Annotated in this window: 58 protein-coding genes and 1 pseudogene (1 of these 59 only partly in view); 24 read left to right on the top strand and 35 right to left on the bottom strand. The window is 66.8% G+C overall.

The window, feature by feature from the left end:
- On the bottom strand, nt 1-470 hold the 5' portion of the coding sequence (locus tag N4S67_RS25845; RefSeq protein ID WP_260995905.1) for an alpha/beta fold hydrolase. The gene continues 445 nt to the left of window position 1, outside the view; the window shows 470 of its 915 coding nt (coding positions 1-470); the start codon lies at nt 468-470; its stop codon lies off the left edge, out of view.
- A gap of 38 nt (nt 471-508) precedes the next feature.
- Nucleotides 509-1357, bottom strand: a complete 849-nt coding sequence (locus tag N4S67_RS25840) for a hypothetical protein (protein ID WP_260995904.1) — start codon at nt 1355-1357, stop codon at nt 509-511.
- An 86-nt stretch (nt 1358-1443) separates the two neighbouring features.
- Between N4S67_RS25840 and N4S67_RS25835 the strand changes: the two genes are divergently transcribed.
- Together N4S67_RS25835 and N4S67_RS25830 are read left to right on the top strand one after the other, a co-directional pair.
- Nucleotides 1444-1722, top strand: coding sequence for a DUF1905 domain-containing protein (locus N4S67_RS25835; RefSeq protein ID WP_260995903.1), 279 nt, complete (start codon nt 1444-1446; stop codon nt 1720-1722).
- Between the two features lie 150 nt (nt 1723-1872).
- Nucleotides 1873-3504: a fatty acid--CoA ligase gene (locus tag N4S67_RS25830; RefSeq protein ID WP_260995902.1), complete on the top strand. Its 1632-nt coding sequence runs from the start codon at nt 1873-1875 to the stop codon at nt 3502-3504.
- A gap of 4 nt (nt 3505-3508) precedes the next feature.
- Here the strand turns inward: N4S67_RS25830 and N4S67_RS25825 are convergent, their stop codons facing one another.
- Nucleotides 3509-4369 (bottom strand): oxygenase MpaB family protein, encoded by an 861-nt coding sequence (locus N4S67_RS25825; protein WP_260995901.1) that lies wholly within the window; start codon nt 4367-4369, stop codon nt 3509-3511.
- Between the two features lie 166 nt (nt 4370-4535).
- Here N4S67_RS25825 and N4S67_RS25820 point away from each other — a divergent pair, with 166 nt between their 5' ends.
- Nucleotides 4536-5033 carry a hypothetical protein gene (locus N4S67_RS25820; protein ID WP_260995900.1) on the top strand — a complete coding sequence of 166 codons (498 nt, stop codon included), beginning with the start codon at nt 4536-4538 and terminating at the stop codon, nt 5031-5033.
- Between the two features lie 106 nt (nt 5034-5139).
- Here the strand turns inward: N4S67_RS25820 and yaaA are convergent, their stop codons facing one another.
- From yaaA to N4S67_RS25800, 4 genes are all read right to left on the bottom strand, one after another.
- Nucleotides 5140-5886, bottom strand: coding sequence for a peroxide stress protein YaaA (yaaA, locus tag N4S67_RS25815; RefSeq protein ID WP_260995899.1), 747 nt, complete (start codon nt 5884-5886; stop codon nt 5140-5142).
- A 30-nt stretch (nt 5887-5916) separates the two neighbouring features.
- The gene (locus tag N4S67_RS25810) at nt 5917-6537 is read right to left on the bottom strand and encodes a C40 family peptidase (protein WP_260995898.1); all 621 of its coding nucleotides are present in this window, start codon (nt 6535-6537) and stop codon (nt 5917-5919) included.
- Nucleotides 6538-6784: 247 nt separating this feature from the next.
- Nucleotides 6785-7921 (bottom strand): alkaline phosphatase family protein, encoded by a 1137-nt coding sequence (locus N4S67_RS25805; RefSeq protein ID WP_260995897.1) that lies wholly within the window; start codon nt 7919-7921, stop codon nt 6785-6787.
- Between the two features lie 185 nt (nt 7922-8106).
- Nucleotides 8107-9375, bottom strand: coding sequence for an HNH endonuclease signature motif containing protein (locus N4S67_RS25800; RefSeq protein WP_390893543.1), 1269 nt, complete (start codon nt 9373-9375; stop codon nt 8107-8109).
- A 110-nt stretch (nt 9376-9485) separates the two neighbouring features.
- Between N4S67_RS25800 and N4S67_RS25795 the strand changes: the two genes are divergently transcribed.
- Both N4S67_RS25795 and N4S67_RS25790 read left to right on the top strand, forming a co-directional pair.
- Nucleotides 9486-10259, top strand: a complete 774-nt coding sequence (locus N4S67_RS25795; RefSeq protein WP_260996175.1) for an ArsR/SmtB family transcription factor — start codon at nt 9486-9488, stop codon at nt 10257-10259.
- On the top strand, nt 10259-11011 hold the full coding sequence (locus N4S67_RS25790) for a DUF899 domain-containing protein (protein WP_260995895.1): 753 nt from the start codon (nt 10259-10261) through the stop codon (nt 11009-11011). The genes N4S67_RS25795 and N4S67_RS25790 overlap by 1 nt, the downstream gene beginning before the upstream one ends.
- Here the strand turns inward: N4S67_RS25790 and N4S67_RS25785 are convergent.
- The 4 genes from N4S67_RS25785 to N4S67_RS25770 form a co-directional block, all read right to left on the bottom strand.
- Complete coding sequence (locus tag N4S67_RS25785) at nt 11008-11676, bottom strand: alpha/beta hydrolase family protein (protein WP_260995894.1); 669 nt, start codon at nt 11674-11676, stop codon at nt 11008-11010. The two genes, N4S67_RS25790 and N4S67_RS25785, sit on opposite strands and share 4 nt — an antisense overlap.
- A 42-nt stretch (nt 11677-11718) precedes the next feature.
- Entirely contained in the window at nt 11719-12468 is a 750-nt protein-coding gene (locus N4S67_RS25780) for a glutamine amidotransferase (RefSeq protein WP_260995893.1), read from the bottom strand.
- A 61-nt stretch (nt 12469-12529) separates the two neighbouring features.
- A complete protein-coding gene (katG, locus tag N4S67_RS25775; RefSeq protein WP_260995892.1) occupies nt 12530-14779 on the bottom strand; it encodes a catalase/peroxidase HPI in 2250 nt (749 codons plus the stop codon).
- Between the two features lie 49 nt (nt 14780-14828).
- The gene (locus tag N4S67_RS25770) at nt 14829-15272 is read right to left on the bottom strand and encodes a Fur family transcriptional regulator (RefSeq protein WP_260995891.1); all 444 of its coding nucleotides are present in this window, start codon (nt 15270-15272) and stop codon (nt 14829-14831) included.
- A 292-nt stretch (nt 15273-15564) separates the two neighbouring features.
- Between N4S67_RS25770 and N4S67_RS25765 the strand changes: the two genes are divergently transcribed.
- From N4S67_RS25765 to N4S67_RS25740, 6 genes are all read left to right on the top strand, one after another.
- Nucleotides 15565-16773, top strand: a complete 1209-nt coding sequence (locus tag N4S67_RS25765; RefSeq protein ID WP_260995890.1) for an acyltransferase family protein — start codon at nt 15565-15567, stop codon at nt 16771-16773.
- Between the two features lie 49 nt (nt 16774-16822).
- The gene (locus N4S67_RS25760) at nt 16823-17512 is read left to right on the top strand and encodes an Rv0518 family GDSL lipase (RefSeq protein ID WP_260995889.1); all 690 of its coding nucleotides are present in this window, start codon (nt 16823-16825) and stop codon (nt 17510-17512) included.
- 25 nt (nt 17513-17537) lie between these two features.
- The gene (locus N4S67_RS25755; protein ID WP_260995888.1) at nt 17538-17969 is read left to right on the top strand and encodes a type II toxin-antitoxin system Rv0910 family toxin; all 432 of its coding nucleotides are present in this window, start codon (nt 17538-17540) and stop codon (nt 17967-17969) included.
- A 56-nt stretch (nt 17970-18025) separates the two neighbouring features.
- Nucleotides 18026-19375: a sensor histidine kinase gene (locus N4S67_RS25750; protein ID WP_260995887.1), complete on the top strand. Its 1350-nt coding sequence runs from the start codon at nt 18026-18028 to the stop codon at nt 19373-19375.
- 417 nt (nt 19376-19792) lie between these two features.
- Nucleotides 19793-20578 (top strand): peptidoglycan-binding protein, encoded by a 786-nt coding sequence (locus N4S67_RS25745; protein WP_260995886.1) that lies wholly within the window; start codon nt 19793-19795, stop codon nt 20576-20578.
- A 35-nt stretch (nt 20579-20613) separates the two neighbouring features.
- A complete protein-coding gene (locus tag N4S67_RS25740) occupies nt 20614-23139 on the top strand; it encodes a hypothetical protein (protein ID WP_260995885.1) in 2526 nt (841 codons plus the stop codon).
- Here the strand turns inward: N4S67_RS25740 and N4S67_RS25735 are convergent, their stop codons facing one another.
- From N4S67_RS25735 to N4S67_RS25725, 3 genes are read right to left on the bottom strand one after another with little or no spacing between them, the layout of a single operon-like run.
- Entirely contained in the window at nt 23140-24096 is a 957-nt protein-coding gene (locus N4S67_RS25735; RefSeq protein WP_260995884.1) for a haloalkane dehalogenase, read from the bottom strand.
- Between the two features lie 13 nt (nt 24097-24109).
- Complete coding sequence (aceA, locus tag N4S67_RS25730; protein ID WP_260995883.1) at nt 24110-26410, bottom strand: isocitrate lyase ICL2; 2301 nt, start codon at nt 26408-26410, stop codon at nt 24110-24112.
- A gap of 41 nt (nt 26411-26451) precedes the next feature.
- Complete coding sequence (locus N4S67_RS25725) at nt 26452-27303, bottom strand: helix-turn-helix transcriptional regulator (RefSeq protein ID WP_260995882.1); 852 nt, start codon at nt 27301-27303, stop codon at nt 26452-26454.
- 74 nt (nt 27304-27377) lie between these two features.
- On the opposite strand from N4S67_RS25725, the gene N4S67_RS25720 reads away from it, so the two are divergent.
- Nucleotides 27378-28052: a class I SAM-dependent methyltransferase gene (locus N4S67_RS25720; protein ID WP_260995881.1), complete on the top strand. Its 675-nt coding sequence runs from the start codon at nt 27378-27380 to the stop codon at nt 28050-28052.
- A 28-nt stretch (nt 28053-28080) separates the two neighbouring features.
- Here N4S67_RS25720 and N4S67_RS25715 read toward each other — a convergent pair whose 3' ends face one another.
- Genes N4S67_RS25715 through N4S67_RS25660 form a run of 12 tightly spaced genes read right to left on the bottom strand, consistent with a single transcriptional unit; the run spans nt 28081 to nt 39115 of the window.
- Entirely contained in the window at nt 28081-28926 is an 846-nt protein-coding gene (locus N4S67_RS25715) for a fumarylacetoacetate hydrolase family protein (RefSeq protein ID WP_260995880.1), read from the bottom strand.
- Between the two features lie 27 nt (nt 28927-28953).
- On the bottom strand, nt 28954-29742 hold the full coding sequence (locus tag N4S67_RS25710) for an SDR family oxidoreductase (RefSeq protein WP_260995879.1): 789 nt from the start codon (nt 29740-29742) through the stop codon (nt 28954-28956).
- Between the two features lie 15 nt (nt 29743-29757).
- Nucleotides 29758-30651 (bottom strand): dihydrodipicolinate synthase family protein, encoded by an 894-nt coding sequence (locus N4S67_RS25705; RefSeq protein WP_260995878.1) that lies wholly within the window; start codon nt 30649-30651, stop codon nt 29758-29760.
- Nucleotides 30652-31863 carry an L-2-hydroxyglutarate oxidase gene (gene lhgO, locus N4S67_RS25700; protein WP_260995877.1) on the bottom strand — a complete coding sequence of 404 codons (1212 nt, stop codon included), beginning with the start codon at nt 31861-31863 and terminating at the stop codon, nt 30652-30654.
- A complete protein-coding gene (locus N4S67_RS25695) occupies nt 31860-33017 on the bottom strand; it encodes a CaiB/BaiF CoA transferase family protein (protein ID WP_260995876.1) in 1158 nt (385 codons plus the stop codon). Before N4S67_RS25695 ends, lhgO begins: the two co-directional genes overlap by 4 nt.
- On the bottom strand, nt 33014-33514 hold the full coding sequence (locus N4S67_RS25690; RefSeq protein WP_260995875.1) for an AbrB family transcriptional regulator: 501 nt from the start codon (nt 33512-33514) through the stop codon (nt 33014-33016). The genes N4S67_RS25695 and N4S67_RS25690 overlap by 4 nt, the downstream gene beginning before the upstream one ends.
- Entirely contained in the window at nt 33515-35095 is a 1581-nt protein-coding gene (locus N4S67_RS25685; RefSeq protein WP_260995874.1) for a tripartite tricarboxylate transporter permease, read from the bottom strand.
- 8 nt (nt 35096-35103) lie between these two features.
- A complete protein-coding gene (locus N4S67_RS25680) occupies nt 35104-35658 on the bottom strand; it encodes a tripartite tricarboxylate transporter TctB family protein (protein ID WP_260995873.1) in 555 nt (184 codons plus the stop codon).
- Complete coding sequence (locus N4S67_RS25675) at nt 35655-36635, bottom strand: Bug family tripartite tricarboxylate transporter substrate binding protein (RefSeq protein WP_260995872.1); 981 nt, start codon at nt 36633-36635, stop codon at nt 35655-35657. The genes N4S67_RS25680 and N4S67_RS25675 overlap by 4 nt, the downstream gene beginning before the upstream one ends.
- Nucleotides 36636-36663: 28 nt before the next feature.
- Entirely contained in the window at nt 36664-37116 is a 453-nt protein-coding gene (locus N4S67_RS25670; RefSeq protein WP_260995871.1) for a PaaI family thioesterase, read from the bottom strand.
- A complete protein-coding gene (locus tag N4S67_RS25665; protein WP_260995870.1) occupies nt 37113-37895 on the bottom strand; it encodes an enoyl-CoA hydratase-related protein in 783 nt (260 codons plus the stop codon). Before N4S67_RS25665 ends, N4S67_RS25670 begins: the two co-directional genes overlap by 4 nt.
- Entirely contained in the window at nt 37892-39115 is a 1224-nt protein-coding gene (locus tag N4S67_RS25660; protein ID WP_260995869.1) for a CaiB/BaiF CoA transferase family protein, read from the bottom strand. Before N4S67_RS25660 ends, N4S67_RS25665 begins: the two co-directional genes overlap by 4 nt.
- Before the next feature lie 154 nt (nt 39116-39269).
- On the opposite strand from N4S67_RS25660, the gene N4S67_RS25655 reads away from it, so the two are divergent.
- Together N4S67_RS25655 and ripD are read left to right on the top strand one after the other, a co-directional pair.
- Nucleotides 39270-40103, top strand: a complete 834-nt coding sequence (locus tag N4S67_RS25655; RefSeq protein WP_260995868.1) for an IclR family transcriptional regulator — start codon at nt 39270-39272, stop codon at nt 40101-40103.
- 108 nt (nt 40104-40211) lie between these two features.
- A complete protein-coding gene (ripD, locus tag N4S67_RS25650; RefSeq protein ID WP_260995867.1) occupies nt 40212-40757 on the top strand; it encodes an NlpC/P60 family peptidoglycan-binding protein RipD in 546 nt (181 codons plus the stop codon).
- 3 nt (nt 40758-40760) lie between these two features.
- Here the strand turns inward: ripD and N4S67_RS25645 are convergent, their stop codons facing one another.
- Nucleotides 40761-41006 carry a DUF6480 family protein gene (locus tag N4S67_RS25645; protein ID WP_260995866.1) on the bottom strand — a complete coding sequence of 82 codons (246 nt, stop codon included), beginning with the start codon at nt 41004-41006 and terminating at the stop codon, nt 40761-40763.
- Nucleotides 41007-41036: 30 nt separating this feature from the next.
- A complete protein-coding gene (locus tag N4S67_RS25640) occupies nt 41037-42227 on the bottom strand; it encodes an ROK family transcriptional regulator (RefSeq protein WP_260995865.1) in 1191 nt (396 codons plus the stop codon).
- A 52-nt stretch (nt 42228-42279) separates the two neighbouring features.
- On the opposite strand from N4S67_RS25640, the gene N4S67_RS25635 reads away from it, so the two are divergent.
- Complete coding sequence (locus N4S67_RS25635; RefSeq protein WP_260995864.1) at nt 42280-43461, top strand: MFS transporter; 1182 nt, start codon at nt 42280-42282, stop codon at nt 43459-43461.
- Here the strand turns inward: N4S67_RS25635 and N4S67_RS25630 are convergent.
- A complete protein-coding gene (locus N4S67_RS25630; protein WP_260995863.1) occupies nt 43418-43876 on the bottom strand; it encodes an MOSC domain-containing protein in 459 nt (152 codons plus the stop codon). The genes N4S67_RS25635 and N4S67_RS25630 overlap by 44 nt on opposite strands.
- A gap of 87 nt (nt 43877-43963) precedes the next feature.
- Here N4S67_RS25630 and N4S67_RS25625 point away from each other — a divergent pair, with 87 nt between their 5' ends.
- Nucleotides 43964-45142 (top strand): acyl-CoA dehydrogenase family protein, encoded by a 1179-nt coding sequence (locus N4S67_RS25625; protein WP_260995862.1) that lies wholly within the window; start codon nt 43964-43966, stop codon nt 45140-45142.
- Here the strand turns inward: N4S67_RS25625 and N4S67_RS25620 are convergent, their stop codons facing one another.
- Nucleotides 45143-45916, bottom strand: coding sequence for an enoyl-CoA hydratase/isomerase family protein (locus N4S67_RS25620; protein WP_260995861.1), 774 nt, complete (start codon nt 45914-45916; stop codon nt 45143-45145).
- Between the two features lie 183 nt (nt 45917-46099).
- On the opposite strand from N4S67_RS25620, the gene N4S67_RS25615 reads away from it, so the two are divergent.
- Nucleotides 46100-46333, top strand: a complete 234-nt coding sequence (locus N4S67_RS25615) for a DUF732 domain-containing protein (RefSeq protein WP_260995860.1) — start codon at nt 46100-46102, stop codon at nt 46331-46333.
- 34 nt (nt 46334-46367) lie between these two features.
- Here N4S67_RS25615 and N4S67_RS25610 read toward each other — a convergent pair whose 3' ends face one another.
- Nucleotides 46368-46805: a winged helix-turn-helix transcriptional regulator gene (locus N4S67_RS25610; protein WP_260995859.1), complete on the bottom strand. Its 438-nt coding sequence runs from the start codon at nt 46803-46805 to the stop codon at nt 46368-46370.
- Between the two features lie 118 nt (nt 46806-46923).
- Here N4S67_RS25610 and N4S67_RS25605 point away from each other — a divergent pair, with 118 nt between their 5' ends.
- Nucleotides 46924-47841 carry an NADP-dependent oxidoreductase gene (locus N4S67_RS25605; RefSeq protein WP_260995858.1) on the top strand — a complete coding sequence of 306 codons (918 nt, stop codon included), beginning with the start codon at nt 46924-46926 and terminating at the stop codon, nt 47839-47841.
- A gap of 125 nt (nt 47842-47966) precedes the next feature.
- A complete protein-coding gene (locus N4S67_RS25600; protein ID WP_260995857.1) occupies nt 47967-48398 on the top strand; it encodes a DUF4383 domain-containing protein in 432 nt (143 codons plus the stop codon).
- A gap of 3 nt (nt 48399-48401) precedes the next feature.
- Here N4S67_RS25600 and N4S67_RS25595 read toward each other — a convergent pair whose 3' ends face one another.
- Nucleotides 48402-49148, bottom strand: coding sequence for an SDR family oxidoreductase (locus N4S67_RS25595; protein WP_260995856.1), 747 nt, complete (start codon nt 49146-49148; stop codon nt 48402-48404).
- Nucleotides 49149-49257: 109 nt separating this feature from the next.
- On the bottom strand, nt 49258-49599 hold the full coding sequence (locus N4S67_RS25590; RefSeq protein WP_260995855.1) for a cupin domain-containing protein: 342 nt from the start codon (nt 49597-49599) through the stop codon (nt 49258-49260).
- Nucleotides 49600-49669: 70 nt separating this feature from the next.
- Between N4S67_RS25590 and N4S67_RS25585 the strand changes: the two genes are divergently transcribed.
- A complete protein-coding gene (locus N4S67_RS25585; RefSeq protein WP_260995854.1) occupies nt 49670-50644 on the top strand; it encodes a GlxA family transcriptional regulator in 975 nt (324 codons plus the stop codon).
- A 41-nt stretch (nt 50645-50685) separates the two neighbouring features.
- Here N4S67_RS25585 and N4S67_RS25580 read toward each other — a convergent pair whose 3' ends face one another.
- Entirely contained in the window at nt 50686-51597 is a 912-nt protein-coding gene (locus tag N4S67_RS25580; RefSeq protein ID WP_260995853.1) for a manganese catalase family protein, read from the bottom strand.
- Between the two features lie 227 nt (nt 51598-51824).
- Here N4S67_RS25580 and N4S67_RS25575 point away from each other — a divergent pair, with 227 nt between their 5' ends.
- A complete protein-coding gene (locus tag N4S67_RS25575; protein WP_260995852.1) occupies nt 51825-52550 on the top strand; it encodes a hemerythrin domain-containing protein in 726 nt (241 codons plus the stop codon).
- Nucleotides 52551-52562: 12 nt separating this feature from the next.
- Here N4S67_RS25575 and N4S67_RS25570 read toward each other — a convergent pair whose 3' ends face one another.
- A complete protein-coding gene (locus tag N4S67_RS25570) occupies nt 52563-52688 on the bottom strand; it encodes a hypothetical protein (protein WP_260995851.1) in 126 nt (41 codons plus the stop codon).
- 73 nt (nt 52689-52761) lie between these two features.
- On the opposite strand from N4S67_RS25570, the gene N4S67_RS25565 reads away from it, so the two are divergent.
- The 3 genes and pseudogenes from N4S67_RS25565 to N4S67_RS25555 all read left to right on the top strand — a co-directional run.
- Complete coding sequence (locus N4S67_RS25565) at nt 52762-53247, top strand: hypothetical protein (protein ID WP_390893542.1); 486 nt, start codon at nt 52762-52764, stop codon at nt 53245-53247.
- Between the two features lie 205 nt (nt 53248-53452).
- On the top strand, nt 53453-53683 hold the full coding sequence (locus N4S67_RS25560; RefSeq protein WP_260995849.1) for an MbtH family protein: 231 nt from the start codon (nt 53453-53455) through the stop codon (nt 53681-53683).
- 29 nt (nt 53684-53712) lie between these two features.
- Nucleotides 53713-56547: pseudogene (locus N4S67_RS25555) on the top strand (condensation domain-containing protein); the annotation flags it as partial.

The raw sequence follows: 56547 nt of genomic DNA, 5'->3' as shown, positions 1-56547 counted from the left end.
AGCGGCGCGACGCGCATGCCGAGGTTGCCCATCAGGCCACCGGTGATGGCGTCGGACCCGACCGTGGGTGCGACGCCGCCGATGACACCCGCCGCCACGACGCGATCAGGCATCGCCGCGGCACACCCGAGCGTGTACGGCCCGCCGCCGGACAGGCCGACGACGACCATCCGATCGATGCCGAGTGTGTCGGCGATGGTGCGCAGGTCCTCGGCGAAGGAGACCACGGTGTCGTACCGGTACTGCGTCGATGATCCGATGCCCGGCCGGTCGAGGCCGATGAGGCGGATGTGTGCCTTCTCGGCGTAGACGCGCGCCTCCATCGGAATCTGGCGGCGGGCACCCGGCGTGCCGTGCAGCCAGAAGATGGCGCGCCCCTGCGGATCACCGAACTCGGCGAAACCGATCTGACGGTCTTCCCCCACGGCGACGTTGCCTTCGAGTTTGGGGCGGGCGATTGCGACGACCATGGCGAAAGTGTCGCACGCGGGCCCAGCCCCGCTGTGGGCTAGGCCACACGGAACAGGTACGACCCCGCGGTGGTCACACGGTCACCCACGCCTTCGTCATACATCAGTACCCGTACCGCGACCGTGCCGTCGGCACCTGGCGCGGGTTCGGCCTCCACCCGGAACGGCCCGGTCTTGCCGCGCGCCATGAACATCACGTGGCATGACACCCCCTGCAACCGATCCGTGCCCGCGGCGGCTGCCGCGGCGTCGAGCGCAGCTGTCTCGAGGATGACGAATTGCGGTCCGACGTGCAGCGCCGCGTCCGGTGAGGCGACCTCGACGGCCAGCTCAGGCAGGCCCCAGTTGCCGTCGGGCCTTCGGTGGCCGCCGAAAACCTGCCACAGCGGCGGCAGGTCGGGGGAGTCGACCACCTCGAGAGGGTTGGCTTCCATGCGCTCGAGAACGTCGGGCGGGACGCCGATGCTGACGCCCTGGCCCTCGATCAGCGCGAGAACGCGTTCCGGCCGGTCCGCGTCGACGATCTTGGCGCGGCTGTAGCCCATCTGACGGCCGACCCGTAATTCCTCGGAGACCACGTCGATGCGCTGGACGTCGCGACCCGCGTCGAGGATCTGGCAGGAGTGGATGACGGGGTTCGGCACCGCCTCCAGATCGGACATGTGGCCGCTCTCGGGCGCCGAGATGCCCAGCACCGCGAACAACAACCCGCCGTCGGCGTTGCGCATGTCCCGACGCAGCGTGACGGTGTTGTCCTCCTCGACCAGGTCCATCTGCGCGTAACTGCGGCCGATGTAGCGGTAGCTCAGCAGCCCACCCCAGCGGCGGCGGAGTTCAGCGGCGTACTCCTGTGGCGAATCGGCCAGCTCGCGAATGTCTCGCAGCATGCACACTCCTGAGTCGTATGGTCGACTCGCGCGGCGTCGAGTCGTCATGACGATGACACCACCAAAGCCCGTCGGAAGGCCACCTCATGAGCGAGCGACTCAACCGGGAATTCAGCGCACCACTGCAGAAGAGCGACGCCAAGGGCGGGTGGACGTATGTCGTGATGCCCGGTTCGGCCGAGTTCTTCGGCACCCGCGGACTGGTGAAGGTGCGCGGTGCGATCGACGGTCACCCGTTCCAGAGCTCCTTCATGGCACTCGGCGACGGCACCCACAAGCTGCCGGTAAAGGCGGACCTTCGCCTGCTCCTAAACAAAGGAGTCGGCGACAACGTGACAGTCCGCCTGCACGAGCGACTTGGCTGAGCGTCGCCGCAGCAGAATCGACTGCGCCGTAAACGGTTGCGATCGCACACAACACAAGGTGATCGTGCCCGCATCTTTCGCCGTTCCCGGCCGAACCGCCGCTCGATGCACCATCATGGCGCTGTCGGGGGTACACACCTGGGGGCGGCCATGGACAGCACGATGCAAGATTTCCCGCTGACCGTCGCGGGAATTCTCCGCCACGGAACCACTTGGCACTCCAGCCGCAGGGTCATCACGAAGTTGCCGGACGGATACCGCGAAACCAGCTACGGAGAACTGGGAACCCGTGCTGCGCAACTGGCTCACGGGCTAAGGCAGCTCGGCGTGAGCGACAGCGTCCGCGTCGCCACGTTCATGTGGAACAACCAGGAGCACCTCGAGGCGTACTTCGCGGCGCCGGCCATGGGAGCGGTGCTGCACACGCTCAACATCCGGTTGGCCGCCGAGCAGATTGCCTACATCGCCAACCACGCCGAGGATTCCGTTGTCCTGGTCGACATGTCGGTCGTCCCACTACTGGCGCCGATCCTGCCGGAGATGAAAACCGTGCACACTGTCGTAGCGGTGGGCGAGGGCGACGTAGATGCCCTGACGTCGTCTGGGAAGAACGTCGTACGCTACGACGAACTGCTCGACGGTCAGCCGATCGAGTACGACTGGCCCGATGTCGACGAGAAATCAGCTGCTGCAATGTGTTACACGAGCGGGACGACGGGAAACCCGAAAGGGGTCGCCTACAGTCACCGCTCGACGTACCTGCACTCGATGGCGGTGTGCACGGCCAACGCGATCGGACTCGCCGACGGCGACCGCGTCCTTCCGATCGTGCCGATGTTTCATGCCAACGCCTGGGGGCAGCCCTACTCGGCGTTGATGGCGGGCGCGGATCTGCTGATGCCCGATCGCTTCCTACAGGCCGAACCACTCGTGGCCATGATCGAACAGCAGCGACCGACGGTGGCGGCCGCGGTGCCGACGATCTGGAACGACGTGCTGCAGTACCTGAACGCGAATCCGGGCCGCGACGTCTCATCGCTGCGCTTCGTCGCTTGCGGAGGCTCCGCGGTGTCGCTGAAGATGATGAAAGAGTTCGAGACGAAGTTCGGCGTGCGCATCTGCCAGGGCTGGGGCATGACGGAGACCGCACCGCTGGCAGCGGTCGCGACACCGCCGCCGGAGGTCAACGAGGCCGAGCACTGGGCGCTGCGCAGCACAGCCGGACGGGTGCTCTGCGGAGTCGAGATCCGCATCGCAGACGACGACGGCAACGTGCTGCCCAGCGACGGAAAGGCCGTGGGGGAGATCGAAGTTCGAGGTCCGTGGATCACCGGGTTCTACTACGAGAACGCCGACCCGTCGAAGTTCCACGACGGCTGGCTCCGTACCGGTGACGTCGGCCGCATCGACCCACAAGGCTTCATCACGCTCACCGATCGCGCGAAGGACGTCATCAAGTCCGGCGGCGAGTGGATCTCGTCGGTTGAACTGGAACTGTCCATCATGGAGCATCCCGCCGTGTTGGAGGCCGCTGTGGTGGGGGTTCCCGACGAACGGTGGCAGGAGCGACCGCTGGCGGCCGTCGTGGTCAAGAAGGACTCATCGGCCACCGCCGAGGAACTACGGAAACATCTGTGCGACAAGGTAGCCCGTTTTTGGCTTCCCGAACGTTGGACCTTCATCGACGAAGTGCCCAAGACCAGCGTGGGCAAGTTCGACAAGAAGCTCATCCGCTCGAGATACGCCGACGCCGCCTACGACGTCGTCGAATGCCGCGACTGACCGATCACTGGCTCGCCGTCAGCGCCCACCGGATCCCGCCGACGAGCACACGGCCGGCGAGCCGGATCACGGTTCCCTCGACCGGCGGAAAGTACGGCAGCAGCAGGGGCATTCGGGCCCAGGACGGCAACATCGCCACCGACGCCGCAGCCAGCAGGCCGTAGGGCGCGCGGGCGACGATCGGCAGCGGGGGAGTCAGCAGAAGGAACCGGGCGGCCTCTCGCGCCGCAGCGGTCCCGGTCAGCTCCGGCCGGTACGCCTCGATGCGTTCGGCCAGTTCGCGTTCGGTGCGGGGCGGATCGATGACTCCGAGCGCCTCAGCCACCCGGGCGGTGTCGGCGACGTACCCGTCACGGCCGCTCGCGTCCAGCGGTTCGGCACCGTACTGCTGATGGGCGAGCAGGAAACTGTCGACCTCGGCGATGTGCACCCATTCGAGCAGATGCGGGTCACTGGCCTGATACGCCCGCCCGTCGGGGGCGATGCCGTGCACCCGTCGGTGGATGCCCCGGACTTTGTCGACTGAGCGCTGCGCGTCGGCCGCGGTGCCGAAGGTGGTAACCGCGAGGAACGTGCTGGTGCGCTGCAGCCGGCCCCACGGGTCGCCCCGATAGTCGGAGTGCTCGGCGACGCCCGCCATGGCCAACGGGTGCAGCGATTGCAGGAGCAGAGCCCGCAAACCGCCGACGAACATCGACGCGTCACCGTGCACTCGCCGGATGGGGCGGTCGTCGTCGAACCAGCGCGGCCCCGCGGTCTCGTGGATGCGCGCGCGGTTGGCGGGGCCTTCCGGTCCGGCAACCATGCCGAACAAGCTGCGCCCCAGGTTCGTACGCATAGCGCCGAGATCCGGCAACACCGTCATGCTTCAACGGTACGGCAGCCAAACGCGGTCGCCGATCAGCGCGCGAAGTGGTCCGGTGCAGCGGATCAGTGGTTTACCGTAACGACGGTGGTCAATACCGTCGGTACCGCGGTTCACCGGCGAATCGAAGAACGGGGACGTGCCCATGCGCCGAACGACACGATTGATGACCTTGCTGGCGGCTGTCGCCGTGGCGACGCCACTGGGGCCGGTGCTCGGCGCCGCAGGCACCGCCGGCGCTGACGGGGTCAAAGACAACAGCGGAGGCGGCACGTTCGCGCCGTTCGCCCAGATGCTGCGACGGTGCGACTTCAGCGAGACCGACTTCAACGGCCCCACGGGGTACGCGCGGGCCACCGCGGTCATCCGTAGTGACGGGTCCACCGTGAGCGCCGACATCCAGATCGCCACCGCGATTCCGAACATCCGCTACGACGTCAGGCTGATCCAGGTGCCGCGGCCCTCTTCGGCGAGTTGCATCGGCGGTGACCCCGGCGTCGCGGTCGGGGCGTTGAACATCGACGGTGCGGGCGCGGCGGCCACCAGCCTCTCGGCTCCCATCGCACCGGGCGCTACCGGGGCGTGGGTGTTCATCAGCCGGCCCGATCGGTTCTCGCAGAACCCGGCGGAGTTCTACACCACCGACCTGATCGTCAAGATCTAAGCCGCGCCCCAGGTCGTCACGCGCGAACGTTCCTTACCGCTCGAGACTTCGGCCATAGTTCGTGCGGTAAGGAACGTTCGGCAGACGGATCGAACGCCTCGGACCGTCACGCGGGGATGACGACCGTGAGCTGGCCACCACGACGTTCCACCGTCAACCCAGCCCGGCGCGCGATGGCCGCGACGGCGCCTGCATCGTTGGGTTCCGACCTCGTTGTGGCCAGCACCCTGGCTAGTCGCCCCTTGTGCGCCTTGTTGAAGTGACTCACCACGGCGCGGCTGCCGTCGGTCCGCTCGGCGACGACGTCCACGTGCACCGCGTTCGGCAGCCGACCCAGAGCGGCGTAGGACCCGGACCTCAGGTCCACGACCAGTTCGGTCGCCGCCAGCCGGGCCAGGACCGGTTCCAGCAGTGGACGCCACCGCGCAGCCAGAGTCGGCTGCCCCGGCAACTTGGACGTCGCCGAGAGGCGGTAGGCCGGAATCCGATCGTCAGCGCGCACGAGTCCGAACAAGGCGGACGCCACGGCGAGCCGGCCCAAGGCACGGGCCGCGGCCGCGCCGCGCAGCGAGTCGATGTCCAGCGCGTCGTACAAGACACCGGTATAGCGGTTGATCGCCGACATCGTCGGGGCGTTGCGCAGTGCGGCATTGCGCTCGATTTCGGCGTCCTGCGATGCCGAGAGCCCGAGTGTGCGCCGGCAGGCCGCGCGATCGGCCGCGAGTTCCACCAGTTCATCGACCAGCGACACACGCAACGGCGCGAGCTCCGGACAGCTCAGCGACTCGATGCGCAGCGGCGGTCCGTCGCCTCCGGTGTGCTTGGTCTCCGAGGGCGGCAACAGGACGATCACGCCGCAGACGCTATCTTCCGGGCGCAGCCCTCAGGCGGGAGGCGGCGGGGCCGGCGGCATGCCGGGCGCAGGGGGCAGGCCCGGTGCGGGCGGCGGCGGCAACGGGCCGGCAGGCGGCGGGGGCGGCGGCGCCATCGGCGGGGCGGGTGCGGGCGGAGGCGCCAGGAACGGGCCGGGCGGGGGCGGCGGCGGTGGCGCTATCGGCGGCGCGGGGGGTTGCCCGGCCATCAGCACGACGGGAGCCGGCGCGCCGGGAGGAGGGGGAGGAACGGGCTGATCGGCGGGCATCGGCAGGAACATGTGATTGGTGAACTGGTCCTGGTAGGCACCGCCACCGCCGACCTTCACCCCTCCGCTTTCGCCGGAGGACACCGGGGTGCCGTCCGGGAGGGTGACCGCGGTGTGACCGCTGTTCCACCCGACCACCAGGGTGCCGGGTTGTGAACCGTGCTGGAAGCCGCGCGCGAGCAGGGCGTTCTCGATGTTTCCGGTGTGGAAGCGATCTCCGTAAACCGGGCGCCCTGTCGCGGCGTTTGTCACCCAGGAGACCAGGCCTGAGCAGTCCGTACCCGCGGGGCTGTCCCCGCCGGAGACGTACGGCGTGCCTGACACCTGGTTGACAAGTGTCAACAACGTAGCGATAGCAAACATGTCGCCGGACGCTAACAGAGCCGTTTGTGGCGAGCCAAAATTTGTGATGGTGAACACAACTCAGGGGTTCTATTAGGTACTTCACGGAAACCGTTGCGCAATCAAGATATTCGCCGACCGTGGCAAAGCTACGTGCCAATCGACGTCAATCTGCAACTGTAGCAACTACTTCTGCCAGGCTCACGGGCTTCAATGCAGCGAATTAACCTGCACTGCAATAGTTTTCGGTGCGCCGCACGCGATCCGCTCAGCCGGACGCGAGCAGCAACGGCACCTGCTGTTCGGCAAATGTCAACGAGCCGTGGTGACCGATCAGGGACGATTCGAGCGGCTCGACTTTCCGCCGCACGATGACCGCGGATCCCCGCGCGGCAGCGACGACGTCGCCGATCCGGTGCCACACCTCGTCGGCCACCCGTTCACCGAACCAACCTGCAGCGATCGCCTCATCGCGTGAGACCACCCACGCGCGCTCGCCGAGGATCTCCCGCCAGGTCGCGACCACGTGGCTGCTCGCTCCCTCTGCGGCGTATACATGCCGGGCGCGGGGTTCACCGCCGATGCCGACAACGCCGTCGAGCAGCGCGCCACGATCGTCGACATCGACGACCTGCTCGGGGTCGACCCAGACCATGCCGTGGTCGGCGACCACTGCGAGCAGACCGCCACTCGGCAGATCCTCCACAATCGATTCGACCAATCGGTCGACATGGCGCAACTGCATTCGCCACTGCGGTGATCCGGGTCCGTACAAGTGGCCGAGCATGTCGAGCTCACTGTGGTAGGCGTAGCAGAAACCGTTCTCGCTCAGGGTGTTTCGCACGGTGGCAGCCAGATCGCCGAGTGCGTGCACTCCGACGTAGCGACCGCCCCGCAGGACTGCGCGCGTCAAACCGGATCCGCTGAACTCCGCTCCGGAAATCACGCTCACCGCGACTCCCGCCGCGGCGGCGCGCTCGAACATCGTCGGCAGCGGTTGCACCTGTTCGGGCACCAACTCCTCGCGCAGGTCGGCGCCCCACGGGTGCGGACGCCACCGCAGCGCGTTCACCACCCCGGCGCCGTGCATCCGGAAGGAGTAGCCCACGAACCCGTGCTCACCCGAGCGGCACCCAGTGCCGATCGCGGCCAGCCCAGCGGCCGTGGTGGACGGGAAGCCGACAGAAAGGGTGCGGCCTCGCAGTCCGGCAAGGACGGGCGCGTCGGCGGCGTAGGTGTCGAGCAGTTCGGCACCGAGGCCATCGATCAGCAGGACGCACGCGCCCGCGACGTCGCGGTCCAGCGGAATCCGGCCGTCGAAGCCGTCGAATCCCATCGCAGCCAGTACCGATGGAACGACGTCGGCCAGGTGGGGCAGGTCCGGGTCCGGCTGCGGCAGGTCCACGGGCCGAGACTGCCACACGCTGCCGCGTGATGGGGGATCTAGATGCGCTCGCTTCAGCGGCGTGGATGCCACGTTCGTGAGTCACCGTTGGTTGGTCAGCGGCGACGCGAGCAGGCCCTCGCAGGCTTTGATGAAATCAGCGTCGTCGATTCCTGAATTCGGGTGGGCCGAAGCGAACCTCGCACCTAGTTGCTATTCGATGGTGTCTGCGGTTCGAAGGGTTGGTACCACCACCAGTCGGCGCGTTCGCCGGTCGGCCCGGGGTACGACGCGACCGCGGGTGGGGGCCGGTTCGGTGGGCGGGCCAGCGACCCTGCGGGCAGCGGTCTGCCGTCACTGTCGGTGACGACCAGGCTGTCGGCGGGTCCGCGGATGGTGATGGCGCCGCGGTGGTGGAGCCGGTGGTGATACGGGCACACCAGCACCAGGTTGTCCAACTCGGTGACCCCGCCGTCTTCCCAATGCACGATGTGGGCGTGCAAGCCGCGGGTGGCCCCGCAGCCGGGCACCGCACACGTCGGGTGGCGATACTCCAACACGCGGCGCAGCCGGCGGCTGACCGCCCGCGTCGAGCGCCCGACGCCGATGGGCTCGCCGTTCCGTTCGAACCACACCTCACAGGTCGCATCACAGGTCAGGTACTGCCGGTCGGCGTCAGACAGCACCGGCCCCACATGCAGCGCCGCGATGCGTTTCTCGACATCGACATGGACGACCACCGTGGTGTGCTGCCCGTGCGGGCGCCGCGCCACCTCGACATCCCACCCGGCCTCCACCAGGCTCATGAACGCATCCCCGGCATTGGGTAGCGGCGGCTTCACTTGCAGATCCACATCACCGGTCGCGTCGTCGGCGGAGCCGTTCGAGTGGGCGCGTTTCCAGTCCGCGATCAGCGCGTCCCGATGCGCGTTGAGCGCCGCATCGACGATCGCCGAGTCTTCGGCGCCCAGGCGGATCCGCCAATACGTGCCGTGCTCGTCGCTGCTCTTGGTCACCGATCGCTCCGGTGCCGGCTTGGGTTCGGGTTTTGGGCGCGGCTCCAGTCCCAGAGCCTTGTTCAGTTGGCTGACCGTCGCCACCGACGCCAGCTTCGCGTAATGCTCATCGGACCCCGGCGCGGCCTTCTGTGCGATCACCCCGACCTGATCCAACGACAACCGGCCCTCGCGCATCTGCTCGGCGCAACGCGGGAGTTCCGCCACTCGGTGCGCCACCGCCGCAACAGCTTTGGCATTCCTCAGCGACGACTCGGTGCGCCAGGCCACCAACGCCGCCACCGACCGCGCACCGGTAACACCCCACAGGTTGCCGTGATCGATCGCCGCGACAATGTCGACGATGCGCGCGTCGATCGCATTGCGCTGACCCACCAACTCCGCCAACTCGTCAAACAACACCTCCAACCGCTCATTGTTGGTCGCCAACGCGGCCAACTGTGACGCGGTCCAAGATATGACTCCATCAAAGCAGTGGAGTCTCACAACCCGAGATCCTTGACATGCAGCCTGCTAGCTGCCTATTGTCAATCATGCAGCCACACGGCTGCATGACGGAGATGGTTGAGATGGACGAGGTGTTCAAGGCGCTGGCCGACCCCAGTCGGCGTCTGCTGCTCGACAGCCTCAACGAACGCAGCGGACAGAGCCTCCGAGATCTGTGCGCGCACCTCGACATGGCACGGCAGTCGGTCAGCAAGCACCTGACCGTGCTGGAGGCGGCCAACCTCATCACCACGGTGTGGCGGGGTAGAGAAAAGCTGCACTACCTCAATGCCGAACCGATCAACGCCATCGCCGACCGCTGGATCAATCAGTACGACCGTGCGCGGGTGCAGACACTCGCAGACCTCAAAACAGCATTGGAGAATCCACCGATGAGCGGCAGCCCCGATTTCGTCTACACCACGTACATCAAGACCACCCCAGAACGCTTGTGGCAGGCCATCACTGATCCGGCGTTCTCGACCCGCTACATGGGGCATGGGATCGAGTCGGACTGGGAAAAGGGTTCGTCGTACGTCTGGGCCGACAGCGGCGTGCGGATTGAAAGCCCCGAACAAGTGATCCTCGAGAACGAGCCGTACCGCCGCCTCGCGTTCACCTTTCACACGTTCGTCCCCGAACTGACGCAGCTGGGCATCGATGCCGAAACCGTCCAGAAGGCAGCACAAGAGAACCGTTCCAAAGTGACGTTCGAGCTGGAGCCAGTCGAGAAGGGCATGGTCAAGTTGACGGTCACCCACGACGACTTCCCACCCGAAAGCACTGTCCGTCAATTGATCTCCGGCGGCTGGCCGTGGAAGCTCGCCAACCTCAAGAGCGGACTGGAGGCCGCCTGATGAAGACACCCCCGATCGTTTCGGCGCAGGAGTGGGACGCGGCGCGCAACGACATGCTCGGCAGGGAGAAGGAGGTCATGCGGGCCCGTGACGCGTTGGCAGCGCAGCGGCGACGGATGCCATGGATGGCGCTCGACAAGGACTACGTCTTCGAGGGGCCACAGGGGAAGGTGAGCCTGCTCGACCTGTTCGACGGTCGTCGCCAGTTGATCGTGTATCGCGCGTTCATCGAGCCGGGGACCGGCGACTGGCCCGAGCACGGGTGCGCCGGTTGTTCATTGATGGCCGACCACGTCCCCCACCTCGCGCACCTCAATGCCCGCGATACCACCTTCGTCTACGCCTCGCGCGCCACCCAACACGATCTCGAGCGGATGAAGGCCAAGATGGGCTGGCGCCATCCCTGGTACACCATCCTCCCCACAGATGAGGCAGCCTTCGACGTGGATTTCGGCGTGAAGGACTGGCATGGCACCAATGCGTTCATCCGCGATGACGACGGCCGGATCTATCGCACGTATTTCATCAGCGGCCGTGGCGACGAGATATTCGTCGGCACCTGGCATTTGCTCGACATGACCGCGCTGGGTCGCCAGGAGAATTGGGAGGACTCCCCGCAGGGCTACCCGCAGAGCCCGCCCTACGAGTGGTGGAGCTGGCATGACACTTACGCCGAACACACACCGTGGCGTTGGTTCGGCGACCCCGACCCGAACGATCGCGACGATCAGCGGCCGCCGCGGGAGCCCTAGTCGCCAAAGACAGTGGCGATACGCGCTGCCACGTCGTCCGCGATGGCGAGCGCGGGCGCGTCCGACGCGGGTGAATAACGGTCGGCCGTCGGGTCGTACTCCGCACCGGCGATCGAACCATGATCGGCGGCAAGGACCGTGCAGTCGACCGGCCAGTCGTTGTTTTGCAGCGTCTCGGCGAATTCCCTGCTGGCGTCGGGCGGTATCACGTCGTCGTCTGCGCCGTGCAACAGCGTGAACGGTGTCGGGGATTCGTCGCCGAACGAGGTGGGCAGCGGCGCGCCCGAAATCGGGTCGCGTGCCATGAATGCCCCTGCAAGACATACCGCATGGGCCACGGCCACACCGGACCGGCGGGCGTGCAACGTCAGCCCCGCCGCAGCGAGACCGCCCATCGACCAGCCGACGAGACACAACGGCCGGCCGTCGGCGCGCTGCTGCGCGAACCGCGCCGAGGCCAGCAGGTCCGCCCTGCCCCCGTCGTCGGCGTGCGAATCCCAGTCCGCCAGCACTACCGCCAGCCCGTGCCCGTGCACCCGTTGGGCAAGCGGACTCATCGCGGCTCGCGAGTCGGTCTGGGCACCATGCCACATGAGGACGGTTGGTTGCGCCTGGTCGCCGAGGACATCGGCGGAGCGGCCGGGGGAGTATTCGACGGTCTGCACGGCTATGGAGTGCCCGGGCACAGCCCAGGCCAATCCTGCGTCTCAGTCCCGCCGCGAGTATCGCGCGACGAACCGTTCGAGAATCACTGGTGGATACGTCACATTCCATTGCTGCACAGCTGATTTGAGCGCCTCGGCGGACTCGGGCGCGAAGTAGCCGTAGTCCTTGTACACATCGATGCGCGTGCAGATGCCGCTGATGTCGAGTTCGGGGTGGAACTGGGTGGCGTACACGTTGTGCTTCACCCGGAACGCCTGCACGGGGCAGTCGGCCGACGACGCGAGACAGACGGCCTCGGACGGCAGGCTGGATGCGGCCTCCTTGTGGCCGCCGTAGGCGTCGAAGACGTCGGGCGCACCCGCGAAGAGCGGATCGTCGCGGCCCGCCGCCGACATCGCGACGGCCATGCCGCCGACGGGCTCGGGGTGCGTCTTGTCGATGGTGGCGCCGACGACCGTGCCCAGCGTGCCGACACCGTAACAGCAGCCCAGAAACGGGAAGTCGCGCTCGACGATGTCTTCGATCAATGGCAGCAGCTCCGATTCGACCCGTCGCTGAGTGTCCGACTTGGCAGCGGGGTTGTCGCTGACGTTGTAAGGCCCGCCGCCCAGGATCACACCGGACCACTCCGCGAGATCGATGTCCCCGAGCGGCTCGTGGGTCAGGCGAATGCGGTGCATGCCAGTGGTATCGAGGCCGGCGAAACGCATCATCGCCGAGTACTCGTCGTCGGCGGCGGCGTCCTCACCACGAATCGACAGCAACAGGAAGGGGAGAGCCTGCGAACGCACGACACCCCGCGAGCCCGGTGAGCCCGCGGGGTGCCGCACAGTGTCGGTGACGATCGGCGTGTTACTTCAGGTCGAACCGGTCGTTGTTCATGACCTTGACCCACGCGGCGACGAAGTCCTCGACGAACTTGCCCTTGTTGTCGTCCGCGGCGTACACCTCGGCCAGTGAGCGCAACACCGAGTGCGACCCGAACACCAGGTCGTTGGCGGTCGCGGTCCACTTGGTCGCACCGGTCGCCCGGTCCACACCCTCATAGACGTTCTCCGCCGACGCCGACGACTTCCACTCCGTGCCCATATCGAGCAGGTTGACGAAGAAGTCGTTGCTCAGCACGCCCGGCCGGTCGGTGAACACCCCGTGCTTGGTGCCGCCGTGGTTGGCGTTCAGCGCACGCAGACCGCCGATCAGAACGGTCAGCTCGGGCGCGGTCACGTCGAGCAGGTAGGCCCGCTCGAGCAGATGCTTCTCCAGCTGCTCCTTCTCACCGGGGCGCACGTAGTTGCGGAACCCGTCGGCGCGCGGTTCGAGAACCGCGAACGACTCCACGTCCGTGCTCTCCTGCGAGGCATCGGTGCGTCCCGGCGCGAAATGCACATTGATCTCGAAGCCGGCGTCCTTGGCGGCCTTCTCGACCGCTGCGGATCCGGCCAGCACGATCAGATCGGCCAGCGAGATCTTCTTGCCGCCCGTTGCCGAGGCGTTGAACTCCTGCTGGATCCGCTCGAGGACGGGCAGCACCTTGGTGAGCTCGGAGGGCTCGTTGACCTCCCAGCTGCGCTGCGGCTCCAGGCGAAGCCTGGCCCCGTTCGCGCCGCCCCGCTTGTCGGTGCTGCGGAAGCTGCTCGCGGCCGACCATGCGGTTTTGACCAGCTGCGGCACCGACAGACCGGCGTCGAGCACCCTGCTCTTCAGCGAAGCGATGTCCGCCTCGTCGACCAACTCGTGGTCGACGTCGGGCACCGGGTCCTGCCACAGCTGCGGCTCGGCGACCCACGGCCCCAGGTAGCGGTCGATCGGGCCCATGTCGCGGTGCAGCAACTTGTACCAGGCCTTGGCGAACGCCTCGTTCATCTCCTCGGGATGATCGAGCCAGCGGCGGGTGATCTTGCCGTAGATCGGATCGACCCGCATCGAGACGTCGGTGACCAGCATCGTCGGCTTGCGAGGCGGCCCACCGAACGGATCCGGGATGGTCGCTTCGGCGTCCTTGGCCTCGAACTGCCAAGCGCCGCCCGGACTCTTGGTCAGCTCCCACTCGTTGCCGTACAGCATCTCCAGGTAGCCGTTGCTCCACTGCGTCGGCGTGGGCGTCCACACGACCTCGAGTCCGCTGGTGATCGTGTCGCCTGCCTTGCCGGACGCGAATGCGCACTTCCAGCCCAGCCCCTGCTGCTCGATCGGCGCGCCCTCGGGCTCCGGACCGACCAGGTCGCCGTCGCCGGCGCCGTGGGTCTTGCCCAAGGTGTGGCCACCGACGATCAGCGCGGCGGTCTCCTCGTCGTTCATCGCCATCCGGCCGAACGTCACACGGATGTCGTGGGCGGCGGCCAACGGATCCGGCTTGCCCTCCGGGCCCTCGGGGTTGACGTAGATCAGCCCCATCGTGGTGGCGCCGTAACGCTCCTCGAGTTCCCGCGCGCTGTCACCGGAGCCGGCATAGCGCTTGTCGGTGCCCAGCCACTCCTCTTCCTCGCCGAAGATGACCTCCTCGGGCTCCCAGAAATCGGGGCGACCGAACGCGAACCCGAACGTCTTGAAGCCGGCCGACTCGAGGGCGCAGTTGCCGGCGAAGACCAGCAGGTCGGCCCACGAGATCTTGTTGCCGTACTTCTGCTTGACCGGCCACAGCAGGCGACGGGCCTTGTCGAGGTTGGCGTTGTCGGGCCAGCTGTTGAGCGGAGCGAACCGCTGCATGCCCTGGCCGGCGCCGCCGCGTCCGTCATAGGTGCGGTAGGTGCCTGCGGCGTGCCAGCTCATCCGGATGAACAGGCCGGCGTAGCTGCCGTAGTCGGCGGGCCACCAATCCTGCGAGGTGTTGATCACCGAGATCACGTCGGCCTTGAGCGCCTCGACGTCGAGCTTGGCGAACTCCTCCGCGTAGTCGAAGTCCTCGCCGAGCGGGTTGCCCTTGGGCGAGTGCGCGTGCAGTACGGAAACGTCGATCTGGTCCGGCCACCAGTCCTGGTTCTTCAGCGGAGCGCCGCCCTTGAGCTTCGGCGTCTTGATCGCCGGGTTCTCGCTCTCGCTTCCGCTGCTCTGGGTAGCGGTCTCGGGATTCGGCGGCTTGCTATCTGATGTATCGGATGACACAACATTCCTTCCGGGGTGGGTGTGACTGGGCTGCGATCACGGGCGTGATCTAGGAACTTCTCACTGTCGAACACTCGGGGCACAGGCCCCAATAGATGACCTCGGCCTCGTCGAGGACGAAGCCATCCAAAGCGCCGTCGGGATCAGACGGCGTAAGGCAGGGGGCTTCGCCGACGGCGCAGTCGACATCGGCGATGACGCCGCACGAGCGGCACACGACGTGGTGGTGGTTGTCGCCGACGCGGGACTCGTAGCGGGCGACCGAGCCGGAGGGCTGTATCCGGCGCACGAGTCCCGCCCCGGTAAGGGCGGCGAGTACGTCGTACACCGCCTGGCGCGACACGTCCGGCAGACCGAAACGAACGGCCGAGAAGATCGATTCGGTGTCGGCATGCGGATTCGCATACACCGCTTCGAGCACAGCCAGTCTCGGTCGGGTGACACGCAGGTCGGCGGAGCGCAGTCGCTCCGCGTAATCCGGCGTTGATACCACGACGCCAATATGCCCCCTTTTCTGGAATGAGTCAAGACTTGTCGCGAGCGAGTTTCGGCGCCACACCGCGACTCGGACATTGCCGCAGCATTGCTGGTGTGCCCACTGAGCCTGGTCGACAAGGGTTTTCGTGGTCGCAGGGGAGCGTGGGCGTGTCGGCGAGCGTTCCGATCGGGTGCCGACGCTGGTACGGTCCGTACCTGCCGGTCGCGTGGGCGGGGGTCGAACCGCCCGGTGTAGGCACCGGTGTGTCCGAACGAAACAGCTTGTCGTCCCTCGCGAAGAGAGAGTTGTGCGCACCGGAGAGATCAAAGCCCTATCCGGCTTGCGCATCGTGGCCGCCGCGTGGGTGGTGCTCTTCCACTTCCGGCCGCTGCTCGAACAGGCGGCGCCCGGTTTCCGGTCCGCATTCGCTCCCTTGCTCGACTGCGGCGCCCAGGGCGTCGACCTGTTCTTCATCCTCAGCGGCTTCGTGCTGACCTGGAACTACCTCGACCGCATGGGGGAGTCGTTCTCGTGGCGCGCCACGGCGCACTTCCTGTGGCTGCGACTGGCCAGGGTGTGGCCGGTGTATCTGGTCACGATGCATCTGGCGGCGCTGTGGATCATCTTCACGCTCAACGTCGGCCATGTGCCGTCGGAGGCCGCCGGGTCGCTCACCGCGATGAATTGGATCCGTCAGGTGCTGCTCGTTCAACTGTGGTTCCAGCCGTTCTTCGACGGCTCGAGCTGGGATGGACCCGCCTGGTCGATCAGCGCCGAATGGCTGGCCTACCTGTTGTTCGGCGCCCTGGTGATGGTGATCTTCCGGATCGCGCGGGCCACCCGGGCACGGGGACTGATCTGCCTTGCCGTCGTGGCATCGCTGCCCCCGGTCCTGTTGCTGATGGCGACCGGACTCTTCTACACCCCGTGGAGTTGGCTCCCGCGGATCGTCATGCAGTTCACCGCGGGTGCGCTCTTGTGCGCCGCGGTGCGCAGATTGCGGCCGACCGATCGTGCGCGCCGCGCTGCCGGCTACGGCTCGCTGCTGCTCGCGGGCGGCATCGTCGCAAATCTCTACCTGCTCGACGCGCATCCGATACCGACGATTCACGATTCCAGCGGCCTGGTCGACGTCCTGTTCGTGCCGCTGGTGTTGACCCTGGCGATCGGTACGGGCACCCTTCCCGCGATGCTGTCGCTTCGGCCGGTGGTGTATCTCGGCCACATCTCGTTCAGCCTGTACATGGTTCACGAACTGGTGCACACGACGTGGAACTGGACGGTGGTGCAGTTCGAGGTTCGCCTCACCCCCGACTCCGCGGGCAAGGCCACGCTGCTCGGGCTTCTCGCCGCCGCGTTGGCGGGGGCGGCGCTGCTGTATCACTTCGTGGAGGAACCGGCGCGAAAGTGGATGCGCCGCATGGTGGGTGACACCCGTACGACCCGCGTCAACGTTGCGCCGATCCACAGCTCGCGTGAAGAACGCGCGCAGGTGATCTCGGCGCGCGCCGGGTGAGCGCGCGTCGGCCGCGACGCTTCGGCCGGTCGCGCAATAGGCTGGAGCAGTGAGGCGTCTTACCACGGTCGCAGTCTCGCTCGCCCTGCTGTTCACCCTGGGCTGCGAACGACCAATAGCGGTCAGCCACAAAGAGATTGTGGCCCTGGACTTTTCGGTGCGGGTGGCGGTGGTCGGCGACTCGTACACGACTGGGGGCCACGAGGGCGGCATGGGCCCGAAGGGCTGGACCACCAAGGCGTGGCAGATGCTGGCCCAGCAGCGCACGCCGATCTCGGCCGACGTGGGCGCCGAGGGTGGAGCGGGTTACGGAACCCGCGGTAACCGGGGCAGCATCTTCGAGGATCTGACCGCCAGGACCGTCGAGCGCGACGACGCACTCGTGGTGTTCTTCGGCTCACGCAACGACCAGAAGGTCGAACCCACGCAGTTGTCGATCCTGACGTACGGCACATTCCAACTGGCGCGCCGCCTGGCCCCCTCGGCGAAATTCCTGGTGATCGGGCCGCCGTGGCCGACCGCCGACCCGCCTCTCGAGGTGTTGAGGATTCGTGACATCCTGCGCTATCAAGCGGGAACGGCGGGGGCGACGTTCGTCGATCCGATCGCCGAGGGCTGGTTCGTGGGGCAGCCGGGGTTGATCGGCGCCGACGGCGTGCACCCGACCGATGCGGGGCACGCCTACATGGCGGACAAGATCGCCCCGCTCATCGGCGCCGCGATTCCGGCCCGCTACTGACTGCTCGGGTCGTTAACATGCCAGGATGGCCAAACTCGAGTTGTCCCGCGATCTTTCGCTCAGTCCAGAGGATGCATGGCAGCACGCGTCAGATCTGCGCTCCCTGGGCGACTGGCTGGTCATGCACGAAGGATGGCGCTCCGAGTTGCCCGATGAGCTGACCGTCGGCACTACGATCGTGGGCGTTGCGGGGGCCAAAGGCATGCGCAACCGGGTGACGTGGACTGTGCAGAAATTCGATCCGCCGACGCTGCTCGAAGTCACCGGCAAAGGCGTCGGCGGCACCAAGTACGGCTTGAAACTGGCGGTGAAACCCGCTGACTCGGGCTCCGCGTTCACCGTCACCCTCAATCTCGGCGGACCGCCGCTGTTCGGCCCCATCGGCTCGGCCGCTGCCCGCGCAGTCAAAGGTGATATCGAGCGCTCGATTCGCAAGTTCGAGGAGTTGTACACCTGAGCGATACGGCGTCGGGTTCATCAGATCCTTCGAACGCTCATTAGGGTTTGAGCATCATGCAACTCGGCGAACGCCTCCTGCGGCTGCTGACGCGTTTCCTGTCGCTGCGCATCATCGTCATCGTCGCGGCACTGTCGGTCGTGGCGTTGGTGATCACGCTCGGCGCGTGGGTGTGGTTCGGGGTGACCAACGACCAGTACAGCCAGCTTGACCGGCGTCTCGACTCGGTGAGCAGCCTCGGCGACATCAGCACACTGCTGCGCACCGCACAGCAAGCCGGCACCGCCGCGCCGGCCCCCGACGGCGGCCTCGTGCGCACGGCGCGCGTCGGCACTGCCACCGTGTCGGTGCCGCGTGAGATCGTGTTGCCGCAGTTCGACGTCGGCTACGCCGACACCACGATCGACGGCGTCGAGTATCGCGTGCGCACGTTCGCCGCGGGCGACGCGATGATCGCGGTGGGTGCGCCGCTTGCCGAAACCCAGCGTCGCATCGACGAACTGCACCGTCGCGTTCTGCTGATCTGCGGCGGCGTGATCGTCGGCACCGTCCTGGTCGGCTGGGTCATGTGGCTGATCATGATCAACCCCTTCCGCATGCTCGCGCAGCAGGCGCGGGCGATCAATGCGCAGTCCAATCCCGACGAGGTCCAGGTGCGCGGTGTACAGGAGGCCGTCGAGATCGCCGAGGCGGTCGAGGGCATGCTCGCGCGCATCGGCGACGAACAGCAGCGCACCAGGGCGGCGCTGGAGTCGGCACGTGATTTCGCCGCGGTCGCTTCGCACGAACTGCGCACGCCGTTGACGGCGATGCGCACGAACCTCGAAGTGCTCTCGACTCTTCAGATGCGCGACGAGCAGCGCACCGAAGTGATCGCCGACGTGATGCGTGCGCAGAGCCGCATCGAGGCCATGCTCTCGGCGCTGGAGCGCCTGGCGCAAGGCGAGTTGACCACACTCGACGACTTCGTTCCGGTCGACATCACCGACCTGCTCGACCGCGCCGCGCACGACGCGATGCGCAACTATCCCGACTTGACCGTGTCACTCGCGTCCTCGACCACGGTCCTCATGGTGGGCCTGCCCGCCGGTCTACGGCTGGTCATCGACAATGCGATCACCAACGCGGTCAAGCACGGCGGCGCAACCGAAATACAGCTCAGCGCAGACAGTTCCGGTGAGGGTGTCGAGATCGCCGTCGACGACAACGGTTCGGGAGTGCCCGAAGAGGAACGCCGGACGATCTTCGAGCGGTTCTCCCGCGGTTCGACCGCTGCACGGTCGGGTTCCGGGCTGGGACTGGCCCTAGTGGCCCAGCAAGCCGATCTGCACGGCGGGACGGCCGTCATGGAGGCCAGCCCCTTGGGCGGCGCGCGTCTGGTGCTACGCCTTCCCGCTCCCAGCTAGCTTCCGGAGACGCGTGCGAGCCCCGGCGCGCGGGCGGCAGCGGGGTTCGGTTTCGGGTTCGGGCCGGAGCGTCTCGACGTGATGACCGCGAGGAAGTCGTGCACTGGGCCGCCGGGCGGCTGACACCTCGGGCCAACCCCTTCTTGTTTCGAACGCAAGTTGTGACGATCGGCCTCAGCTAACTCAAAATCAACGATGCTGCATATTCGGCGCGTTGCTACCTGCGACGCATCGGTCAACACTGACGGCGGAGTTAAATAGCGGATCTTGCCAGCACCAGCCCATTCACCGCCATCCTTAAATTTTCCTGAGGAAATTGCATTGATCTTGAAAGGGAACGGGTACTCCAGCGCCACCTAACAGGACGACGGTGGCCTCGCGCAGCAACGCCGATAACAGCTGACAGGAGTAGGCGAGATGACCCAGCAAGGACTCACACCCGAAGAACTCGCGGCCGAAAGCGCGGTCGCGCTGCCGGACAAAGAAGTGGTCTCGATCCTCGATCTCAACGTCGACGTCGACGTCTTCATCGACGCGGCGTCGCCGATCGACTTGGCCGCTGCGGCCCAGCTCAACGTGGCCGCGCCCATCGACGCGTCCGCGGCGGCGAACGTATTGTCGGAGGGCTCGGGCGCTCAGGCGGAGAACTTCCAGACCGGCTCGGTGGGCCAGGTCCTGGTGGCTGATGCGATCGCGACATCCGACCAGTCGAGCGACATCACTCAAGGCGACGAAGCCGACGGCGACCCCGCGCCTGCACCCGACGACGGCGGCACCGTCGCGGTCGGCGACCTCGGCACGCTCGAGGGCCCGCTGCTCAATGTGGACGTCAACGTCGATCTCGACGCCGACCTCGCGGCGCCGATCGCCGGCGCGGTGGCGGCCAACGCCAACGTGGCCGCACCGATCAGTGCCAGCGTGGCGGCCAACGTCGGCGCGATCGACTCGGACGCGATCGCCTACACCGACCAGGATTTCTCTATCACCCAGGAATTGCGCGGCACGGCTGAGGCCAATGCCAGCCAGGATTCCACCATCGGCCAGGGCACCTCGCAGCCCGACAGTGGCACCACCGCCGGCAATACCAGCGGTGAGTCCGCCAGCGGCGGCAGCACCGGTGGCGACAGCAGCAGCGGCACCAGCGGCAGCGGCAGCGGCAGCGGCAGCAGCAGCGGAGGCACGAGCAGCGGATCTGCGGGCTGATTCCCTGACGCACGGTGACACGAGGAGCAGGTGAGGTGACCACGACCACCGAGGGGTCCGGCGCGGCGCAGGCCGTCCTGCACCGCGCCGAGGGTGTCGAAATGATCGGCGAGATGGCGGGATCCGGTTACCGGGTCCCGCCGTCGCTGGTCCGCCGTGCCGACGGCCAGACCATCCAGCTCACCCCCCTGCTCTACGCGACCCTGCGCGAAGTCGACGGGCACCGCACGGCGGCTGAGGTGGCCGACGCGGTATCCGAGTCGACCGACCGAGCCGTCAGCGAGGACAACGTCGCGCACTTCGTCGAGGAGCAGCTGCGACCGCTGGGCCTCATGGTGCGCGCCGACGGCAGCGAACCGGTACTGAAGAAGCGAAACCCGTTGCTGGGCTTGCGCTTCCGCTACGCCGTCACCGATCCCGACCGCACGAAGAAACTGACCGACCCGTTCCGGTTCCTCTTCCGGCCGGTCGTGGTCGCGGTGTTGCTGGCCGCCTTTGCCGTCGTGTGCTGGTGGGTCTTCTTCCACAAGGGGCTCGCCGCGGCGGCTTACGACGCGTTCGAACGCCCCGGGTTGCTGATCCTGGTTTTCCTCGTCACCATCGTGTCCGCGGGCTTTCACGAATTCGGACACGCCGCTGCGGCACGGTACGGCGGCGCGACCCCAGGTGTGATGGGCGTCGGGCTGTACCTCGTGTGGCCCGCGTTCTATACCGACGTCACGGACTCCTACCGACTGGGCCGGCGCGGGCGGCTGCGCACGGACCTGGGCGGGCTGTATTTCAACGCCGTTGTCGCAGTAGCTATCACCGCTTTGTGGCTGGGGCTGCGTTACGACGCCCTGCTGCTGATCGTTGCCACACAGATCATTCAGATGCTGCGCCAGCTCGCACCGCTGGTGCGGTTCGACGGCTACCACGTGTTGGCCGATCTGACCGGCGTCCCCGATCTCTACGGCCGCATCAAGCCGATCCTGCTCGGGATGCTGCCGTGGCGTTGGCGCGACCCCGAACCCCGCATGCTCAAGCCGTGGGCCCGGATCGTGGTGACCGTCTGGGTGGCTGTCGTCGTCCCGCTGTTGATTGCGATGCTCGCTCTGGCGGTCGTCACCCTGCCGAGGCTTCTCGGCACAGCGTGGGCGAGCCTGCACAGGCAGCAGGACGTACTGGCCACCGCCTGGGCCGATGGCGATCTGATCCAGGCGACCGCGCGGGTGCTGGCCATCATCGCGATCATCATCCCCGTGGCGGGCGTGATCTACCTATTGATCCGGTTCGCCCGGCAGAGCATCTTGACGATCCGGCGTGCGACGGCGGACAAGCCGTTGAAGCGCGCCGCGGCAGCGGTATTCGGCGTGGCCGTGCTCTGCGGTATCGGCTACGCGTGGTGGCCGGACGAGGGCACGTACCGGCCGATCGAGGCCTCCGAGCGCGGCGCCCTCGGCGACATCGTCTTCGCGCTGGGACTCCGGGAGATGCCGGATTCGACCCGAACCGCCGACGCCGCAACACGTCCCGTCGCCGCGACCAGGACGCTGGCCGCGGGGCAGCAGGGTACGGTCTGGGCGCTGTGGGACAACGGCACCGCGACCCCGACGGTCAACTCGCCACAGCTGGCCGTCATCCTGGTACCCAAGACGCCTTCTGCAGCCGTCGCCAACGGCGGTGGCGGTGGTGGTGTCTATGCGCCGACAACGGCGGCGGACCAGGGCTGGGTCTTCCCGTTCGACCGGCCGTTGGCGCCCGAAGACGGCGACAACCAGGCGCTCGCGGTCAACACCACCGACGGCACAGTCGAGTACGACGTCGCCGTCGCGATGGTGTGGCAGACCGACGAGGACTACGCGCTGAACGTCAACGAGGCCCACGCCTACGCGTCGTGCAATGACTGCGCGGCGGTCGCCGTTGCTTACCAAGTGGTGTTCGTCATCGACGAGGACGACTCCAACGACAACGTTGCGGTACCACAGAATCTGGCCGGAGCGTTGAACTACGACTGTGTCAACTGCCTGACGTACGCGGTGGCGCAGCAGTTGTTCGTCACGCTCGATGAACCGCTGTCGCCGGAGGCGAAAGCCGAACTCGACGAGGTGTGGGAGGAGGTCGGCCTGTACGCCGCCAAGGTCCAAGCCGGCGAAATCAAGGATCTCGACACCATCGCGCCGACACTCGAGGGGTACACGACGCGGATCAAGGAGATAGTCGAGAAGGACCAGCCCGGCACATTCCCCACCACGCAGACGTCGACCGCGCAGCCCACCACCACCGCACCGCCCACGGCCGTGACACCTTCGGCTACTACGGTTGCACCGCCGAGCAGCTCAGCGCCTGAGCCGACGTCCGCCGCCGACGCCACCGCGCCGCCCGAATCGACGTCGACCGATACCACGGCGGGTTCGACGGCCAGCGTCAACCCCACCGCAACCAGCGAACCGACGACGGGCAACACCACCGAAGGTGCGACAACCGGTGAGTCCACCACCGATTCCACGACTGGCGGCACAGACACCGGCGGAACGACGTCCGACGGATCGACCTCGGACGGTAGCGACACGGCTTCCTGATCAGGTGCTGCGAATGTATTGCGCGACAATCGCAGCCAACTCCGGACCCTTCTGCTCGGCGACGAAGTGCCCGGCACCCGCGATGGTCGTGTGAGCCTGGCCCCGGGCGCCGGGCACATGAGTCCGGAAGACCTCGTCCCACCCCGCAGTCGCCGGATCGCCGTCGGAGTAGGCGGTGAGGAACGGCCGCTCCCACTCGGATAACGCCGCCATGGTGGCGCGGCCGATTTTCGCACCAGGGTCGTTGCGCGTCAACGGAATCAACGCGATCATCTGCCGCAGCCCGGCCTTGTAATCGCGGTCCGGGAACGGGGCGTCGTAAGCGGCGAGCACGCCTGCGTCGAGCGGGCCTGCCACGGCGTCGAGAAACACACTCGCAACGATGTCCGGCGACCGCGCATAGAACGCCACGTAATCGAGGAGCGTCTCCTGCAACATCACCCGGCCGTCGTCCACGCCGTGGTGCGCCCATGCCAAGCGACCGGCCAATGCGGGGTCACACGTGTGCAGGATCGTGTTCGTCGCGACCACGCGCGCGAAGCGGTCGGGATCGCGGGCCAGCACGCTCAGGCCGATCGGGCCACCCCAGTCCTGGACCACCAGCGTCGCATCAGACAGGCCCAGTCCGGTGACCAACCCGTGGACCCAGTCGATGTGGCGGGCGAAAGTGTAGGCCGTCGGATCGGTGAGCTTGTCAGAACGTCCGTAGCCGATGTGATCGGGCGCGATGACCCGAATTCCGGAATCGGCAAGCACCGCAATCACACTCCGGTACATGTACGACCACGTCGGTTGGCCGTGCAGCAGCACGCACACCGGCCCGTCGGCCGGTCCAGCGTCGACATAGTGCATCCGGACCCGCGGCACACCCGCTGCGGTGACGCTCCGATACTGCGGTGGGAACGGGTACCCGGGCAAGCCGGCAAATCTGTCGTCGGGAGTCCTGCGTACCTCCATGCCTGCGGGCGCCTCAGTCCTCCTTGCGGATCAGCCGCTGCAGCGCCTCGCGGTCGGAGGCGAGCAGCTCCTCGATGCGCGGCTTGTTGACATCGGCGACGATGATCTCACCGACCTCCTGGTAGACGTCGCTGAAGATGCCGTGCGACTTCATCTTCTCGGTCTGGTAGATGTTGTCCTCCGTCGGCGTGACGTAGTAGACGATCTCAGCCTTGAAGCGGTGGATCAGCCACAGGTGGATGATGTCCATCAGCCGCTTCTGGCGCAGCTTCTCGGCGAAGGTGTTCTGGTCGCGCACCGTCAATATGCTGCGGCCGTGACGATCCTTGATGGGGTCGACGATCGCGTTCGCCAGCTTTTCTTCCTCGCCCTCGCCGCGCTCTCCGTAGATGCCGAGTTCCAGTACGTCCGAACCCGGACGCGTCGGGCGCAGTTGCACCCGCAGTTTCTCGCCTAGTTGGTAGTGGTCGCTCCACAGCGTCAGCCATTCCTCCAGCAGCTTCTTCGGCACCTCGGTCTGCACGAGATGCTGGTGCTGAGTGGAACCCTTGCCCATGGACTTGGTGGTCGCCGTGCGGCCGGAGGAGGCAGCCAGCGCCGCGTCGCTGCGCGGTCCACCTACCAGGGTTTGCGGTGTGCGGTAGGGAGATTCGACCAACCGCATCTTGCGCTGCAGCCGGGCCAACGCCAGCATTCCGTCCTGTCTCAGCGCGGTCGCGAACTCTTCAGAGGCTACGCCGTCGACCTGATGCCCGCCGTAGGTGATGAAGTTAAAGACGAACCCCATCTTTCCCAATTCCTCAGGGAAGGCTCGCATCTCGTCGTCTGTCATGCCGGTGGTGTCCCAGTTGAACGAGGGGGACAGGTTGTAGGCCAGCATCTTGTCGGGGAACTGGGCATGGATCGCCTCGGCGAACTCCCTGGCGTCGGCCAGGTCGGCGGTCTTGGTCTCCATCCAGAGGATGTCGGCGAACGGCGCCGCGGCAAGGCTCTTGCCGATCGCATACGGGATGCCGCCGCGAACCTGGTAGTAGCCCTCGGGCGTCTTGGCCAACTCGCAGTCCCAGCCGACGGCTGCGCCGAGCTCTCTGGCCTTTTCACGGGCGGTGTACATCGGTGCCCGCTGCGCGAACGCGCGCCACTCGGAGACGCTCATGTCGAGCGGCTCACCCTCGCTCTCGCGGAACTCGAGCAGCTCGGCCACAGCCTCGCCGTATGTCATGAGCCCCGCGTCCACCTGCCAGGCGTCGACGAACTTGGACTCGACCTCGTCGAACAACGCGTCGATCGAGCCGTCTGCGCGATCCTGATAGGCCGAGGCCGCCTCGGCAACGGCGGCGGTGATGCCGTGCCCCTCCAGCCACGCGTTGGCGACCGCGTACTCACCGTCGGGCAGCGCGTAGAGCAGGTGACCGTTGAGCTCGGTGACACCGCGCTCGTAGAACCCCCGCATCATCGCCAGGTAGCAGGACTTGTACGACGGAATCTTGAGATTGGTGACGCCCAGCAGGAACGGCTGGTCGCGCTCGTCGGCGCGGCTGTCGATCAGGTTGGCCGCTTCGGCGTCGGTGCGGGCGACGATGATGCCGGGCACCTTCATCACGTCGAGTTGGAAGCGAGCGGTGTTGAGCCGCTTGATCTGCTCATCCGACGGCACCAGCACCTTGCCACCCTGGTGGCCGCACTTCTTCGTGCCGGGGCGTTGGTCTTCGATGTGGTATCCGGGCACACCTGCCTCGACGAAGCGCCGAATCAGGTTGCGCACGTGCGGGTCTCCACCATGACCGGTATCGGCGTCGGCAATGATGAACGGACGGAAGTCGACCGCAGGGGTGGTCGCGCGCTGCTTGTCGTCCATCTGCAGGCGCAGGTACTGCTGGTTGCGGTCGGCGGTCAGAAGCGCACGCACCAGGCCTGCGGCCTCCTCAGGCACCTGGCTGAGCGGGTAGCTCGCCAGGTCAGGGCCGGGGTCCTCGGTAGTAGAGCCCTTGGCCGAGGTCGCCCAGCCGCCGAGGTAGATCCCCTCGATGCCCATGCGCTTCATCGTCACCGCCTGCCCCGGCGAGTACGGGCCGAAGGTGGTGATGCTCTTCTTCTGGGCGTACAGCTCGCGCAGGCGTTCGTAGAACGCGACGGCCGCCTCGCGCGCCACGATGTGGTCACTGGGGATCGTGCCCCGTTGTTCCACCACCTGGCGGGCTGAGTAGAGGCGGATGATGCCCTCGAATCGTCCGCTGTCGAAGTACCGCTGTGTGGCGGCGACGTCCTGGTCGAACGGCGTTTGAGGCGCGGCGCCCGTTTCGATGATGGCCATGAATCCACACTAGAACGCGCCGTTCATGCACAAAGGCGTATTCAGCAGGGCCGCTCGCGCCAGGCGCGAGGAGACGTGCCGTGCACCCGTCGGAACAGCCTGCTGAAGTACCCCGGGTCGGCGATCCCGACTCGTCGGGCCACCTCTTGGACCGGCAGGTCGGTGCCGGCGAGCAGACGGCGGCTCTCCGCCATCCGGCGCTCGATGATCCACTCCTGCACCGTCCGCCCTGTGCGTCGGCGCACGACTGTGGTCAGGTGGCCCGGCGTCATGCCGACTTCGTTCGCGACATCACGAAGCGACAGTGGCTCGGTGTGCCGTCGGTCGATCACCGCGAACACCTCGGCGAGCATCGGCTCACCGCTGTGGCGCAGGTCGCCGACGACGTCGCCCGCCATTCGGGCGAGGTCGATCAGCAACAGCGTGAGATGCGCGAGCGCGGCCTGTCGGTAACCCTCCGTCCGCACGTTGAGTTCTGTCTCGATCGCCCTGATCGCCGCGTTCCACGCGGGGCGGCGGGCCGACGGCAAGGTCAGTTTGAGTAGGCCGCCGACCTCGCCGTGGAGAAACGGGAACAGCAGCGGATGCGCCCGCCAGGCCGGCCAACCCGTCTCGGCGTCCGCGCCCAGTGCCGCGGGATCGAAGAACACGCCGACACCCTCGTCGGATCGGCTCACCTCGGCCGGGTCGACCACTTCTCCCGCAGCTACGACGTAGACCACTCCCGCCGCACCGTCGTACCACAGCACGGGGAAGTCGTGGATGTGGCGACCGACGTCGATCGTGTCGTGACCGGCGCGCACCAGCGAGACGGGCGGGGTCTGCGGGTCGGACCGGTATCCGTACGTCGGTACGCCGCCGCGGTGACGGATCAACCGCGACGGCACGTTCACGATCGCCAAAGATAGTCCAAGTTCAGCCCACTATCACTCAACACCGTTGTCAATAGCGGGTTCACCATGAATGTATGACCGAACATCATCCACGTTCCGTAACCGGAACTCTACGCAATAGACACGACTACCTACCCGCCGCCGGCCACGACCTGTTGCTGCCCGGGTACGACCTGTTGACCCGCGCACTGGGGATGACCAAGGGGTACGCCACCCTGATCGAGCAGGCGCGCCTTGCCGACGGCATGTCGGTACTCGAAGTGGGTTGCGGCACGGGAAGCGTCATCTCGCGCGCCAAGCGCACCCGTCCCGGCATCGACGCCGTCGGCAGCGATCCTGACCCGCGTGCACTGGCCCGAGCGCAGCGCAAGGCGCGCAACCTCGGGATCAAGTTCGACCGCGGCTACATTCAGAAGCTGCCGTACCGCGACGGGCAGTTCGACCGCGTTCTGTCGTCGATGATGTGGCATCACCTCGATGAGGACGTGAAAGCCGAAGCAGCGCAGGAGATCTTCCGCGTGCTTCGGCCCGGTGGGGAACTGCACCTGGTCGACATCGGCGGCGACATGAGCGCCGACGACGGCCTGCTGGCGCGCCGCATGATGCATGGTCCACATGCCCAGGGCAACCTCGGCGACGCGATCCCGCGGCGACTCAACAGCGCCGGCTTCGACTGCACGCCGGTGGCGACGCACCGCCTGCGACTCATCGGCAGGGTCACGTTCTTCCGGGCGGTCAAACCAGCGTGACGGGGCGCCAGCGACAGCGTAGGGAGAACTACTGCACAGGGTTGGTCAGCGACGCGAGCTCGTCGCCGAGTTCACAGCGCACGACGTCACCGGACGAAATGCCCACCGCGCCCGGGGTTCCCGTGGACAAGATGTCGCCGGGATAGAACGGCATCACCTGACTGTGGAAGCTGAGCAATTCGGCGGGGGAGAACGTCATGCCCGACACGGTGTCCTCGCGATGCACGACGTCGTTGTGCACGGTCGCGACGCGTAGGTCTTCCAGTGGACCGTGCGCGAGCGCCTCGTCGAGCGTGATGAGGTCCGGGCCGAACGCGAAGAACGTCGGATAGTTCTTCACCCGCGTCAGGTAGCGGGGGTTCTCCAGCAGCACCGCCTCGGCGGTCTGGTCGAGTACCGGCACCACACCGGCCACGTACGACATCGCTTCGTCGACGTCGACCTGATAGCACGTACGCCCGATGACCAGGCCCAGCTCGGCTTCGGAGGTCACCTTGCCGATTCCGGGCGGCACGATGATCGGTTGCCCAGGTCCGACAATGGTGTGATCGCCCTTGAGGAACGACGCAGGCGAGCTGCGGGGCGCCTGCTCGCCGAGGTCTCCGGCGTGGGCGCCGTAATTGAGCCCGATCCCGAGAATTTTCCTCGGCCTGGTCCACGGCACGCTCACCGGCGCGTCGGCGTTGACGCAGTCCTCGTCGCGGACGCCGACCGCGATGGCCGTGGCGAGTTCGCCAAGGCGCTCACTGGCCAGCAGCGACAACAGATCTGACGGACCGTGGGTCAGCACTCGGTCGATGCGCGCGAGCCGGCCGTCGGCCAGTGCGACGCAGGCGACCTGCTCATCGGCTGACTGGACAGTTCGGATACGCATCGGACTCCTTGGTTGGTTGAGGTCGGCTCACACGACGCTGCGGATCAGCCCGCCGTCGACGCGAATCACCGAACCGGTGATATACGAGGCTCTTTCGCTACACAGGAACGCGGCGACGTCGGCGTATTCCTCGGGGCGGCCGTAGCGCCGAAGCGCCATCGTGGCCGCGCTGTCACGCATCACCTCGTCGCGGGACCGGCCTTCGCGGCTCGCCTTCTTCTCGTCGAGGAATCGGGTCCGGTCGGTCTCGATTCGGCCGGGAACGATGATGTTCGACGTCACACCGTCACCGCCGACTTCATCGGCGACGGTCTTCGACCATGCATGCAAGCTGGCCCGCAGTGTGTTCGACAGTCCGAGATTCGAGATGGGCGACAGCGCACCCGACGACGTGGAGGTCAGGATGCGACCCCAGCCGCGCTCGCGCATGCCCGGCAGGACACGGTCGGTCAGCGCGATCACCGACAGGATCATCTGCTCGAAGCTGGTGCGCCAGATCGAAACATCTTGACCCGCCGCAGAAGTGGGAGGCGGGCCGCCGGTGTTGTTGACCAGGATGTCGACCGGCCCCAGCGCGCGCTCCACTTCGGCCACAGCCGAATCGATTCGTTCGAGCTCGACCAGGTCCCATGCCAGCGGCAGCGTCTTGGCGCCGGCGGCCTGGGCGGTCGAGGCCGTGGTGGCCAACTTGTCGGTGGAGCGCCCGGCGACGGCGACGTTGACGCCCTCCTCGGCGAGCCGCACCGCGATGGCGCTGCCGAGCCCACCGCTCGCGCCCAGCACCAGAGCCGTACGTCCAGAGATCCCGAGATCCATTGTGACTCCTACTCTTCAGCGGCAGACATCGGCGGGCAGGGCGGCGAGGTGCTTGTCCAGCAGCGGCACCAGTGAGCCCGGCAGCGGCCTCGCCGGCGGACGCACGCGCCCACAGGCGATCACACCGCGCCGTCTCAGCACTTCTTTGCGGATGGCGAGGCCGACCTTCAGCTGCCCTTCGAAGTTGGCCAACGGCAGCCACGGCGCCCAAACATCTCTGGCCGCGTCGAAGCCGCCCTCGCGGTGGGCTCGCAGCACCGCGGCCAGCGCGGCGGGGTGGCTGAACCCCGTCATCGCGCCTGCCGATCCGGCGGCCAGTTCATCGAGCAATCCGACACCCCCGAGTCCGCCGAACACCGGGACGTCCAGTCGAGGCGCAAGGTGCGCGATCGCCACCGACGTGGGCGGGGTTTCGGACTTGACCCCGACGACGAACGGACAGGCCGCGACGATGGCGACCACCTGTTCGTCGGTGACGGTGACACCGGAGACGACGGGATAGTCCTGCGCCAGTACGCCGATGCCTGTGGCGTCGTGCAGGGCTCGCAACGAGGCGGCAGCCACCGCGGGATCGCTGTCGGCGATCTGTGCCATCAGCGCGACGGGCGGACGGGGCACGGCCTCGAGCAGGCGCCGCGCCTGCGCGACGACCGCCTCCGGTTCCCGTTCGGAGAGGCCGAGGACATACGGCAGGCCGGATGAGGTGGCGACGGTGTAGGCGACGGCATCGGCTTCGTCGGGCCGAAGCGAGGCCGCCTCGCCGAACACGCCCAGTGCGACCAGACCGTCGCAGCCGTCGTCACCGAACGTCGCGACCTCGTTGCGCAGCGAGGCCAGGTCGAGCCCGAGGTCGTCTTTGAACGGTGTCGCCAGAACTCCCCAGAGGCCTTCGGACAGCGATGGTTCCACTCAGTTTCCTCGGTTCTCGATCGTGGTGACGACGTGTTCGGCGATCGCGAGCGCCGATGTCGCCGCAGGCGACGGCGCGTTGCGCAGCACGGCGATCCGGTCGCGGAAGCTGATCCGGAAGTCGTCGACCAGGCCGCCGTCGGGGTCCATCGCCTGCGCGCGGATACCCGCGCGGCCGGGCAACACGTCGTCGTCGCGCAGTTCAGGGACATACGCACGCGCGGCCGCCACGAACCGCCGCTTGCTCAGCGATCCGTACATCTCCCGCACACCGGTGCGCCAGTGCTGACGGGCGAAGCGCCAGAACGCAGGCGTGCGGGCGACGCCGGCGAGGTCGGGCACCGATACCTTGCCCCACGTGTAGCCCTCGCGAGCCAGCGCCAGCACGGCGTTCGGCCCGATCAGCACCTCACCGTCGACCCGGGGCGTGACGTGCACCCCCAGAAACGGGTAGCGCGGGTCGGGCACCGGGTACACCAGGCCGTTGACCAGGCCCCGCCGTTCGGGTTTCAGCGCGTAGTACTCACCGCGGAACGGCATGATCACCGGGTCGGGCTTGTCACCTGCCATCTGGGCGAGTCGGTCGCTCTGCAATCCGCCGCAGACGACGACGTGGTCGAACGGGTTCTCGGCGGTGCTGCCCCCGGTGCGTGCGCTGATCACCACCTCGGCGCCGACCGACCGCATACCCACGACCTCGTGACCGAGCAGGATCTTCGCCCCTGCCGCGGCGGCATCAGCGGCCAGCGCCTGCGTGACCTCGGCGAAGTCGACGATCGAGGTGGACGGCGAGTGCAGGGCGGCGACGCCGCGCACGTGAGGTTCCAGTTCGTGCAGTTCCTCGGCGCTGATGATGCGCACGCCGGGAACACCGTTTGCCTGCGCCCGCTCGAGGATGTCGCCGAGGCGCCCCCGTTCGGCCTCGTCGAGTGCGACGAGAACCTTGCCGCACGCGATCCGGCGGATCCCGCGTTCGGAGCAGAACTGCTCGAGTAGGCCGACACCGCGGCGGCACAGCACGGCTTTGATCGAGCCAGGCTGGTAGTAGAGCCCGGCGTGGACCACCCCGCTGTTGCGCCCGGTCTGGTGCGCGGCGAGACGGTCCTCCTTCTCGAACAGCGTCACCTCGGCCGTCGGCCGTCGGCGCAGGATCTCGCGGGCCACGGCGACGCCGACGATGCCACCACCGACGACGGCGACACGGTCGCTCATCGACCGCCCCCTGCGTACTCGGCGAACACGTCGGTTTGGTCGGCCCCCAATGCCGGGGGCGCTTCGCGTCGCGGGTCACCGCCGTCGGAGAACAGCAGGGGGGAGGCCGGAACGTCGAGGTCTCCCAACGTGGGGTGGGGCAGCGTCAACACCATTGATTCGCGGACCTGTTGCCAGTCATAGACCTCGGGCACGGTTCGAATTCTTCCTGCGGGCACACCTGCATCATCCAGGGCAGCGAGCACCTCCGCGGCGGGACGGTCGGAAAGCAGCGTGTCGATCTCCTTCTGCAACGCGTCGGCGCGGGCCACGCGGTCGTCGTTGGTGGCGATGTCGGAGCGGTCGGTATCGAGTCCGACGATCGGCGCGAACTTGCGCCACAGCGTTTCGTTTCCGACGGCGATGACGATGTCGGCGTCCACGCAGCTGAACACCCCGTAGGGCGCGATCGACGGATGCCGGTTACCGGTCAGCACCGGTTCGACGCCTGCGCCGAGCCAGCCGACGCCGTGGAACACGTGAACGCCGACAACCGCCGCCAGCAAAGAGGTTTCGACGTGCTGCCCACGCCCCGTGTGTTCGCGGGCGCGTAGTGCGGACATCACTCCGAAAGCACCGAACAGTCCCGCGAGGATGTCGGCGATCGGAATGCCCACTCGTTGTGGTGAACCGCCCGGCACGCCGGTCAGCGTCATCAGCCCCGCCTCCGCCTGCACGATCTGGTCGAAACCGGGCCGCTTGCCGTCGGGGCCGCCGCGGCCGAACCCGGTGATCGACAACGTGACCAGCCTCGGATTGAGCTCCCGGAGCTGATCGAGTCCCAGCCCGAGGCGCTCGAGGACCCCCGGTCGGTAGTTCTCGACCAGGACGTCGGCGCTGGTGGCCAGCCACCGCAGCCGGTCGGCACCCTCACCGGTCTTGAGGTCGAGAACCACAGAGCGCTTGTTGCGGTTCGCGCTCATGTAATAGGCCGACTCCCTGGCGCCGTTGCGCGCGACGTACGGCAACCACTTGCGGCTGTCGTCGCCGGCCGGCGGTTCGACCTTCACGACGTCGGCGCCTGCGTCGGCCATCATCATGGTGGCGTACGGTCCGGCCAGCGCACGGCTGAGATCAACCACACGGAGGTCGGCCAACGGTCGGCGTGCGGTCACCCGCGTCCTCCCATCAGTTTCAGGCCGACCGTCATCAGCACGATCACCGAGGTGATCCGCAGGACGTGCACAGTCAGCACAATCGGAACGTTGGCACCCGCGCCCGCCGACAAAGCGCCCATCTGGGCGATGCCGCCGGGCGCCGTGGCCAACAACGCGGTCAACGAGTCGAAAGAGGTGAACTTCCACAGCAGCCACGCCGCGACCAGTCCGAAGACCAGAAACGCCACCACGGTCAGGACGATCGGCACGGCCGCGGCCTTCAGCTGGGCCAGCGTGTCGGTGTTCACGCCGATGCCCAGAAGCCAACCGAGACAGGCATACACGATCCACCGTCCCGCCGAGCCGAAGTCGAATGCCGACGAGGTGAAGATGTTCACCAGCGCTACACCCACCATCGCGCCCAGCAGTGGCGCGGCAGGCAGATGCAGGAGCGTTGCCAGTGCGGCGCCGAGGAGGGCCGCCGCGGCGGTGAGCAGCAGTGAGCCGACGTTCATCTAGACGCGTTCGCGGTCGTTGTCGTCGCCCGTCTGTGCCGCAGCCGCCGCCTGCGCCCGTCGACGAGACGAAACCTTCTGCAGGGCAAGCTGACCGGCGCGACGAACCGGATCGGAGAGCAGCGGGATGGTGAGCAGGAACACGATGAAGACCAGGATTCCCACCGACGTGCCGCGTTCGACGAAGACACCCAGACCGCCACCTGAGATCAACATCGTCTGCCGCAGCGTCTCCTCGGCGAGCGGCCCGAGGACCAGCGCGATGACAAGTGCCGCGGCGGAAAGTCCGTACTGCCGCATGAAGAATCCGAGGACGCCGCACGCCAGCATGATCTGGACGTCGACGAGACTCTTGTTGACGGCGAAGGTACCCAGCACACACAGCACGATGATGATCGGACCGAGAACCCGGAACGGCACTCGTGCGATGCTTGCGAACCCCGGGATGCAGAACACGTTGACGAACAACAGCATCACGTTGCCGAGGAACATGCTGGCGATCAACCCCCACGCGAACTCTGGGTTCTGCTCCATCAGCAGCGGACCGGGCTGCAGACCCCACATCAGGAATCCACCGAGCAGCACGGCGGTGGCGCCGCCGCCGGGGATGCCGAGCGTGAGCAGGGGGACCATGGCACCCGACGACGCGGCGTTGTTGGCCGCTTCGGGACCCACCAAGCCGGGCATTGCGCCCTTGCCGAACTTCTGCGGCGTGCGCGAGACGGACTTTTCGACGTTGTAGGACATCAGCGAGGCCACCGTGGCCCCTGCACCGGGGGTGACGCCGACACCGAAGCCGAGGAACGACCCCCGTAGCGTCGGCCCGATCGACTCGCGGAGATCTTTGCGGGTGGGCCAGAATGCGCGATTGCGCGCAGAAACTCCGAAGAATTCGAGCTTCTCGAGATGCCCACCCCGCCATAGTGTGTGCAGCACCTCACCGACCGCGAACAGTCCGATGGCGACCGGGATGAAGTCGACGCCGTTGATCAATTCGACCGAGCCGAAGGTGTATCGCTGCTCACCGCCGCCGATGTCGATGCCGATTGTTCCGATGGCGAATCCTATGAGGGCCGACAAGGCGCCGAGAAGCTTGTTGCCGCGAAGGATCACGATGACGGTGAGCAGGCCGGCGATGACTACCAGAAAGTACTCCGGCGGCCCGAACGTCTTGGCGAACGCGGCGGTCGCCGGGGCCGCGAAGGTGATGAGCAGTGCACCGATGGTGCCCGCGACGAACGACGCCAGAGCCGCCATCACCAGCGCGGGCCCGGCGCGGCCCTGTTTTGCCAACGGATATCCGTCGAAAGTGCTTGCTACTGTGGCGGATTCACCCGGCGTGTTGATCAGCACGGATGTTATCGTGCCGCCGTACATCGCGCCGTAGTAGACGGCGGCCAACATCACGATCGCACCCGTCGGATCGAGTCCGAAGGTCACGGGCAGCAGGATCGCCAGACCGGCCGACGGTCCGACGCCGGGAATGACGCCGACGATCATCCCGATCAGCACGCCGAAGACGAGCAGAAGCAGGTTCTGCACCGTCCACAGTGTGGCTATTCCGGTCATCAATTCAGTCATGTCTCACCTCACCCGAGCGGCAGGATGCCCTGCGGCAGACCTACGTTCAGGCCGGTCTGGAAGGCCAGATACAAGAGGACGGGTACTGCGACGGCGATGACGACGGCACGAATGTGGTGCTCCGGGTCCAGGAACCACAGCGTCACACCCAGGAACAGGACGCCGGCGAGGACGGCGCCGAGGATGCCGAACAGGCCGACGAACAGTGCAGCGGCGATGACGAACCCGATCAGGGCGACCGGATGCCGCCCGAGGTCAGGCTCGGCGGCCTCGTCGGCCGCCTCGGCCTGTGTGACGGTCTTGTCCGCACGGCGCGTGAGGATCTCGCGCACCCCCGCGACCAGGGTAACCACCATGGCGGTGAAGCCGAGAATCCGCGGGAAGAACCCGGGACCGATCCGGCCCGCCTGGGTGCGCCACTCCATGCCCATCGCCATCTCGGTGTAGAAGGCGAAGACGACGAGCAGCACACCCAGGAACGTCAGCTTGGGCCAGTCGATCTTGTGGTTGTCCCGTGTCGCCGAGACATTCACGGGGGCGGAGCGGGGTGCGGTTGCCGTCACAGCGCTCCCTGCTCCTTCAACGTCGTCTCGAACTCGGCCGTGGTCTTCTCGAGATAGGCGGTGAAGTCGTCGCCCCACAGTTCGTCCTTGGTCAGGTAGTTCTGCTCCAGGTACTGCGTCCACTGATCGGACTTGACCACTTGCTGCATGGTCTTGATCCACCAGTCGCGCGCATAGTCCGGCACCTCGGGCGGCAAGATCAGGCCGCGCGGCATCGACGGCAGGTCGGCCATTCCCTTCTCGGCGCCCGTCGGAATATCGGGCAGCGCTGCGAGGCGCTCCTTGCCGGTGAACAGCAACGGTGTCATCTCTTTGGCCTCGACCTGGCCCAGAATCGATCCGGGATTGGAGACCATCGCGTCGAGCGCGCCGCTCAGCAGCGAGGTCTGCACTTGGCCCTCTTCGTTGTAGGGCACGTACTCGATCTCGTAGCCGGCGTGCTCGGCGATCAGCGACTGCAGGATGAAGTCGACGTTCACGGTGCCGATCCCGCCGACAACGACCTTGCCCTTGCCCTTGGCGAAGCTGACCCAATCCTCGAAGGTTTTGATGTTGCTCTTGCCGTCGACGAGTAACAGCGCGTCGTCGGTGGCCATCAGACCGACGTGGGTGAAGTCCTTGTACGTCCAGCCCGGGTCCGATTGAAGTGGTGTGGTGAGAAACGAGCCCGAGGTGGTCGAAATGTTGTAAGGGTCACCGGCTTTGGACATGAGGTAGCCCCAGCCGGTCGCCCCACTGCCGCCCTCGCGGTTCTTCACCGAGATGTTGGCGGGGTAGAGTTTCTCGTCCTGAATGATCTGGACGAGCTTGCGGGCCATCATGTCGTTGCCGCCGCCCGGTCCGAACGCGATCGTCCAGTCGAGGTCTTGGGATGGGTAGTCCTCCGCGGAGCCGGAACCTCCGCCGGAGCCGCTACATGCCGACAGCACAAGGGCCACGACGGCGAAGACTGTCGTCAACAAGACTTTCAGTCGCATGGTGTTTCTCCTCGTTGAGTGGGTGGGTTTAGGTCGTTGCGTCGTGTCGAAACCACGAGCCGGAAGCCACTGCCGCGAGCCGTCCCTGCTCGTCGACCATTCGCGACTCGAGCGAGACGATGCGGCGACCGCCTCGCAAAATGCGACCGGTGCAGACCACATCGGTGGTGACGGGTCGCAGGAAACGCATCTCCATCTGGATGGTCGAGCCCGCGGACAGGTACCGCTGGCACGCATGTCCCATCGAGATGTCCAGCGCGGTCGACAGCACACCGCCGTGCATCGCACCGCCGGCGTTGCAGAGGTGCGACGCGAAAGGCAGTGTCACCGTGCATGATTGATCGTCGTCGTGATAACCAATCGACAATCCCAGGAAGTGGATGAGGAAGTAGCGGCCGAACTCGGGTGCGGCGACTTCAGCCGCATACTGTGCCGCCTCGACCGGACCGGGCGTCGAACGAACAGAATCGGTGGTGGTCATGACCAGGTGAACCTCGGCGGGCGCTTCTCCAGGAAGGATCGAACGCCCTCGGCGTAATCCTCGGTGTCGAAGGACGAGTTGCGGATGTCGATGGTGACCTCGTCGTCGTCGGTCTGGCCGGCGAGCACCAGGTCGACGATCCTCTTGGCCGACCGCACGCTGAACTGCGCGCGTGTCGTGACGAGCTTTGCGAACTCGTAGGTGTGCTTCTCGAGGTCGTCGGCGGGCAGGAGTTCGTCGATGAGCCCGAGCCGCAACGCGTCTTCGGCGTAGACGTGTTGGCCCGAGTAGAGGATCCACTTGGCGCGCGAGGGTCCGACGACGTCGACGAGCCGCTTGGTCGACTCGAGGCTGTAGACCAGACCGAGCTTGGCAGGCGTGATGCCGAACCGGGACCGTTCGTCGGCGAACCGGATGTCGCATGCCAGGGCGATGCCGCAGCCGCCGCCGATGCAGTAACCGTGCACCATCGCGATGGTGGGTTTGGCGAACCCCTCGATCGCGTGCTCCGCGGCGGCGACGTGCTCGTTGTAGGCCTTGGCCGACGCGCTGTTGCCCCGCACCTGTTCGAACTCGCTGATGTCGGCGCCTGAGGCGAAGCTGCGGGTGCCGGCACCCCTGACGACGACGACCTTGACTGCCGAGTCGGCTTCCAGCGCAGCGAAGATCTCGGGAAGACGGCGATACATGCCGAGCGAGATCGCGTTGTGGCTGTCGGGCTTGTTCAGCACGACCGTGGCGATCGCGTCGTCGCTCTCGACGAGAATTCCGTCGCTCATGCGGTGCGTCCTTCCTGCAGTTCCGGGTGGGCGTCATACAACGTTCCGTCGGTGAAAAGTCGCTCCAGTTCGTCGCTTTCGACACCCAGCTCGGCAAGAACGGAGGCGGTGTGCTGGCCGAGCCACGGTGCGGGTGACCGCACGCTGAACTCGAGATCGGAGAAACGCGTCGGCGGTGCGATGGTCTTCATCGGTCCGATGATGGGATGTTCGATGTCGACGACCATGCCGCGCTCCTGCACGTGCGGGTCGGCCAGCGTCTCCTCGTACGTCAACACCGGTCCGCCGGGAACACCCGCCACATCGAGGCGGTCGACCCACGCATCGGTCGGCAATGTCGTTGTGATCGCTTCGATTTCACGTTCCAAGTCGTCGAGGTGCGCCATCCGTGCGGGCAGGTCGACGAACCGGGGATCATCGGCCCAGTCCGGCCGCTTGAGAACGTCGTTGATCAACCGCAACCACAGACGGTCGGTGTTGGCGCCGATCGTGACGTAGCCGTCGGCGGTTCGGTAGGCCTGGTATGGCGCGGAGCGACGGTGCCTGGTTCCCGTCTGGGCGGGCGTCTCGCCGTTACCGAAGTACGCACCGGATTCCCACACCGTCCACGCCAGACCGGCGTCGACAAGCGAGATGTCCATGTACTGGCCTGCGCCCGACTGCCGCCGGTTCATTTCCGCGGCCAGAATGGAGTAGACCGCCGTCGCGCCCGCCGCGATGTCGTTGATGGCGATGCCGACCTTGGTTGGTTTGCCGTCGGGATGCCCGGTCATTCGAAGGAATCCGCCGATGCCCTGCGCCATGATGTCGAACCCGGGGCGGTCGCGGTACGGGCCGGTCTGGCCGAATCCGCTGATCGAGCAGTACAGGATGTCGTCGCGCACCTTGCGCATCGAGTCGTAGTCGATGCCGAGGCGTCGGGTGACACCGGGCCGGAAGTTCTCGATCACCAGGTCGGCACCCGCGGCCAACTGGAGGAACAGTTCGCGGCCACGATCGTGCTTGAGGTCGATGGCAACCGAACGCTTGCTGCGGTTGGGCATCGCGAACGGATAGCTCTCGCCGTTGACCTTCGGTGCCATCCGCCGCGAGTCGTCACCCGACCCCGGCTGTTCGATCTTGATCACGTCCGCGCCCAGCTCGGCGAGAACCATCGTGCAGTAGGGGCCCGATAGGAACCGCGTCAGGTCGAGGATTCGGAAGCCGGTGAGTGGTCGCATTGATCCTTCCCGCATTGTGGGATACGTTGTGCGCTATGCAGAAAGCCTATGACCGTGATCGCAGTCACGTCAAGCGCCCCCGGAGACGTGGATCACCCTGCAAACACCCGGCCCGATGCGCGGCCGTCATCGACGTCCGGGGAAGATGTTGAGCGTGGACGGGGGAGGGAACCCAGCCGAAGTGCAACGACGCCACGGTGTGCAGTCGATCGACCGGGCTGTGGCGATTCTGCGCTGCTTCGATCGCCGTCGGCCGGAATTGGGCATCAGCGAACTCGCGCGGTCGACGGGCCTGTCGACGAGCACCGTGCATCGCCTGCTCGCCGCCATGCAGGAGAACCACCTGGTGCGTCAGACGGGAACGAAGCGCTACGGGCTGGGGCCGTTCCTGTTGCAACTGGCCAACTCCGGCGCGATGCCGCGCACGCTGCGCGAGGCGGCACTGCCGTTCATGTCGGATCTTCGCGACGAATTCGACGAGACGATCGGGCTGCACGAACTGCACGGGGACGGGCACCGGATCGTGGCCGCCCAGGTCGAAAGTCACCAAGAACTCCGCAGGACCTACACCGACATCGGTGTTCCGATCCGACTGGCATACGGTGGGCCGGGCAAGGCGATCATGTGCGCCTTCCCGAAGGAGGAGTGGACGCGCTTCCTCGCCGAGCCGATTGAACACATCACGACTGCGACGACCGTCGACCCGGTGGCCATCGAACGTGAGCTGGAACTGGCCCGCCTGCGCGGCTACGCCGAGTCCAAAGGCCAACGCACAATGGGTATTTACGCTGTCGCGGCACCGGTCTTCGACCATACCCAGAAGGTCATCGGGGCGATCGGCGCCTCAGTCCCCGACGTGCGCATGAGCGCCGAGCGCGTGGACGCGATGGGCGCGCGGGTCCGCGAGGTCGCGTGGCAGCTGTCGACAGCGCTGGGTGCAACAGCAGAAGGCGTGCACGCCCACGTGCCCGATATCAGGCTTGGCTAGCCCGCTGACAGGCGTCTAGTCACTGTTCGGTCACGGTATGGCATCTCATTCGCGTTGTGCCGGTGGTTAATTGGCTTTCGCGTCATATCCGGGCGTACAAAGTGGATCATGAGACGCATCTGTGCCTTCGTGCTCGGGTTGGCCATGCTGATGGGGACGGCGGGCATTGCCGTTGCACAGCCGTACCCGCGGCCCACCGGAAATCAGCAAGCGATCGACCTGGTGATCGCGCGGGCGTTATCCCAACGCGGCGTTCCCTATTCGTTCGGCGGTGGCGACGCGTCGGGACCGACCCGCGGCAGCGGCCCGGTGGACAACGCGATCGGCCTGGACACCGAGGGGCGCGTGGTCGGCCTGAGCCCCACCGCCAGCGTCGTAGGCTTCGATGCGTCCGGTCTCATGGTGTACGCGTTCGCCGGCGCCGGCCTGAAGCTGCCACGTTCCTCCGGAGAGCAGTATCGGCTGAGCCAGAAAGTCGCTCCCTCACAGGCACTTCCGGGCGACCTGATCTTCTTCGGACCCGACGGTGGCCAAAGTGTCGCGATGTTCCTCGGCAACGGTCAGATGCTGGAGGCCACCGACCCGGCGGTCAAGGTCTCGCCGGTGCGCACCAACAACATGGCGCCGTACCTGGGTCGCTACATTGCCCGGTGATCACTAGGACCCGTCGAGGACGTTGAGCACCAGCACGACAGCCGTCGTCACGAACAACAGCGCGAAAAGAATGACGGCGATCACTCCGGCGATCGTCGCCGGCGTGAGCCGGCGCCGCGGCCTCGGCTCGGGATCTGAAATACCGGACGTCTGAGCCGAGTCCGGGGGAGTCGACCCCGGCGCGACGCCGCCACCCGGTTCTAGATCGGGGACTTGCGAGGGATCGGGATCCGGCGGTATCGCGGTCATCAGGCAAGCGCATACCCCCGCGACGCAACTTCACACCTCGCGGTCGGCCCACCTGGCCAGCGCGGTCGCGGTGGTGATGTGATCCAGGGCCATCGCCACGGCGCCGTGCAGCGGCCCGTCCTCACCGTGGACGCCGTCGTACACCGGTGGCGGCGCCAGTTTGCGGAAAGCCATCAGACCGTCGCGATACGCGGTTTCGAACGACTCGGGAGCGGCCGCGCGCAGCCGAGCCGCCAGTCCGCCGAGCGTCACGACGTCAGGGTCGTGCAGATTGGCCAGTCCGCCGACACCTGCTCCAAGGGCCGTCGCCACGATTTCGAAGGCGCGGCGGGTGCCGGTGTCGCGGTCCGGTAAGTCGAGCAGCGCGTGGGCGTAGCCGACGGGGTCCTCGGGCGGCGGATCCCCTCGGTGCCGTGCCAGGGCGCGGCCGTCGACCGCAAGATCCCAGCAGCCACGCGCACCGCAGGGGCAGACGAGACCGGGGTCGGCGAACGGGATGTGCCCGTATTCGCCCGCCGCCCCCTGCGCGCCGGTGAGCGGCTCGCCGTTGACCACCAGCGCCCCGCCGACGCCGACGGCCACGATCAGGTGCAGCGCGGTGGCGGCTCCCCGGGCCGCGCCGGTGCGCGCCTCGGCCAGTCCGGCCAGGGTCGCGTCGTTGCCCAGCAGCAGTGGTACACCTGCGCGCCGGGGGATCTCGGCGATCAACGGCGACAGATCGACGTCGTTCCACCCGCGAGAGGTGAACTGCCCCAGCGTCGTACCGCTGATCGTGCCTGCGACCGACACCGCAACGGCACCGACACGGGCCGGATCCTTCCGATACACGTTGCCGACAGCGCTAGCCAGCGTCGACAGCACGCGGCCCAGTTCTTCGCCCGCGTGTTCGCCGATCGCGGCCACGGCCGGCGTGCCGTCGATTCCCGCTACGGCAACGCGCCAGTCGCGTGCCCGCATGTCGGCCGCGATGACCAGCGGCCCCTGCGCGTGCGGACTCAACACTGTCGTCGGCCGACCGCGGCCACGGGCCGGGGCCGGGCTCTCGTCGAGCAGTCGGGCCCGGCGCATCCGCGCCACCAGTTCGGCGGCCCCTCCGCTGCCGATGCCGAGGCGCTCGGCGGCAGCGGCCCGGGTGATGCCCGGATCAGACCGCATGACCGACAGCAATCGGGCGGCCCCGTACCAGCGGATCTGCGCGGACTGCTGGGACTCGAGTGACATCGCGGCTCAGTATCGCATTGAATAAACTCGGGGGTCGAGTATATTCGGCCGGGTGGCTACCACTATCGAACGGACCTCGCCGGAGGGGCTAGGTGCCGCCGCCCCCGCACTGCTCTCGCTCGCCGCGGCGGCTTTCGTCGCGGTCACCACCGAAATGCTGCCGGTCGGGCTGCTGCCGGACATCGGGGCCGCCTTCGCCGTTCCGGAGTCGGTCATCGGCCTCCTGGTCAGCCTGTATGCCGTGATGGTCGCAGCGCTCGCGGTGCCATTGACTCTTCTCACGGCCCGATTCGCGCGCAAGCCGCTGCTCCTGGCGACACTGGCCGGGTATGTGGTGAGCAACGCGATGGTGGCCGCCGCGCCGGTGTTCGCCGTCGTCGCGGTCGGACGCACGCTCGGCGGGCTGACCCACGCCCTGTTCTTCTCCCTGCTGATCGGCTACACGCCTCGCCTGGTGTCCCGCGCACACCTCGGCCGCGCGCTGTCACTGGTCTCCGGTGGCGCGTCGGCGGGCCTTGTTCTCGGCGTCCCGCTGTCCACGTCGCTGGGCACGGCGATCGGGTGGCGCGCGGCGTTCGCCGTGCTCGCCGGCGTCGCAGCGCTGACGTTCGTCCTGGTCTGCCTGCTGCTGCCGGGAGTGGAGAACGGCCCCCCGGGGCATACCGGCGACTCGGTGGGCCGTGGTGCGCTGGCGGCGGTGGCGGCGTCGAACACGTTGACCTTCCTCGGCCACTTCACGCTGTACACGTTCATCACGCTGGTGCTGCTCGGAAGTGGCATCGCACCGGCGATGGTCGGGCCCATCCTGCTCGTCTGCGGTGCGTGCGGGCTGATCTCGCTGTGGTATGCCGGCCGCAACCTGGACCGGAACCCGCGGCGCACCGTGGTCGTCATCTTCGCGGTGTTCATCGGCGCGATCGTGGCGCTGGGCGGCACGTGGCCGGCAGGCGTCGCGGTCGTGGTCGCGGCGATCGCGTGGAACGGAGCGTTCGGCGCGGTGCCGTCGATCTATCAGACACACGCGGTGCGCACCCACGCGGTGACACCGGAGCTGGCGGGCGCCTGGGTGAATGCCACCGCGAACGTCGGGATCGCGGGAGGCGCCGCGATCGGGGCCGGTCTGCTGGACTCGGCGGGCATATGGGTGTTGCCCTGGGTCAGCGTGGCACTGATCGGCCTCGGCCTGCTGGTCATCCTGATGTCTCCGCGCGCTTTTCCGTCTCGGGCAGGCTGACGACGTCGCCGAGCCGGATGGTTCCCGAGGTCAGCACCCGGCACGCCGACCCGCCCCGGCGACGTAGCGCCTCCGCCGCGCCCCGGCCGACGCTGTCGTCGAGCAGCCGGCAGGGAGCCACCACCCGCACCACTTCGAGTTCGACTTCACCGATGAGAATCCGGGTGCCCGGGCGTGTGGGGATCTCACCGGCGTCCACGGTCAGGTTGCGACGTGTCGCGCCCGCATCGAATCGGTAGCCGAGCTCGTCGGCGGCCAGGTCGAGCAATTCCTGGGACTGGATCGTCACCTGTCGGTTCCTGCTGCCGTGATAGCGGTCCCCTTCGAGACCTTTCCCCGCTTCGGCGACGACCGCGTCGAGCGAGCGGACGGGCAATCGTCGGCCGGGTGCGACGTGAATCGCGGTGACCAACACGTCGGGAAGTCTACGAGTCGGGCGAACGCGGGGCCCGCCACAGGTACGGTCGGTTGACTCCACGCTCGACAACCGATGGGACCGCCGATGACATCTCTGGCCGCCGGCCCGATTGCCGGAATAGCGCGAGGAATGCGCGATCTCGTACGCGCGGAATCGGGGGAGTGTGAGCGGCTGCGCACCCTGACCCCGGCCGTCGTCGAAAAGATGTGGGCGACGGGACTGATGCAGTTGTTGAATCCCGTTGAGGCAGGGGGCCTCGAGCCATCCCTCTCCGAGATGATCGAGACGTGGATCGAGATGGCTTGGCAGGATGGCTCATTCGGATGGATCGGCATCGCGAATCTTCCGTCGTCGTTCGCGGCAGCGGCATACCTGCCCGACGGCGGGTTCGCCGAGGTGTTCACCGCTCACGACAACCGCGTCACGATGGGCGGCCAGTTCTTCCCGAACGGTCAGGGAACCGCTGTGCAGGGCGGCTTCCGTTTGAGCGGTTCGTGGAGCTTCGGGTCGGGCATCGGCCACGCACAGTACGTCGCCGCGGGCTTCCTGCCGATGGACGACGGCGAAATGCGTTGGATCAGCGAGGGTGTACCGGACATGCAGGTTGCTGTCCTGCCCCGCGGTGAAGTCACCTTCAACGACGGCTGGCATGTACAAGGCCTCAAGGGAACCGGTTCATACGATTACAGCGTCGAGGACGTCTTCGTGCCGGTCGACCGAACCTTCCCGCTGTTCACCCGAGCCCCGCTGCGGGGATCGTCGCCGGCCACCCGCATGGGCATGATGCCGGTCACGGCCGCCGGCCACGCGTCGTGGGCGCTGGGTGTCGCCAAGAGCATGCTCGACGACGTGCAGGAGTTGGCCGCGACGAAGTACCGGATGAGCGACATGGCGTCCTTGGCCAGTCGCCCGACTTTCCAGAAGGGGCTCGCTCACCACGTCGCGGCCTGGCGCGCGGCGCGGCTTCTGGTGCTTGACGCCTTCACGACCGCTGAAGCGGCAGTCGCCGCGGGCGAGGACCTGACCCCGACACTGCGGGCGGACATGCGGGTCGCGGCGGTCTACGCCACCGATGTCGCGCGTCAGTGCGCGGAATGGGCCCATCTCGCGGCGGGCACGACGGCAATCCGCGAAGGCACTCGGTTCGAACGCGCTTTCCGCGACATCTACACCGGCACCCAGCACGCATTCATCAGCGAAAAAGTCGCCATCGATGCCGCTCAGATCTGGCTCGGCCTGATCGAAGATCAGTTCGGGCTGTAGTCAGCGACCCTTCCACTCAGGCTTGCGCTTCTCGCGCCACGCGGTGAGACCCTCGGCCACATCCTCGGTCGCACCTGCCACCTTGCGCATGGTCTCACCGAAGCGGACCGACTCGATCCACCCCATGTCCGCCGTCCGCCACGCCACCTCTTTGGTCGCCCGCACAGCCAGCGGAGCGGCCTCGGTGAGAGTGCGAGCCCACGACCTGGCCTCGGCCTGCAATTCCTCGGGTTCAACCAGACGCCACACCAGACCGATATCCTTGGCGCGTTGAGCGCTCATCGGCTTCCCGGTGAGCAGCAATTCCATCGCGTTGGCCCACCCGACCCGCGGGGGAAGCCGAATGGCCCCGACGACGGTGGGCACCCCGATCGTCACTTCCGGGAATGAGAACGTTGCCGCCGTACTCGCAATCACGAAATCGCAGAACAGGACTCCGGTCAGGCCGTATCCGATGCACGGCCCATGCACGGCGGCGATGGTCGGCTTGAACAACTCCATGCCGCTTTCGAAGGAGTTGATCGTCGGTTTCTCCCAAAAGGTGCCCGCGAAGGTACCGACCGATCCCTCACCGTCCTTCAGGTCGCCGCCCGCACAGAACACCTCGCCAGCGGCCGTCAGGATGGCGACCCACGCGTCTTCCTCGTCGCGAAATCGGGTCCACGCCGCATTCAGCTCCTGACGCAGTGCGCCATTGATGGCGTTGCGAGCCTCGGGGCGGTTGAGGGTGATCGTGGCGACGTGGTCGTGCAATTCGTAGGTCACGAGACTCATGGCTGCACTGTAGTGACCGGATATCAGCGGCAATTGTGTGCCCCGTCACAATTTAGATAACCTAGTAAACTCGACAGCACTTTTGGAAGCGTCACTTACTTATGAGAGGTCGACACAATCATGCGTTCCAGTCGGGGGTTCGCTCTGCCACTTGCCACAACTGTCGTAGTCTTTGCTGCGACAGTGCCATTCGCGGCGTCGGCCGCAGCCGATGAGGGCGACTACCTGCGTGTGGTGCTGTCTCGATTCGTCTTCCTGAACGCAGAACAGTCACTTGCTCAAGGCAACAAAATCTGTGACGTCACGCGCGGCGGCGTGCCCGCTTCGGACGCGGTGATCATGACGTCAAAGGACCTGCAGGTGTCCGTACCGGCGGCCTACGACATCGTCAACGCCGCGGTGGTGCATCTGTGTTAGGTCTGGCGCGAACGTCTTTGCCGTAAGCGATGGTTCAGCTGCGGCTGTCGTAGGCCTCGCGATGCAGCAGCACCTCGTCCATGTGCGCTTCGGCCCACCTCTTGATGCCACGCATAGCGCGGTCGAGCGACAATCCTAATTCGGTCAGCTCGTACGTCACCGTCACCGGAACCGTTGGGGCCACGGTTCGGGTGACCAGACCGTCGCGTTCGAGCGAGCGCAGGGTCTGTGTAAGCATCTTCTGGCTGACCCCGGCCAACCGCTGAGACAGTTCGGAATACCGCATGCTCCGCGGTTCACCGACGCGGTCGGACCCCGGGTTGGGTCCGTCGCTGCCGAGCGCGGCCAGGATCAGCGCCACCCATTTGTCCGAAATGCGTTCGAGTAGTTTCCGGCTCGGACAGTTCGACAGAAACGCGTCGTATTCCGTCTTTGCCGCTGCCCGCTTCTGGGCTGGCGTCTTTGTCGGCATACGCAACTCCGTCCTACCGCCAGGTGCCCTACGCACCTGAAAGTGCGTACTTCCTCGTGGAAGGTAACTTTCCGATAGTGACGTTGCAAGCGGTGAACGCCAAGTTGAGGAGATACTCATGAGCACCAACACATTCCGCGCCGCGGTCGTACGCACCCCGGGTGGGCCCGACTCGATCGAGATCGTCGACGTCCCCGTCGTCGCACCCGGCCCCGGCCAGGTATTGGTCAACGTTTCCGCCGCCCCCGTCAATCCCGTCGATCTCGCGGTGGCCGATGGCGTTTTTCACGCCAGAGGCCTCGTGAACCAACCCCAATGGACCGGTCTGGGATGGGATTTCGCGGGCACTGTCGCGGTCGCCGGCCCCGGCGTGGATCTGCGCCAGGGGACACCGGTCGCCGGCCTGATCGCCGGTTTCGACCGCGACTTCGGCACTTATGCCGAACAACTCGTCGTCCCGGCCGCCGACGTCGCCGTGGTGCCGGACGGACTTGACCTGGTGTCGGCCGCCACGGTGCCCGTGAACGGGTTGGCCGCCGCCCAAATCCTGGACATCCTGGGCGATCCCCTGCCCGGACACAACCGCCTATTGGTCACCGGGGCAGCGGGTGTGGTCGGCGGATTCTTGATTCCGCTCGCCCAGGAGCGCGGTTGGCAGGTCACCGGGTTGGCGCGCATCCAAGACGAGCAGTTCGTCCGCGGTCTCGGCGCCGAGTTCACCACAAGCGCCGAACGTGGTTGGGACGCTGTCGCCGACGGCGCAGCACTGCAGGAACAGGGACTCGCTCTGGTCCGCGACGGCGGAATCTTCGTGGGTGTGCAACCGGGTTCCGAACCCGCCGGCGAGCGAAATATCACCGTCGCCGCGGTGGTGACACGCCCGGACGGCGCTCGACTGGCCGATCTATTGGACCAGGTGGCGTCGGGTCGACTGCCCACCCGGGTCCACGCGGTGGTTGGACTCGACCAAGCCGCCGACGCGCATCGTGCCATGGCCGCAGGCGGCGTCCGCGGACGCTACGTCCTCAAGCCCTGATCGGCGCTGCGCGCGAACTCGTGTTGCCGCGATTTGACGACGGCAGCTGGTGACAACCGGCTACTACACGTTGTAGTATTCGGGCGGGTTCGTTCACCACCGCACAGTGTCGTCGGAGGTACGCCGTGAAATGGAGTTTCGCCCAGAAAGGGCTGCTGGTCATCTGCGTGCTCCACGTTGCCCAGGCTGTCATCGGCTTCATCGCCGAACCGAGTTTCGCGACAGGGCCCGGCGCTCCGACAGCGCAAGTGCTCGGCATGGACTACAACGGGTGGCACGCCGTAGCCGGTGTCGCGCTGTTCGGCCCAGGCATCTTCTTCGCGACACGAAAGTCGTGGGCGGTCCTTTACCTTCTGGCTGCCGCGATAGCCGGTGCGCTGCCAGGCATTTGGGCGTTCTTCTCGCAACAGGTCGCGTACGTGTTCACGTTCCCCAACAACATCACCGATGCGATCGTGCACATGGTCAGCGCAGCGGTGATGATCGCCGTTGCCGCAGTGCAGATCCGACGCGACGGAGGTCTTCGCAACTCGCTCGCCGACCTGCGAGCACCCTAGCTCTCACCGACCGCCCGCGGCCAGCCAGTCGTCGAAGCTCGTGGGAGCGAGGCGAACACGATCACCGGGGAGCAGCACCGTGCCGGCCATCGTCTCGTCGAACACCCCGGACCACGTGGGGATGAGCTTCACATCGCGGCCCCGCAGCGCCAGAGTCCGACGCGCCATGTCGACGAGGTCCTGCGGGTCGGGCCCTGCGACGTCGGCGTAGCGGCCCTGGGGCTCGCCGGCAGCGATCTCGGCGAGGATCGCCGCGATGTCGTCGGGAGCGACCGGCTGCACCAGCAGCGGGGCGATCGTGGCGATGCCGTCGTTCTCGGTCCAGCCGACCGCCAGTTCGGCGAAGTCGTGAAACTGGGTGGCCGGCACGATCGTGTAGGGCACCGCGCCCTCGGTGATCAGCCGCTCCTGCTCGCGCTTGCCCGAGTAATGCGCGTTTCCGTCGATGCGATAGATGCCGACGATTGACAGCAGGACGTGGTGGCGTACGCCGGCTCGCGCTTCGGCGGCAAGGAGATTGCCCGTGGTGGTGCCGAAGTAGGCCACCGTTTCGGCCTCGGAGATCGGCGGCGAACTGATGGCGTCGACGACGGCGTCCACGCCGTGTAGCGCCGCATCGAGGCCCTCGCCGGTCATCAGGTCGACTCCTACGGAGCGGCTGATCCGCACGGCCTCGTGTCCGTTGCGTTCCAACGCTGCGACGGTTCGTGCTCCGATGTTGCCGGTGGCGCCGGCGACCGCGATACGCATGGTGTGTCTCCTTCGACGTCAAGCCAGAACGACGTGCGTTCGACACATGATCTCAAAGCGAGCAACCCGGGGGCGGCGTACGCCGCGTGAGTGACAGCCGAGCCCGCGGCTAGCCGTCGGGGAAGAAGACGAACAGCACGCAGCCCGTGGTCGTCTGAGGGGTGTGCCAGGAGCCGGCGGGCGCGTGGATGAACGATCCCTGCGGGTAGTCCCGTAAGCCGTCGTTGAAAGTGCCCGAAACGACGAACACTTCTTCCGACCCCGGCTCATGCACGTCCCTTTCCTGCCAAGAACTACCCGGATCCATCTCCACCACAACGGCTTTCGCGCCGTCATCACCGGTCCACAAGGGGCGCAACCGGATTCCGGGGAAGAGGTCACGCGTGGGGGCGTCGGCCAGCGCCGACCAGGTGTAGCCGCCGACGCCGGGCCCGTTGTCTGTCGTAGTCACAGATCCATGATCGGTAGGCCCGACGCAGAAGGGGAGTGTCAGGAAAGACACTAGTCGGTACTATCTTGCCATGGCATCTGGAGGTGGCGGGCTGCACCGGGTGGCGGCGTTGGTCCGGGAGCCCCAGGGGCCGTTCGAACTCGCCTGCGTGACGGAGGTTTTCGGCGCTCACCGACTGTCGGCTCGCTACAAGTTGGTCGTGTGCTCGGACACCCCCGGAACCATGGTGACGACGGCCGGCTACGCAATGACCGTCACCGAAGGGTTGGGTGCGCTCGAGGCTGCCGACACCGTCGTCATTGCCGGGTGGCGGCCGTTCGACGCGCCTGTGCCGCCCGCTGTTGTCGATGCCCTGAGCAGCGCGCACGATCGCGGGTGTCGGCTGGCGACCATCTGCACCGGCGCATTCGCGCTCGCCCAAACCGGACTGCTGGACGGTCGACGTGCGACCACGCACTGGGCCGCGGCGACCGACCTCCAGAAGCGCTTCCCTCGCGTGGACGTCGATCCCGATGTGCTCTACGTCGACCACGGCGACGTGGCGACCAGCGCGGGCGCGGGAGCCGGTATCGACCTGTGCCTGCACCTGGTGCGCAATGATCACGGCGCGGCCTTCGCCGCCGAGGTCGCCCGTCACATGGTGATGCCTCCGCATCGCGAAGGCGGGCAGGCGCAGTATGCGGCGCGTCCTGCCACCTCCGCGCCGCCGCCCTCGCTCGCGGCTCTGCTGGACTGGGTAGCGGGTCGGCTCGATCAGCCGATCACGTTGGACGACATGGCTCGCCGTCTGCACATCTCGCCGCGGACACTGGCTCGCCGGTTCGCCGAGCAACTCGGAGTGAGCCCGGGGCAGTGGCTGCTGGCACAACGAATCAACGCGGCGCGCGCTCTGCTGGAGGAGACGGACCTACCCGTCGACGCGATCGCCACCCGCGTCGGCCTGGCCTCGGCGACTAACCTTCGCCGCCGTTTCCACGCCGCGGTCCACACAACCCCGGCCGCCTACCGGCGGGCGTTCCGGCAGCACGTACACCGTGCGGGGTAGCGCGGTGGGCCACCGACGTGCGCGGTAGCCCACCGGTTCCGCTAGGTCTTGTCCGGGTCGACAGCGTCCTTGAGCTTGCCCATCAATCCCTTCTCGGTGCCGAAGGCCGGCGGTCGCGGCTCACCCATGCTCCCGTCGTAGGTGACGTAGAGCTTGGGATCCGGAGGTGGGCCGGACTGCCGGTCGCCCAAAGGCTGTGGATCGGCAAGGAATTGGCCGGTATGCCGTCCGTCGGGCAAGAGGTTGTCCACCCAGCGGCCCTTGTCGGCGTCGGCGCCGTCAGACAGGTGCCACAACGTACTGGCGTGCTCTTCATACTCCTCGTCGAACAGATCGTTCGGTGCCACCACGGCCTCCAGTCCGTCGGCCTGCAACTCTTCGATTGCCGCCAGCCACATGTTCTGGTGATAGGTGTCGCGAGCGAGGTTGAACTTGAGCATCGCCTTGACGCCCGGGTCATCGGTCATGTGCCACAGCCGCGCTGTCTGCACCCGCCCCTGCGCCTCGGCGGTCACGTTGGCGTGAAAGTCAGCGAGTAAATTGCCCGACGCCACAACATATTTGCCGTTCCACGGCACACCCTGGCTGTCAGACAGCGTCGGTGCACCACCAGATATGATGGCCTGCTGCGGATCCATCCCGCCCATGACCGCCGCCACGACCGGGTCACCAATCGCGTTCTCGGTGGCGTTCGTCGCGGGTGCACTCTCGAGCAGGCGGGCGATCATGGTCGCGATCATCTCTACGTGACCGATCTCCTCGGTTGCGATGTCCATGATCAGGTCTTTGTACTTGCCCTTCATCCGACAGTTCCAGCCCTGCATCAAGTACTGCATGGTCACGGTCATCTCACCGAACGCGCCGCCCAGAAGTTCCTGGAGCTTGCGCGCATAGACCGGATCTGGCTTCTCTGGCTTCACGTCGAATTGCATGTAATCGGTATGACGAAACATCGTTACTCCACGATTGAAAAGTTTGAAGGCCGCGTGGGCGACCATCCCGACCGCCGCGCCCTGCTGTACGGCACAGTCGGCGATACCCGGACGCAGGGTCGCCAAACCTATCTTCAACACCGCGCGTTGCGGACCCAGGCGATCTTGAAAGCGCTTTGAGTGAACCGGTTTTGACAGGTTTCACCGCGGCAAAGCCGGGCAATCGCCTGGCCACGAAAGGAGAATCGATGAGCACATCTCTCGCACATCAGAGTGTGGACGACCTTGGCGGTCCGCGTAGCGTGCTGACTCGTCAGAAACGGGATCACGTCGAACTCGATCGTCTGCTGCATCGCATCGACGAGTCGACCGGTGACCAACGCCAGGAATACCTGACCCGGTTGTGCAGGCTGGTGTTTCCGCACGCGTTCGCCGAAGAGTCGGTGCTGTGGCCGGCGATCCGTCGACTCGTGCCGGAGGGAGAGCGGCTGACGTTGGAGATCGAGCGCGAGCACCAGGAGATCAACGAGTTGTTCTCGTCGCTGGAGCAGTTGCCTGAGGACGACTCGAGGCATCGCGAACTCTGGGAACGCATCAAGGCGTTGCTGCGTGAAGATGTCCGCGACGAGGAGGACCGCCTGCTGCCGATGTTGCAGCAGGGGGCATCGCGTCGCACGCTCGTGCAACTCGGCTACGCCTGGGAAGCCGTCCGTCGAATTGCGCCGACACGTCCACATCCGGTGGTCGCGCGCCGGCCCCCGGGCAACGTCGCCGCAGCGGCGCCGCTGACCGTTATCGACCGGGCACGCGACGTCGTCGACCGGACGGCCCGCCGATCGCACGGCCGGGCGCACGCGGTGAGTACATCGCTGAGCGCGAGACTGGCAAGAGTGGCCGGGGCTGTCGAGCACATGCCTCCACTTACCCGCGGTGAAGACCCGAGTACGCGTGCTCCTCGAACATCCGAGGGATGACGCGCCCGCGCACTACGCGTCGTCGGCCGACGGGGTGCCCTCCGGCGGCGGAACCGAGTAGCCGGGATTGGCCTGCGGGACTTGCGACTCGGTGTCGTCGGGCTGCTCGTCGGACGATGGCTGCTCTGGTGCGGTCATCATGCTTACTTACCCCGCACGCTCATCGGGAAACTGCCAGTGCGCCCGCGGTCGGGTTAGCCTTGCCCTCGTGATGACGCCGGTCGACCTCGCCAAGACCACCGTCGCGAGCGCCATGCTGATTGCAGCCGCCCTGCCACTGGCCGGCCTGTCGGCGGCTCAACCGCCACCGCCGCCGCCGGCGCCATCGGCGCCCGGCGTTCAACCTCCGCCACCAGTCGGCCCGCCGCCGGTGCCGGAGATCGCTCCGGTGTACGGCCAGGGCCAGACGCCCGGACCGTTCGGCTACATCGCGGACGCCTGGCAGTCGTTCAACAGCGCCAATCCGCTCGACGTGCTCACCATGCCGCAGGAGCGTCCGATTGGGCCGCCACCTGGAGCAGGGACAGGCCCGCCGCTGCCACCGGGGACGATCTCCCTGACATCTCCTGAGACGTCGACCGCACCTCTGAGCGCCGGGCCAGCCCCGGTGCCGGGCGCGCCTGCCGCTCCGGGGCCGCCCGTGCCGCCGCCGGGTGCTGCGGTCCTGCCGCCCGGCCCCATTCCGCCGACGCCGTAGGCATTCGGCGCCACGCCGCCCGGCGATAGTTGGGATCGGTAGCCCCAGCGCCGCCGTCTACTGGGCCGACGCGCCGCGAGCAACTTCTCAGAGCCATCCGGGAAGCGTTTGCGGTGCTACGTTGTCGTCGCCGGTCTGTGACCAGGGAAACAACGTGCCGCGACGTGGAGCGGTTCCGTGCGGTCGTAAGCGTGGAGGAGAACGAGTGGGCACCAATCCGTTCGACGATGACAACGGCAGCTTCTACGTCGTGGTCAACGACGAAGAACAACACAGCTTGTGGCCGGCATTCGCCGAGGTTCCTGCCGGCTGGCGGGTGGTGTACGGGCAGGCATCGCGGACCGATTGCCTGGAGTTCGTCGAACAGAACTGGACCGACATCCGGCCCAAGAGCCTGCGCGCAAGGTTGGCGCAGCGCACGGGTGCTGATCACTAAGCCTTCGAATTGGCGGCGCGATGACACGGGAGGGGCAGCTGGCGTCTGCCGCAATTGCTGACACTGCGGTGGAGATCCGCGGTCGTCGCGTCGACATCAGCGACGTCAGGGCGGCGTTGGCCGGACTCGACGGCGTCGACGAGGCGGCCGTGATCGCCCGCGAGGACCGCTCAGGTGATCAGCGGCTCGTGGGTTATGTGGTCGGGCCGGTCGACGCGGTGGGTGCACGCGCGGCGCTGGCCGAGCGACTGCCGCCCTACATGGCGCCGGCCGCGATCGTCGTGATGGACGCGCTGCCGCGCACGGCCGACGGCGTCATCGACATCGATGCATTGCCCGCGCCGGAATCTTGTGACGACGGCCGTGACCGCGCTGTCAGGCACACCCTCACCCAGATCTTCGGCCAAGTGCTCGGCGTGGAGCAGGTGCAAGCCGATGAGTCGTTCTTCGACCTCGGCGGCGACTCTTTGGCGGCGATGCGGGTGATCGCCGCGGTCAACGCCGCGCTGGAGACCAACCTGCCACTGGGCACGTTGTTCAACGCGCCCACGGTCGACGAACTGGCATCTCGAATCGGTCGTGATTCCGGCGGCGTCAGACCGCTGGTCGCGGGCCCGCGGCCCGAGGTGATCCCGTTGTCCTTCGCGCAGAGCCGGTTGTGGTTCATCTCGCAGCTGCGGGGGCCGTCGCCGGTCTACAACCGCGCGGTGGCGCTGCGGTTACGCGGCATGCTCGTGGTCGACGCGCTCGAAACCGCGATTGGCGACGTGGTGGGCCGCCACGAGAGTCTGCGCACGATCATCACGGTGGCCGGGGGGGTGCCCCAGCAGGTGGTGCTGCCCGCCGAACTGGCCGACTACGGTTGGCAGGTCCTCGACGCCGAGGGGTGGTCCGCCGACCAGCTGAACGTAGCCATCGAGGAGACGGCGCACTACAGCTTCGATCTAGAACGCGAAATCCCGTTGCGCGCCTGCGTTTTCCGGGCAGCCGAGGAAGAGCATGTGCTTGTGGTGATGGTGCACCACATCGCCGGGGACGGCTGGTCGGTCGGTGTGCTGGCGGCCGACATCAGCTCGGCGTACGCGAGGCGCTGTGTCGGACTCGCGCCGGAATGGTCCGAGTTGCCCGTGCAGTACGCCGATTACACGTTGTGGCAGCGACAGAACCTCGGTGATCCGTCTGACCGGAACGGTCCGCTCGCCGCGCAGATCGGGTTCTGGGAAGAGGCGCTGGCCGGGATGCCGCAACGCTTGGAGTTGCCCACCGACCGTCCCTATCCGCTCGTCGCCGATCACCGCGGGGCCACTGTGTCGGTGGACTGGCCGGTTGAGTTGCAGCAGCAAGTACGCCTGCTGGCCCGCGCGCACAACGCCACCACCTTCATGGTGGTCCAGACCGCTCTATCGGTGCTGCTTTCCAGGTTGAGCTCCACTACCGATGTGGCAGTTGGCTTTCCGATTGCAGGACGCGGAGATCCGGCGCTCGACGCGTTGGTGGGCTTCTTCGTCAACACCCTGATCCTGCGCGTTGACACCACAGGGAATCCATCATTCGCCGACTTGCTCGCGCAGGTACGCGAGCGCAGCCTGACTGCGTACGAGCACCAGGATGTGCCGTTCGAAGTGCTTGTCGAGCAACTGAACCCCCCGCGGTCGCTGACGCACCACCCGCTCATTCAGGTGATGCTCGCATGGCAGAACACCACCCCGCTGAAGCTGACGGTGGGCGACCTTGAGGTGTCGCAGCAGCCGATCGACGCACACACCGCGCGGATGGATCTCGCGTTCTTCCTCGGCGAGCGGTTCACCGAGTCCGGTGATCCCGCCGGAATAGGTGGGACTGTCGAATTCCGTACCGACGTCTACGACACGGCGAGTATCGAAGCGCTGGTCCGTCGGCTGAAACGAGTGTTGACGGCGGTAATCGCGGATCCGGCGGCCACGGTGTCGTCGGTAAGCCTGTTGGACGAGGCCGAACGCAGCCGGGTGGACGGATGGGCCAACAGGTCGGCACTCACGGGCTCCATGGAGTGCGCCGTTTCGATCCCCGATGCGTTCGCCGCTCAGGTGGCGCGTACACCCGGGAACGTGGCCCTCCGTTTTGGAGGGACGTCGCTGACCTACCGGGAGCTCGATGATGCGTCGAATCGCTTGGCGCGCCTGCTCTCCGAATCCGGGGCAGGCCCGGGGACGGTCGTGGCGCTCCTATCCGAGCGGTCCGCACAGGCCGTCGTGGCGATACTGGCGGTGGTCAAGGCCGGGGCAGCGTATTTGCCGTTGGACCCGGCGTTGCCCGATGCGCGCCTGGCGTTCATGCTCGCCGACGCCGCACCGGTCGTTGCCGTCAGCACCGCGCGACTTAGCGGGCGACTGACGGGTGTGGCGGTCGTGGACATCGACGATCCGCAGGTGGCGTCGTATCCGTGCACCGCGCCGGCCGGCCCGGCCGCCGACGACATCGCCTATCTGATCTACACCTCCGGCACCACCGGCCGGCCCAAAGGCGTGGCCATCACCCACCACAACCTGACCCAGCTGATCATGTCCACCGATGGTGGGCTGCCCACCGAACAAGTGTGGTCACAATGGCATTCGTTCGCCTTCGACTTCTCTGTGTGGGAGGTCTGGGCCGCACTGTTACGCGGTGGCCGGTTGGTGGTGATACCGGAGGAGGTGGCAGGTTCCCCGGCCGACTTCCAGACACTGCTGGTCGCCGAGTCAGTCAACGTGCTGACCCAAACTCCCTCTGCAGTCGGCATGTTGGCGCCCGAGGCGATGGAGTCGGCTGCTCTCATCATGGGGGGTGAGGCGTGTCCGGCGGTGGTGGTGGATCAGTGGGCGCCGGGGCGGGTGATGATCAACGCC

It is taken from the genome of Mycobacterium deserti (assembly GCF_025345615.1).
In the GTDB taxonomy this organism is placed as follows: Bacteria; Actinomycetota; Actinomycetes; order Mycobacteriales; family Mycobacteriaceae; genus Mycobacterium; species Mycobacterium deserti.
The sequence above is the reverse complement of the archived record's forward strand: the minus strand, read 5'-3'. Positions and strand labels throughout refer to the sequence as shown.

Coding starts and splice junctions, on each gene's coding strand:
- N4S67_RS25840 (WP_260995904.1), bottom strand. CDS start 1,357: ATGCTGCGAGACATTCGCGAGCTGGCCGATTCGCCACAGGAGTACGCC.
- N4S67_RS25835 (WP_260995903.1), top strand. CDS start 1,444: ATGAGCGAGCGACTCAACCGGGAATTCAGCGCACCACTGCAGAAGAGC.
- N4S67_RS25830 (WP_260995902.1), top strand. CDS start 1,873: ATGGACAGCACGATGCAAGATTTCCCGCTGACCGTCGCGGGAATTCTC.
- N4S67_RS25825 (WP_260995901.1), bottom strand. CDS start 4,369: ATGACGGTGTTGCCGGATCTCGGCGCTATGCGTACGAACCTGGGGCGC.
- N4S67_RS25820 (WP_260995900.1), top strand. CDS start 4,536: ATGACCTTGCTGGCGGCTGTCGCCGTGGCGACGCCACTGGGGCCGGTG.
- N4S67_RS25810 (WP_260995898.1), bottom strand. CDS start 6,537: ATGTTTGCTATCGCTACGTTGTTGACACTTGTCAACCAGGTGTCAGGC.
- N4S67_RS25795 (WP_260996175.1), top strand. CDS start 9,486: ATGGACGAGGTGTTCAAGGCGCTGGCCGACCCCAGTCGGCGTCTGCTG.
- N4S67_RS25790 (WP_260995895.1), top strand. CDS start 10,259: ATGAAGACACCCCCGATCGTTTCGGCGCAGGAGTGGGACGCGGCGCGC.
- N4S67_RS25755 (WP_260995888.1), top strand. CDS start 17,538: ATGGCCAAACTCGAGTTGTCCCGCGATCTTTCGCTCAGTCCAGAGGAT.
- N4S67_RS25750 (WP_260995887.1), top strand. CDS start 18,026: ATGCAACTCGGCGAACGCCTCCTGCGGCTGCTGACGCGTTTCCTGTCG.
- N4S67_RS25745 (WP_260995886.1), top strand. CDS start 19,793: ATGACCCAGCAAGGACTCACACCCGAAGAACTCGCGGCCGAAAGCGCG.
- N4S67_RS25735 (WP_260995884.1), bottom strand. CDS start 24,096: ATGGAGGTACGCAGGACTCCCGACGACAGATTTGCCGGCTTGCCCGGG.
- aceA (WP_260995883.1), bottom strand. CDS start 26,410: ATGGCCATCATCGAAACGGGCGCCGCGCCTCAAACGCCGTTCGACCAG.
- N4S67_RS25720 (WP_260995881.1), top strand. CDS start 27,378: ATGACCGAACATCATCCACGTTCCGTAACCGGAACTCTACGCAATAGA.
- N4S67_RS25715 (WP_260995880.1), bottom strand. CDS start 28,926: ATGCGTATCCGAACTGTCCAGTCAGCCGATGAGCAGGTCGCCTGCGTC.
- N4S67_RS25710 (WP_260995879.1), bottom strand. CDS start 29,742: ATGGATCTCGGGATCTCTGGACGTACGGCTCTGGTGCTGGGCGCGAGC.
- lhgO (WP_260995877.1), bottom strand. CDS start 31,863: ATGAGCGACCGTGTCGCCGTCGTCGGTGGTGGCATCGTCGGCGTCGCC.
- N4S67_RS25690 (WP_260995875.1), bottom strand. CDS start 33,514: ATGAACGTCGGCTCACTGCTGCTCACCGCCGCGGCGGCCCTCCTCGGC.
- N4S67_RS25685 (WP_260995874.1), bottom strand. CDS start 35,095: ATGACTGAATTGATGACCGGAATAGCCACACTGTGGACGGTGCAGAAC.
- N4S67_RS25675 (WP_260995872.1), bottom strand. CDS start 36,635: ATGCGACTGAAAGTCTTGTTGACGACAGTCTTCGCCGTCGTGGCCCTT.
- N4S67_RS25670 (WP_260995871.1), bottom strand. CDS start 37,116: ATGACCACCACCGATTCTGTTCGTTCGACGCCCGGTCCGGTCGAGGCG.
- N4S67_RS25665 (WP_260995870.1), bottom strand. CDS start 37,895: ATGAGCGACGGAATTCTCGTCGAGAGCGACGACGCGATCGCCACGGTC.
- N4S67_RS25660 (WP_260995869.1), bottom strand. CDS start 39,115: ATGCGACCACTCACCGGCTTCCGAATCCTCGACCTGACGCGGTTCCTA.
- ripD (WP_260995867.1), top strand. CDS start 40,212: ATGAGACGCATCTGTGCCTTCGTGCTCGGGTTGGCCATGCTGATGGGG.
- N4S67_RS25645 (WP_260995866.1), bottom strand. CDS start 41,006: ATGACCGCGATACCGCCGGATCCCGATCCCTCGCAAGTCCCCGATCTA.
- N4S67_RS25640 (WP_260995865.1), bottom strand. CDS start 42,227: ATGTCACTCGAGTCCCAGCAGTCCGCGCAGATCCGCTGGTACGGGGCC.
- N4S67_RS25625 (WP_260995862.1), top strand. CDS start 43,964: ATGACATCTCTGGCCGCCGGCCCGATTGCCGGAATAGCGCGAGGAATG.
- N4S67_RS25620 (WP_260995861.1), bottom strand. CDS start 45,916: ATGAGTCTCGTGACCTACGAATTGCACGACCACGTCGCCACGATCACC.
- N4S67_RS25610 (WP_260995859.1), bottom strand. CDS start 46,805: ATGCCGACAAAGACGCCAGCCCAGAAGCGGGCAGCGGCAAAGACGGAA.
- N4S67_RS25605 (WP_260995858.1), top strand. CDS start 46,924: ATGAGCACCAACACATTCCGCGCCGCGGTCGTACGCACCCCGGGTGGG.
- N4S67_RS25595 (WP_260995856.1), bottom strand. CDS start 49,148: ATGCGTATCGCGGTCGCCGGCGCCACCGGCAACATCGGAGCACGAACC.
- N4S67_RS25585 (WP_260995854.1), top strand. CDS start 49,670: ATGGCATCTGGAGGTGGCGGGCTGCACCGGGTGGCGGCGTTGGTCCGG.
- N4S67_RS25580 (WP_260995853.1), bottom strand. CDS start 51,597: ATGTTTCGTCATACCGATTACATGCAATTCGACGTGAAGCCAGAGAAG.
- N4S67_RS25575 (WP_260995852.1), top strand. CDS start 51,825: ATGAGCACATCTCTCGCACATCAGAGTGTGGACGACCTTGGCGGTCCG.
- N4S67_RS25570 (WP_260995851.1), bottom strand. CDS start 52,688: ATGACCGCACCAGAGCAGCCATCGTCCGACGAGCAGCCCGACGACACC.
- N4S67_RS25565 (WP_390893542.1), top strand. CDS start 52,762: ATGACGCCGGTCGACCTCGCCAAGACCACCGTCGCGAGCGCCATGCTG.